Below are 56284 nucleotides of genomic sequence, written 5' to 3' on the forward strand. Positions count from 1 at the left end.
GTTGCCACGTCTCATTTGACAGCCATTTGAAGCGCACCGTTTTATTATCTGAAAATCTGTACAAAAACCTGCGGATTCCGTACCGCGGCAAAGCCTCCCTGATTTTCCGCGACAATACCGTCTATATCGGACCTTTAATCGGGATTTTCACGGCCGGTTTTACAAAATCGCAGCTGGACCCTGTCAGAGGGAGGTCTTTATTTTTTTCGAAGCTTTTGACGATGGATCTCCCGGCAGGAGGCTACAGCTATCTGTTCGGAGCGCACCAGATAGATTGGGAAGAAGGTACAGTGCAGGCTCTCATTTTCAGGGAAAACGGCTGGGAGGAGGCCACAGTCCCCCTTCCCAACGTCGTTTACGACAGACTGCCGAACCGCAAAGCGGAAGAATCCGCCGCTCTGCGGGAAACAAAAACCCGCCTTATGGATGAATACCGGATTCCGTGGTTCAACCCGGGCTTCTTTAACAAATGGGAGATCTATAAATGTCTGCAGCAAGACGAGAGGACAGCGGAATTGCTTCCATTTTCGGCATTGGAGCCCGGTGCCGGTAAAATCGAAGACATGATCGGTCAATACGGCTTCATTTATGTAAAGCCCGCCGGCGGCAGTTTGGGCAAAGGCATACTCCAGCTTTCAAAACGGGAAGAAAACGGAATTCTCGCCAGACATGCCGAAGGCGTCACATCTTATTCGTCCGCTGCTGAATGTTTAGATGAATGGCAGAGACTGCACAAACATACTTCTTATCTCGCCCAGCAGGGCATCGAACGGATCGAAGTGGATCATCATCCGGCAGACTTCAGGGTTCATACAAACAAAAACGGAAAAGGCCAATGGACCGTCACAGCCATCGCGGTCAAAATCGCTGGAAAAGACGGAATTACAACCCACATGTCGAGCGGCGGTGCCGTCAAAACGCTTGCAGAGCTATATGATGATCCTCAGGAAAGGCTTCACACTCTGCAAAAACTGACAAAAGCGGCGCTCCTCCTCAGCCGGGTCCTTGACGAAAAGCTTGACGGTTTCATCGGGGAAATCGGCTTTGACCTCGGATTGGACCGTTCGGGAAAAGTGTGGCTGTTTGAAGCCAATTCCCGGCCCGGCAGGGGGATCTTCTCCCATCCCCGTCTGGCATCTGTCAGCAGCTTAACGAAGAAAAGAAGCTTCGAATATGCTTCCTATTTAACTGAACAGTCCATCCTTAATCCGGAGGACATGTGGCATGACCTCAAGCCGTGAAGAACCTGCTTCTTCACGGTATTTTTTTGAAAAAGCTCCACTTGAAAAGAATCTATGATCTTTTCTGTGAATGAGATACAATGATAACAAATCAACGTGTAGACAGCTCGCTGGATTTGACCCACCTGAAATCAATGAAGGAGCGTGGCGTTTATGATTTCTCATTTTCAATGGAAGCCGCTGTTTAAAAAAGAAAGGCTTCCCGGCTGGAAAATATCGTTTTATCATAAAGGGATTCACTATGAAGGAATCTATCATAAATCAGGGGAAATCGAGTGGGGCAGCACCTATCCCCCGCACGATGACGAGCCTTCCCTGAAAAGCGAAATTCATGAATTAATGCTCTTCCATATTTACGAATAAAGAAAAGGACGTTGTCGTATGCTGGAGAAATTAAAGACGCTTTACGGTGAACGGATGATTGTATCTGAGGCTGTTTCAAAACACGATGCATTATGGTTTCAAACGGACGAAGGCGAGACCTTCGGCGTTTTGAAAAACGCGGTCACCGACCGGGAAAAAGAGCTGCTCCATTGCCTGTTCCGGCCTTTCTCAGAACCGCGTCCCGAACAGCAGCTGACAAAGCGGGAGAAAGAATGGCATCAATATTTTTTTCGCAATGCCCCCCTTCCAAACCCGGGGAACATTCAGCTGATGCAAGGACATTTTTTTAAAATGGAGCATGTACCTGAAGAAAGACAGGCGATCAAAGAAGCGGTCAGCGGCTTTTTTAAAGACCCGCTTGTGGTATGGTACGACCGGCACGAAGCTGTCATCGTCCACGAAAATCCTTCGCCGTTTCTCGCCAAAAAAGAACTGTCCGAGCTTGCGCATGCACTGACAAGCGATTTCATGGCAAACCCTGTGTTTTTCAGCGGCCAGCTTCATCCAGTCAACGGATCGCTTCAAGGCAAAATCCGCTTTGAAAAACAAATGTTTCATTATATGCTGGAAGCGGGTGACATCGGAAACGTCGCCACGTTTTGCCAGTGTCTCCCGTCTTTTTTGACGGCAAAACCCGAGCGGGTTCATGCTTCTTCGTTTTCGGACGCCGTAAGAGAGGCGCTGTCTGATCCCGAGACATCCCTGACCATCAAAACGTATATGAGATGCAACCTGAATGCCTCTCTTACAGCAAAACGTTTGTTTATCCACCGAAACAGCCTGCAGTACAGAATTGATAAATTCATCGAACGGACCGGGATTGACATCAGACAGTTTGAAGAAGCAGCCGCTGTTTATTTGATGATGTATCTCCTTTAGCGGCTTTAGCAACTTGCACGAAAAGAAATTGTGCACCATGTCCATTTACACCGACCTGCCGTTTTTTATAAACTAAGACCAGATAAAGCGCTTACATAAAAGAGGGGGAGAAAAAATGGCGGAACTCGTGCTCGATCGGATATACAAAGTGTATGACAACAAAGTCACGGCTGTGGATAATTTTAATCTTCATATCGATGATAAGGAATTTATCGTCTTTGTCGGACCGTCAGGCTGCGGCAAGTCGACAACGCTCAGAATGATCGCAGGACTTGAGGAAATTACGGATGGCGAATTCACAATCGACGGGAAACGGATGAATGATGTCGCTCCCAAGGACCGCGACATTGCGATGGTATTCCAAAACTATGCCCTTTATCCGCACATGAACGTCTATGACAATATGGCTTTCGGCTTAAAGCTGAGGAAGTTTCCGAAGGATGAAATCAAACGGCGCGTCCATGAAGCGGCCAAAATTCTGGGCCTTGAACAATATTTGGACAGAAAGCCAAAAGCGCTTTCCGGCGGACAGCGCCAGCGCGTTGCCTTAGGCCGGGCAATCGTTCGGGACGCAAAGGTGTTTCTGATGGATGAACCGTTATCAAACCTTGATGCCAAATTGCGCGTACAAATGCGCGCCGAAATCACAAAGCTTCATCAGCGCCTGCAGACGACGACCATCTATGTCACCCACGACCAGACTGAAGCGATGACGATGGCTACGCGGCTCGTCGTCATGAAAGACGGAATCATCCAGCAGGTCGGCGCGCCGAAGGAAGTCTATGAAAATCCGGAAAACGTGTTTGTCGGCGGCTTTATCGGTTCTCCCGCAATGAACTTTTTCACCGGCACTCTAAAAGAAGACTTGTTTACATTTGACGGCGTTTCGGTTCGCGTGCCGGAAGGAAAAATGAAAGTTCTGCGCATCCAGGGCTATGCCGGCAAGGAAATCATCATGGGAATCAGACCTGAGGATATCCATGACGAGCCTGTTTTCATTGAAGCGTCAAAAGACTCAAAAATCGATGCGAAAATTGAGGTAGCTGAGCTGATGGGCGCCGAAACGATGCTTTATTCGCAAGCCGGCACGCAGCCGTTCATCGCCAGAGTCGATTCAAGAACCGACGTCCAGGCCGGCGATACGCTCCCTCTTGCGCTTGACATGAATAAAGCCCACTTCTTTGATAAAGAAACGGAGCTTCGCATCCGTTCTGAAGAATAGCGGATTTAAACACTCTCCATGACCGAAGCATGCTGCGGCCCTCCGTGCTGCTATGCTTCGGTCGTTTCAATTTCAACGGTTTCTTCATAAGTACAGTCCTGGCAAGTATATAAATGAACGCATACGGTTTGCGTTTGTTTAAATGAATCGAACTCCATATACGGACTGTACGGACCGAAAAAATCGGTTGCTCTCCCCGCGTCCGCCATTTCCCCGCCGCACTTCGGACAATGCCTTGTCTGGACGAGAATCCCATTGCACACTGGACACATCATCTGCTTCATCCCCCTGCTTTTTTCCTTAGCTTGCCCCATTCCCGGCCTTTTCGCCTTTCAACATTTACCAGATTGAAGCACGCATTTATTTTATCGAATCCACCATAATACGTAGTACAAACCAACATTGGGCTTTAGCCGAGAAGGCAGCGGTTTTCTTTTGGTGAAAGCCGGCAGCTGGTGCAACTCCAGTCAGCCCAACCATACCATTTTTATAAAGGAGTTTGATACAAATGGCTAATCAAAATTCTTCAAATCAACTGGTTGTCCCAGGAGCAGCTCAAGCGATCGAACAAATGAAATTCGAAATTGCTTCTGAATTCGGCGTAAACCTCGGCGCTGACACGACTTCCCGTGCAAACGGTTCTGTCGGCGGAGAAATTACAAAACGTTTAGTTTCCCAAGCTCAAGCATCTATGGGCGGTCAACAATTTTAAACAACTTCATATTCATGGATAACAGAAGGTGCATATCCTGCACCTTCTTTAGCGTGTCGACAAACCTTCACATTCATTGCCGGGGCGGCGGCCCGCACCTCTGGCATATCTTATGAAAGCCCGCACCCGCTTCTCCTTTTTTCATATGCTGATATAAAGGAGGAGTCGGCATGCAGCTGATGTTGAGCATCAATTGGGAATTGATTCAATTTGTCGGGATTTCTCTATTGAATGAGTATGTCTCAAATGTCCGCCCTTATCATGGAACTTTTTGCTTTCGCGGGGCTTTTTCTTCCGGACGATCTGACGTATGATAGATCCGATGGGAGTGATTATGTTGAAAATTGCGCTTTTTGGAGGTACAGGCCGTGTCGGACAGGCCTTTCTCAATTTTGTTGAAGAGGATGGGCGTTATTCCGTTTACGCACTTGTTAGGAGGACGGAAGGCGCCCGCATTCCGGATAAATGCTGCCAAGCGCTTACAGGGAACGCCAGGAACCAGCATGACGTCGAGTCTTTAATAAAAGATTCGGATATCGTTGTCAGCTGTTTAAACACAGATGGAGACGATACATTGACCGTCTCCATCGAACATATGATAAATGCCATGAACGCACATCGGATTAAGCGGCTGATTACCATCGGAACGGCCGGTATTTTAAACGCGAGGCAGAACCCGGACCTTTACCGCTTTGAAACAAACGAATCAAAACGGCGCTCGGCGCGCGCAGCGCAAGAACATGCCCGTGTGTACGAACGTCTCCGCGAGTCTGAATTGGATTGGACGATCGTCTGCCCGACATATCTCCCCGACGGGCCGGCATTGAAGACATACCGTTTTGAACAGGATGTTCTGCCGGACGGCGGAAAAGAAATATCGACCGGCGACACCGCCCATTTTCTTTTCAAACAGCTTGAATCAGACCAGTTTGTCAAGGCAAGGGTGGGGCTTGCTTATTAAAGCCGGGGTGAAGATCCGGCTTACCCTGTCAGGGTTCCTTTTCCCTTTTGCAGTTCATACATTTGATAGTATTGTCCTTTTTGCTTCATCAGCTCTTCATGATTTCCCCTTTCGATAATCCGGCCTTTTTCAAGAACGAGAATCTGGTCGGCGTTTTTGATCGTTGACAGCCTGTGGGCGATGATAAAGGTCGTGCGCCCTTGTTTAACAACATCAAGCGCTTTTTGAATGACCGCTTCTGTTTCCGTATCGATATGGGCCGTTGCCTCGTCTAAAATAAGAATAGCCGGATCATATGCCAACGCACGCGCAAACGAGATCAGCTGTCTTTCCCCTGACGAAAGGGTGCTTCCTTTTTCGATGACCGGCTCGTCAAGACCTTTCGGCAGGCGGGCGAGCATTTCAAGTGCCCCAACCTGTTTCAAGGCGGCTTCTATTTGATCTCTGGTCAAATCAGCATTGTCAAGGCTGACATTTGAAGCAATCGTGCCGGAAAATAAGTAAGGATCCTGGAGAACGATGCCCATCTGCTTTCTGATTTCCTGCCTTGACATATCGTATATGCTTCTGCCGTCGATTTTGACATCGCCCTTTTCAATATCGTAAAAGCGGAAAAGTACATTTAAAATGGAGCTTTTTCCTGAGCCTGTATGGCCGACCAATGCAACGGTCTCCCCTTGCTTCGCTTCAAATGAGATGTTTTTCAGCACATCTTCACCGTCATGATAGCGAAAAGATACATCTTCAAATACGACTCGCCCCCGCGCTCTTTCGCTGCCCGGCTCTTTGACGTCGACGCCTGGCTCATCCAGCAGGCGGAAAACCCGCTCCGATGATACGCGAGCCAATTCAAGCTTGGCAAACTGGTTGACAATGCCCGTAATCGGCTGAAATAAACGATTCAAGTAATCAACGAATGCATAAAGGACGCCGATTGAAATCATTCCTTCCGCGTTCAGGGCAGCTCCCCCGAAATACCAGATTAAAGCGGTGAACATCACATTTCTGAGAATGTTGACCAAGTTGTGGGACATAAGCGAATTCAATTTCAGCATTTTATTTTGGTAATGAAAGTGGCTCTCGTTCAGCTGTTCAAATTCTTCTTTTGTGTCCTGTCCGCGACGGAATGCCTGAATAATCGGCATGCCTTGAATCGATTCATTCATTTTGGCGTTGATCTCGCTGTTGATTGACCTGAGTTTATGATTGTAGCCAGAAGCGAATTTTCGATAAACGGCCGCCCAAATGACAATCAGGGGCAAAATCAACAGACAGACGCCGGCCAGCCTGACATCAAGGAAAAACAGCGCGGCGAATATTCCGGCCATATAAATGATATTTGTGACAAACGTCGAAAGAACGGTCACATACAGGTCGCGGATCGCTTCGGTATCATTCGTCACCCTTGCAACGATTTTTCCTGCCGGCAAATTATCAAAATAGCGGATAGGTAGCCTTTGAATGTTGGCGAATACATCCTGCCTCATCTTTTGAATGATGCGGTTTGCGCTCATCTGCAAGAGGTAGAATTGGCCGTAATGGAAAAAGATCGAGAAGACGAGAAGGCCGAAATAAATAGAAACGAGTGAAATCAGCCCTCCTATTTCAGACTCGTAAAAAGCATACACTTCTGACAAAGACAGGCGATCGGCCTTGTAGGTTTCCGTCCGGTCTCCGCTTGTCATTCTCAGCTCTTCTCCGGATACCGTCCGCTCTCCGTCAAAGGAAACCGGTTCCTCCACAAAGTAGTAGTTCATGCCGACTTGAAAGATGTGAACTTCCTGCAGCTTTTCAGCTGAAGGGGCTGTCCTGTCCTCCCTGATATATTCCTTTCCTTTATAGGAAACGGTATATTTCGTCTCCTCTGTTGTTTCATACCACGTTTTTTCAATTCCGAGAATATGATCGTCGATCATCTTTTTGGCGATCATCGGTCCCGTCAGCTCGGCTGTGACGGCAATCGTCAGCATGACGAGCGCCCAGATGAGAATTTTTTTGTAAAGAAGCGCATATTGGAAAAGCCTTTTTCCTGTTGTCATGCTACAGTCCCCCCTTCTTCTCCCGAAGGAAGCTGCTGTGCTTCGTATTGTTCAAAATACCAGCCTTTCCGGCTGATCAGTTCCTGATGCGTCCCTCTTTCAACGATCCTTCCATTTTCCATGACGAGAATGAAATCGGCGTGTTCGACGGCCGACATCCGATGTGATGTAATAAAGGTCGTTTTGCCTTTCCGCCTGCTGCGGATGTTTTCAATAATCGCCGCTTCCGTTTTCGCATCGACGGCGGACAGCGAATCATCCAAGATCAAAATATGGGGCTCCGCAATCATTGCTCTCGCAATTGAAATCCTTTGTTTCTGCCCCCCGGATAAAGCGACGCCCTTCTCTCCGACCATTGTCTCCAAACCGTCTGAAAGCATCTCAATATCCTTTTTCAGATGTGCTGCAGAGATGACATCGTATAAATCGCGTTCCTCGGCGAGTCGTCCGCCGAACAAAATATTGTCTTTCACCGATTTTGAAAACAACACGTGGTCCTGAGGCACATACCCGATCCAGCTGCGAAGCTGATCAAGCGGCAGGCGGTCAATCGGCACGCCCGAAATGGTGATCGTTCCTTTTCCTTTCGGGTACTGCCTCAGCAGCTGCTTGACTAACGTCGTTTTGCCGCTTCCCGTCTTTCCGACGACTCCGACCGTCTGTCCTTCTAATACGGTAAATGAAATATCGGCCAGGTTTTCCGACGCGGAGCTCGGGTACGTAAAAGCGACCCCGTCAAACACAATATCGCCCGGTTCCGCTGCTTCAGGTTCGGCGGGCTCTCTCACATCAGGCTCATATGCCAATGTTTCATTTACTCTGTCAAGCGAAGCATTTCCCCTCTGCATGACATTGATCAGTTCTCCGATCGCAAACATCGGCCAGATCAGCATGCCGAGGTACACGTTGAAAGAGACGAGTTCACCCAATGTCAGCTGGCTGCGGAAAACAAGATAGGCGCCGTAGCCAAGACCGATTAAATAGCTGATCCCGACCAAAAACTTCACCGTCGGTTCGAACAGCGAATCGATCAAAGCGACTTTCATATTTTTCTTGTACACATCAGCCGTCATGCTGTTGAACCGGCTGACATCATTTTTCTCCTGTACATAGGCCCGGATCACCCTTACCCCTGACACGGACTCAAGCACTCGATCATTTAAAGCGCCAAACGCATCCTGCGCTTCCGTGAAACGCTCATGAATTTTTTTCCCGTAAATGCTGATGGCAGCCGCCATCAGCGGAAGGGGAATGATCGAAGCAAGCGTCAGCTTCCAGCTGATCAAAAAAACCATCGTCAAAAGAATCGTCAGCATATACATCGTCGAATCGACCAAGGTCAAAATGCCGAAGCCCGCCGTCATGGAAATCGCTTTTAAATCATTTGTCGCCCTCGCCATCAAATCCCCTGTGCGGTTTTTCTCGTAAAAAGACGGGGTCATTTTCAGCAAATGGCCCATCAGCTTGGATCTGAGGATTTTTTCGACAAGGTTCGCTCCCCCAAACAGCTGATACATCCAATAATAGGACAAGATATAAACAACTGCGCCAAGCGCGAGAAATAAACCGATATAGCCGAGCATGCCGGCCTTTGAAAAAGTGCCCGCCTGCATGTCGTCAATCGCGTTGCCAAGCAGCTTCGGCGGAAACATTTCCAATACGTTTACAATAATCAATAGGACGACCGCTATCGTATAGCGGCGCCAAGAGGCTTTAAAAAACCAGCCCAGCTTCCATAAAACAGAAAACATCTAATATCCTCTCCTTTTTTAGCCGCCTTCAAGTTTTTCCTTACAATCTTTGATTTCGTTTTTTCTGATACTCGGCATAAAAAATTCCTCCTTATGTACGGTTTATTTATTAGAAAAACATGCTGCTCCGCATCGGGAACAGAATGTTTTTTCTCAGAAAAAAAGGCACACTGTGTACCAGCATGCCTTTTATATATATAAAAAGGCGCATGTACGCTTGTTCACGCGACATGCGCCTTCCTTCTGAAAATGGTTAGAGTGAAACGGATCCCTGTGCGTAAGGAAGGTATAAAAATGTCACGTTAAGGTGCTTTTGCTGTTGAACTGATGCTTTGATATTTCTAAACATGACGATACCCTCCAATCTTATTAATATTTTCCATCTTATAGTACGGCCCTTTATTTGTCAATTTGTTTTTTTGGCGAATGGCGGGCTTTTGATTCATATTCTCATATTTCGTTAGATTTGTTGGGAAAACGGGTAATATAAAAGTAAATCCATTCTGAAAGGAATGATCAATTTGTTTAAAGCTGACCGGATCATTGTCGCGTTTGACGGAAAAGAGGAAAGCAAAAAAGCGCTGAAAAAAGCGATCGACCTCTCGAAAAGGCTCGGCTCACAATTGACCGTCGCCCATGTCCATGAACCGAGGCAAGTGAGAACAGAGGCTGCGGACGAAAGACCCGCTGCCGGCGCGCCGTACCTTTACAGCGGCTTCCCGGCCGCGCCCCGGGTCCCCCACGATTCAGACTTGGCCGGTGAACCCATGATCTATGAGGACAGCGCGGAAGAAGCGATTGCGGCAGCGAAAATCATGTTAAGCGAAAACCTGTACGACGCGGAAATAGAAGTGTTGGAAGGAGACCCGGCCAACGCAGTTCTGCAACATGCTGAAAACATCGGCGCTGACCTCGTCATCACGGGTACGCGCGACCAGAACCGCCTGAAAAAACTCCTGTTTGGCAGCGTCAGCGACAAGATATCGACAAAATCGGAGATCCCGGTGCTGATTGTAAAATAACGATTTTAAAAGAGGCCGGTCAAATGTCCGGCCTCTCATCATGTTATGATCTTCTTGAATTTCTAAACCTGTTAATAAAGGAGATCATTCCCCAAACAATAAATAGGAAGACTCCTAATACTATGAAAGCATTTATTATTGAAAAATTGATCAATGCAATCTCTCCCTCTCTATGAAAACATACTTGTTGAAAGAACCTGTTTTTGTAGTAATACATAAGCATTTGCATCAGTATAAAACTGCAAGGGCACTGTTCCCGCGAATGATCCTCCACTGCTATATACAACGCCAATTGATTTTTTCCTGCTAAGCCGAATGGTTACCTTTACCCTCTATATTTTCTTCACTTTAGGTATTTCCAGAAATTGCATTTGTATTCGATTTAGACTTTCACTCCACATGACTTACATTTGTTTTTTTCTCCACCTTGCCTCGGATTCTTTGGTTTTACTTATTGTCCTCCTCTCTTCAGCCCCCACCGGTCTCAATAAACTGCCGCAAGTATGGCTGCAAAATAAAAGCCCCTCTTCAGCGAAATCCAATAACAGGAAAAATAGGCGTTCAATTTAGTAACAACCACCTAACAGACCTCATAATTTGATCTTGTGAGTACCCGGGGTATTTGACTTAATCTGACTTTGCTTATGTTTCATTCTTCTTTTATTGTGTTTTGGTCAAAAAATTTTACCGATGAAGGGGGATATTAAAATGCAACCATTCCATGATGAACTGCAGTCGTTGGAGATGGATCAATTCCAGGCAGAAGATATGACGCATTGGGATGCGGACCGTCATCACGCCAATGTTAAACACTGCGCAAGCTGCTGGAGCTGCGGAAGCTGTGCCAGCTGTTGGAGCTGCGCGGGCCACAGCTGCTGGAGCTGCGCGGGCCATTGCTGTTGGAGCTGCATGGGCCACAGCTGTTGGAGCTGCGCGGGCCACAGTTGTTGGAGCTGCGCGGGCCATTGCTGTTGGAGCTGTTGGCACGGAGGCATGTAGTTTTTTTATAAAAAAGAAGACTTCCCCTGCCTCTTTTGCCGCAGGGGTCTTCTATTGCATAAAGGACAAACGAAATTACATATAATGGTATGTCTTGTTTTTAAAACATGGAAGGAGGAAGAGCATGACACACCTGACTGCTTCCGCTCGCCTGAAAGTAAACCAGGATACATGGTTTCTTCCTGATCCGAACGGCGGCGCATATTTTAGAAATAACTCCGGGTCGTTTCGCATAAAAGGATCTTCGATTGCTCAATGGATCGAAAAACTTCTGCCGATGTTCAACGGGGAACATTCGCTTGAAGACTTGACAAAAGGGCTGCAGGCTCCGTACCGAAAGAGAGTATATGAAATCGGAGAAATGCTTTATAAAAACGGGTTTGTTCGCGACGTAAGCCGGGATCACCCGCACAAACTGGAAAGCTCAGTGCTTCAAACGTTTGAAGCCCAAATCGAATTTATTGAAAGCTTTGCCGATTCCGGCGCATACCGTTTTCAGCTGTCGCGTCAAACCAAAATATCGGCTATAGGGACCGGCTCCTTTCTCACAAAATTGGTCCGGTCGCTGATCGATTCCGGTTTTTCAAGAATCCGTGCGATCGTGACGGATGCATCCGGGCACGCTTTAGACGAACTGGCAGAAATATCAGGGCAAACAGAAAGCGGACTGGAGATTGGCTGCACCGAAACGCAACACTGGCGGGAAGCGGTGCGATCTGCCGATTGGGTTTTATATGTCTCTGACCTCGGCTTCACAGATGAGCTCCGTGCTCTTCAAACGTTTTGCCTCGAAGAGAACAAAGGCTTCATACCCGGCATCTGCCTGAAACAAGTCGGACTGGCAGGCCCTGTCTTTCATCAACAAGGAGACGGATGCCTGGAGGATGCCTGGAGGCGCCTCCATCGGTCTGCGCTCCATGAAGAACGGACGCTTCGAACTTTTCCTTCGGCAGGAAAAGACATGCTGGCAAACGTTATTGTGTTCGAATTGATGAAAGCAGCTGCTGAGCTTGCACCATTATCTAAGAAGAATCAAGTGTACCTGATTGATTTGGCAACGCTCGAAGGCGGCTGGCATATGTTTCTTCCGCATCCGGACTTCGCTTGCGGCAAGGATTCGCCTGAACTCATCTGCGACCTTGAAGCGAAACTTTCGGAGCGCCCCGGAAGAGAAGCAGAAAGCCGGTTATTCCAATGTTTCAGCGAACTGACCTCACCCGTAACGGGCATTTTTCATCTGTGGGAAGAAAAACAATTGCGGCAGCTTCCTTTAGCACAATGCTTTGTTCAGACAGCAGACCCCCTCTCTTCCGGACCTGCGGAGCTTCTGCCTGAGACGGTGTCGGTCGGTTTGACCCATCAAGAGGCGCGGCGGGACGCCGGGCTGACGGGTATTGAAATGTATGCATCAAGGTTGACGCGTTCTTATCCGAATAACGGGGAGTTCGCGATCGCCGCCGGAGAAACGCTGGCTGAAGGCGTATTAAGGGGATTGGAGAAATGCTTGGAACACCGGTTGCGAGAACGGATAAAGAGCGGAAAAGAAACGATTTCCCTCGTTCAGCTGGGCGGGATGGAAGACCGGCATTCCTCATTTTATTTAAAAGCGCTGACAGTCTTGTACGGCAAACCGGAAATCGGTTTAGGAAAAAACATAGAAGGCTTCCCTGTCGCATGGGCGGGAATTCGCGGCCGCTGGTACGGAAGTTCCGGACTCAACATCACATTTGCTCTCAGAAAAGCGCTCGAACGGGCGCTGACAGACAAAGATCCTGTGAAAGGCGCGGATGTTCTGCTGGAGCCTAGTGACCTGAAGCTTGCCATCCCCATTTCCGCTGCTTTGCAGCAAACACTGCTTTCCGCCTTGAAAAACAACCGCGGCTTGCAGCTTTATGTCTATGAGCTGCCTGCTGAACCATTTTTCAAAGAAAAACTAGCAGGTATTTACTGCGTGCAGTTGCGAAAGGAGGAACCTTGATGAACCGCTCCATTTTGGTCGTTGGCGAAGGATTGATGGCAGAAGGCGCATCACAACAATTATCTGCTGAATATAACGTGATCCGAAGGTCTGATTTTGAGAACAGCATACCGGAGGAGACTGCGTTCGCTCTTGTGCTGCACGATGCTTGGCGGCCTTTATTATATCGCGAGGCTGAAAAGGTGCTAAGGGCGGCAGGGATTCCGTGGCTTCGCGGGTTTGCATCTTTTGGCGAAGGAGTCATCGGGCCGCTCGTTAATCCGTCAGCGTCAGGATGTTCCCAATGCGCCGATAGGAGACGGTATATCTCCGGCCCCGACAGCAGAGAGACGCTTGAACTGGAACAAAAAAGCAATGGTATAAGCCGTGATCCGTGGGTTTCAATGACCGGCTGCCGCCAGATGGTCAGCCTGGTCTGCACAGAAGTCGACAACATCATGAACGGCGGGCGCGGCCGATTGAAAAAAAACCTTTACATCGTCAATTTGAAAACGTTAGAAAGTTCGCTCCACGCTTTCATCCCGGAACCGACATGCCCTATATGCGGCAGTCTGCCTGAAGACGGAGCGGAATCCGCACGGATATCGCTTCGGCCCAGCCTGAAAACGAACCCGGACAGCTTTCGCGTGCGAAACACGGACGATTTAAAACAAACGCTCGCCAAAGACTATCTGGATCATAGAACGGGGATATTCAACGCCAAAATTTATGACGCGATTCTGCCGTTCGCCGATATGATCGTCAATATGCCTTTATGGACGGGAAATGAAGGTGTCGGAGGGCGGAGTCATTCGTATGAAGACAGCGAATTGACCGCCATTTTAGAAGGTTTGGAACGCTATTCCGGAATTGAACCGCGCGGCAAACGGACGGTCGTACATGACACCTACGAAAATGTCAAGGATCGTGCGCTCGACCCGGCAAAAGTCGGGCTCCATCAAGCCGAACAATACATGCATCCCGATTTTCCTTTCCAGCCATTTCACCCGACCCGCCCGCTCCGCTGGGTATGGGGCTATTCATTTTTGCAGAATCGGCCGATTCTCGTTCCTGAATCGCTCGCCTATTACAGCCTGGGCCGCGAAGACAGCTTCGTCTATGAAACATCGAACGGCTGTGCACTCGGAGGGAGTTTGGAGGAAGCGATTTTCCACGGCATATTAGAAGCGGCTGAGCGCGATTCATTTTTGCTTACCTGGTATGCCAGGCTTCCACTTCGGCAGCTGGATCTCGACTCTTCAGGAGATCCGGAATTACGCCTCATGACAGAGAGGGTGCGAAGTGTGGCGGGATATGATCTGCATATCTTTAATTCAACGATGGAATACGACATTCCAAGCATTTGGGCGATCGCCAAAAACAGAAAACGGGAAGGATTGAATCTGATTTGTTCCGCAGGCGCCCACCCCGATCCCGTAAAAGCGGTGAAAAGCGCCCTTCATGAGCTGGCAGGCATGATGTTGAAGCACGACCGCAAATTTGAATCTGAAAGGAGCAAATATCACCAGATGCTCAGCAATCCTGCTTTAGTGCAGGAAATGGAGGATCACAGCTTCATGTACGGACTGCCCGAAGCTGAAGAGCGCCTCCGGTTTTTGCTGAATCAAAGCGGGCCTCTGCAAACATTCGACGATGCCTTTAAAAAAAGAAAGAAACACCTTGATTTAACCGAAGATCTCTGCGACCTGCTTGAAGCTTTCCGAAGTCTCAACCTTGAAGTGATCGTCGTTGACCAGACTTCACCTGTTATCGAACGGAACGGACTTTACTGTGTGAAAGTGCTCATCCCGGGCCTGATTCCGATGACATTCGGACAGCGCTTCATCCGCCTGGAAGGACTTGAGAGAATTTTCACTGTACCGAAGGAGCTCGGCTTTGCGGAAGAGCCGTTAACACCAGAACAGTTGAACCTGCACCCGCACCCGTTCCCTTAAAATTTAAGAGAATGGCTTTTTTTTCCGATTGTTCTGCTTTATGATCATAAAGCAGAACTTTTTAGGCGGTGGTTCATATGAAACAGGAATACAAGCGGCCGGTACTATTCATCTCCTCCCTCTTCATGGCCTTTTGCGCCGTTTATTTCGGCGGCAGACTGATCGGTTTCTATATGGCGGAAAACCCGAAATGGAACGGGCAAAGCGCTGACGGAAATTGGGAGGCCGTGATCAAAAAGATAGAAGGCCGCACGCTGTTCGGTGGAGACCTCTACTGGACAGGCGACCGCGGGGAACTGGACGATATATATTTGGAAAAATTGGTCGTAAAGTTTGGCGATGAAATCGTTTTGAACTCCCAAGTCGAGACGCCGATGAAAGATTACGCGGGAGGCGAATTCCCCGGCGGAGGGTCAAAAGAACAATCCGTTTCTTTTTTGGAAGAGCTTGAAGAAGCCGAATTCGCCGGCCGCAAGGTAACGGTTCAATTGGATTGGAGAGAGGGCAAACAAGCGTCCCATACAGCATTTACGCTTGATAAAAGCTCATGGTAAAAGGCGGAATATCGAATTATATTCCGCCCATCTCAATTTTGCTTCGCATCGTCAGCTCTTCCTGCGGCCCCAAATCCCGAAATCCGGTCACATTCTTCGGAAGGTTGAGGTTCGGTGCATTCGTCATCCAAGTATATGGCTCTATACAAAGCAGGTCATCCTGATCTGATGTACCGTTAAACACGACCCAGTGCTTAAAATGACCGTCGCATTGGTAGCGGACGCGAATGCCGGCGAGGCTGTCCGCAATGACGGCAGCGCTGTTTCCTTCCTGGTCTTGTTCAGCTGCCAATATATCGTCAAGCCTTTCTCCCGCTGCCATTTTTCCCGCTTTGAACTCCTCTGTCACCCGATACTCGCCTGTCGGCAGCATGCGGTCTGTCAGCGTCCATCGCTTTGAGGCAGGAAGAGTAAACAGGCACCTTTCTTTATCTCCTGCTTCGTTTAAAGGATAGCGGAAAGATGTGTGGTACCCCAATCCGATCGGCATCGGGTCTTGACCGCGGTTGACAGCCGATGCATCGATTTTCAGATGCTGCCCTTCTAACGTGTAGGTGATGGTGATGGAAAACGAGTGCGGAAAGATCGCTTTAATATCGGGATGATCCTCAGAGTCCAGCTTCGTCTGCACGATGATCCTCTCTTCTGTTGCCTCCACTTTTTCCACCGTCCATTTTTTATCGTAAAGAAATCCGTGCAGGTGGTTTTCGAGCGGCTTTTCATTGATCGGCAGCTCGTACGTTCTTCCCGCATATGTAAATCTTCCGTGATCGATCCGGTTGGGAGGAAAAAGAACAGGAATTCCGAATAAAAACGGATTCGCGTCATATTCTTCCTTTGTTTCAGGCGCTTTCAACAATTTCAAACCGCTCGGCTTCCACTTCAGTGAAATTAAATTGCTTCCCCACCCGGGCACAAGGACAGCCTCTAAATCATCATTTTCCAACCATATCGCTTCCTCATCTAAAAACCGGCTTTTCTGAACAGTGTAAGACATTCGCATTTCCCCCTATTTTGGCTAAAGGATCAGTGAAACGTGTATCAAGTACATGCCTATCTCTAATCTATTATATCTTAAAAAAGTCAGCGCTTTCAAAATAGAATGGGCGAACCTTTGAAAAATGTTTGAAATATTTTAATTTAAGTATATAATCTATTTTTCTGTTATAATACGTTTATGCACAAAAGCATCAAAGTATTAAAGAGAGATATTTCTTCTAATGAGGTGTGTGATTTGTCAAACGAAAAACGTCTATCGTTTTCCATATCGGCTCTATTGTTTTTGGCCATATTGTTCATTATTTTCACCTGCTTATTCATATTTAAAGCAGAAGCGCACATACCGCTGTTGATTTGCGTTGGTTTTTTAGCCGCTGTCGGCGCGGTGAAAGGCCATTCCTGGAAAGACCTTGAAAGCGGCATTGTCTCAGGCATCCGGAATGGCGTTCAGCCGATTATCGTCCTTTGTTTAATCGGCATCTTAATCGGAGTCTGGGAGTACAGCGGCGCGATTCCGACGGTAACGGTTTACGCGTTGAACCTGATTGAACCGCAGCACCTGCTGCTCACCGCACTTTTCAGCTGTCTTGTGATCAGTTCATTGGTCGGCTCCAGCTTTACGACGGTCAGCACGATCGGCGTCGCCCTCATCGGCGTGGCCGCGGCGGCCGGCGTTCCCCTGACATGGGCGGCGGGAGCCGTGATTTGCGGCGCCTGTTTCGGCGACAAAATGTCTCCGATGTCTGACACGACCAATTTTGCCGCAGGAGTCGGGGAGCTTCCCATTTTCAAGCATATCAGACATATGGCGGGAACGACGATCCCCGCTCTTTTGATCACGATTTTGCTTTTCTTTTTCATGGGCCGTTCTTTAACGGCGGCACCGGCTTCTACCGAAAACATTCATGCGATCATAAACGGAATAGAAGGTACAGTTAACATCAGCGTCTGGGCGCTTCTGTCGCCTCTTCTTGTGATTGTACTTGCTGTCAGACGAACGCCCGTCATTCCGTCGCTTGCAACGGGAATCGTTTCCGCCGGAATTCTTGCCGCGTTGATACAGCCTGACGCCAGCATTTCATCGTTTTTGTCAGCGATGCAGAATGGTCCGGTTTTCTCAGCCGACACTGAAGCCGTTGAGAAAATTTTAAACCGCGGCGGCCTTCAATCGATGATGGGCTCTGTTTCCCTGATTATCATCGCATTCGCGCTCGGCGGTCTCATGGAAAAAATCGGCCTGATTACAAGCCTGCTTGAAGGTGTAATCAAGGGCATTCATACGAAAGGCCGGCTTGTGTTCTCAACCGTTTCATCAAGCATCGGCATGAACCTGGCGACAGGCGAACAGTATTTATCGATCTTGATTCCCGGACAGTCCTTTAAAAAGCTGTATGACAAGCTCGGAATCGACCGGAAGCATTTGTCGAGATCGCTTGAAGACGGAGGGACATTAATCAATCCGATGATCCCTTGGGGAGTCAGCGGCGCGTTCATGTCCAGCGCGCTCGGCGTTCCCGTCATTGAATATTTGCCGTTTGTGTTTTTCCTATATTTATCGCCGCTCTTTTCAATTTTGTTCGGTTTCCGCAAGTAAAAAAACGCCGTTTCCTCATGGAAGCGGCGTTTTTCTTTTGTTAAACCGTTTTGGCTGTCTCTGACAAAATGCTGTTTTGCAAAGCGGTCTGCACATTTTTTGTGAGCGGTCCGGGCGCTCCGGAGCCGATTGTTTGCCCGTCAATCGATGTGACCGGAATGACTTCGGCTGTCGTTGACGTGATGAATACTTCATCCGCATTCAGCAATTCATCCTTTGTCACCGCTTTTTCTTCGTAATTCAAGCCGTTCTCTTCACACAGCTGAAGAACTTTCATCCGCGTGATGCCGTTTAAGATGAGCGTTGTCACAGGATGGGTGTAGATAACATTTTGTTTGGCGACGTAAACATTTGAAGACGTCCCTTCCGTCACCAAACCGTCGCGAATTAAGATCGCTTCAAAGGCGGAAGCTTCCTGTGCTTTTTGCTTGATCATTACATTGTACAACAGATTTAAGCTTTTAATGTCGCATCTCAGCCAGCGCATGTCGTCCGCAGTAATAGCCGAAACGCCGTTTTGCTGTTCTTTTTCAGGCTTCTGAATAGGAAATGTATAAGCCGTCACCTGAGGCGTAAGCCCTGCTCCGTATTGATGCTTCCTCGGAGCTTTTCCCCTTGTCACTTGAAGATACAGCCCGCCGTCCCGCCTCTGATTGATGTCGACGAGCTCTTTCAGCTGGCTTTTCAGTTCGGCTTCTGAAAAAGACAAGTCGATTCCGATTTCGGCTGCGCTTTTGTATAAGCGGGCAATGTGTTCATCAAGCGTGAACAAGATTCCATTGTAAATGCGGATGACTTCATAGACGCCGTCTCCAAATTGGTAGCCTCTGTCCTCAATATCAACCGCACACTCGCTCCGTTCCATCAGCCGGCCGTTAAAAAGAACTTTCATTTCTCCATCCCCTTATTTTTGTTGACTTCTGAATTTTCTCCATTCCATTCTAACACGACCCTGCTGATCAAAATAGTGCAATATTTCCAAAAACTTTTTTCCGCCTTCAGGATCAAAAAAACAGCATTCCCTATCGTTCAACATTTTCTCTTAAAATTTGATATATTTTTCCCTTCATCCTGTATTCATCTTCTATCCAATCCTGTATACTTAGACATTGTGATCCATTATTTTATGAGACTAGCATTCTATCTCATAATGGAATTGGAACGAGAAAAATGATACGGAGAGAGTGACATGCGCCAAGTATCAAAAAAAACTGCCCCATCTGTAGCTTATTTGTTGACGAAAGCAGCGTGCTTTTTCGTGTTGTGTCTGATTCTCCTGTACGTGTGGGACCTTTCACAGTCCTCTGCCGCTACTGAGAAAAGAGAGCTTACGGTGTCGGAAAACAGCCAAATGAGGCATGAAGGAGACAGCGTTCCGCTCAAAAAAGCAACGCAAGGCGAACTTCTCGATCACTTGAGCACAAAACAGCAGATCGAAAAGCGCAAGCAGGAAAAAGAGAAGCAAAAAGCTGCTGCGGAAAAAAAGCAAGAAAAATCGAAGGAAAAAACGGTTTATTTGACGTTTGACGATGGGCCTTCAGCCGTAAGCCAAAGGCTGCTGCAAATTTTATCCGAACATGATGCTAAAGCGACATTCTTCATGCTCGAACCGAACATGAAGCTTCACAAAGAAGCCGTTCTCAATATGAAGCAGCAGGGCCATGCACTTGGACTTCACGGGGTGACCCATGACCAAAAGCAATTTTATAAAGGCGCCAATTCTCCTCATCTGGAAATGAAGCAGGCTCAAAAAACGCTGAAGTCTATCACCGGGGTTGAAACCCATTTGATCAGAACGCCGTACGGAAGCAAACCTTCGCTGACCGAAGCGCAGAAAAAAGTGCTGAAAAAGAACGGATTTATTTATTGGGACTGGAATATTGACAGCCTGGACTGGAAATACAGAAGCCAAAAATTCGTTCCGGAAGTCATGAACCAGCTGAATATGCTGGAAAAGCGGCAGACAAAACAGCCGATCGTGATCCTGATGCACGATATTCCTTCAACGGTTCAATCATTGCCGTTATTGCTGACAAATTTAAAAAACATGGGGTATTCATTTGCAACACTTGATGAATCGATGACACCCGTTCATGAATAACATCCCATGTCTGATCCCCTGATGAAGGGGATTTTTTTATTTCCTCCCTCGAGTGTGATTATCTGACACACTTGTTGCCAAAAAAACAATTTTCTGATTATGATGCAGTTATCTTTATATCATGGGGTGGGTAAATGAAAATCGAAGAGTTGCATTCAACCGCGGAATATGCCAATCAATTGGCCGAGCTTCTCATCCGCGTCGTCGATGACGGGGCATCGGTCGGCTTTCTGCCTCCGCTTGAAAAGCAACGGGCGGAGGCTTATTGGAAAACAGCCGTCACACCGGATTCTTTTTTATGGATTGCCAAACAAAACGGCCGGATCGCGGGAAGTGTTCAATTGCACTTATGCACAAAACAAAACGGCCGCCACAGAGCGGAAATCTGCAAGTTAATGACAGATCCCGCCTTCAGGCGGCAAGGCATCGCCAGATCGTTAATGGAAAAAGCGATCGACAGGGCGAAACAGGAAGGCAGATCTCTTCTCGTGCTGGATACAAGGGAAAAAGACCCGTCCAACCTTCTTTACGCTTCGCTCGGCTTTGCCGAAGCCGGCCGCATTCCCGCATACGCGGAATCTGCAGACGGCGGCTTCGATGCATCCGTTTTTTATTATAAAAAATTGTGATGAAGCTCAGAAAAAGGCGCTCCGGTCTGGAGCGCCTTTTTAACAGTTAAGCTTCCGAACAAACTCGGCAATTTTTTGATGGATGACAATAACGAACAAATGATCGTAAGGTGTCTCATCGAGATTGATCATCGCTTTCTTCAACCCGGGGATCAGGTGAGCTTCTTCAGGAACAAACCTGACAGGCGCCACTTCAAGTGAAGTGCCGATCACCAAAAGCAGGTCGGATTCGTTGAGGGCTTCAAAAAGCGTGTCGAAATGCTGAACGGCATCGCCGAACAGCACGACATCCGTTTTTAATATGAATCCGCATTCTCTCCCCTTGCCATTGACGCGATGGCACCTTGGCACTTCTTCTTGAAGAATGTGGTCAAGACCATAGCGCGCCCCGCATTTAGGGCATGCGGCTGTTTGGATCGAACCGTGCAGTTCATATACATGGCGGCTTCCCGCCTTGAGATGCAGTCCGTCGATATTTTGCGTGAACACCTTGACATCCTTACCGCTTTTCTCGAGTTCGGCTAAATAAAGGTGCCCGTCATTCGGCTGATAAGTTCCAGTCATTTTCATTTGAAAAAGCTCTTTAAACTTCGGCCAAAACAATTTTGGATATCGTTCGTAATAATCACGGCTCATCGCTTCCATTCTTGACAGATCTTCCGTCCATATGCCGCCGGCTGAACGAAAATCAGGAATACCTGATTCCGTGCTCATACCGGCGCCTGTCAAAACGGTAATGCGCTCGGCATTTTCGATCAACTCCGCAAATCTCAGGGCTTTTTCCTCCATTTGGCTTGTCTCCCTTCCAAAAGCGTTACCTAAGCATTTCCTTGCTGATCTTTCATTTTCTTCAACTCAAAAAGGCTGTGCCCCGGAGAAACAAAATCAACCTGCTCCTCTTTCATAATATCAAGAATGCGGTAGTTGACATCCTGTCTGACGTCTAAGTTTTCGGCCCAGACCGTCGTATTGGTATAGTAGTTGAAGAAGATGCTTAAATGCGTATCCTTCAGGACATCGAAATTGACCATAATGACATCCGGGTTGACCCCTTCGTGCGACTTGAGCATTTCTTTGAAACGCTCCACACATCGTTCGACTTTCTCGCGCGGGGTGGACGGATCGATTTCGAGCGTAAAGGTGACCTGACGCTTTCGCATTTTCGTCCAGTTCATGATCGCTTCGTTAGCCAGCACCGAGTTGGGGACGGTCACGAGAGCTTCTCCGGCCGTGCGGACTTTCGTGCTTCTGAAGGATATATCTTCAACAGATCCGGTGACGATATTTGTTTCAATCCAATCGCCGATTGTAAAGGGCTTCTCCATAATAATGACAATTCCGCCGAAAAAGTTGCCGACAGTGTCTTTTGCCGCAAGAGCAAAAGCGAATCCGCCGAGCCCGAGTCCGGCAACAAATCCGTTGACATCATAATTGAACTCTCCGGCGATGACGCTGATTCCGAGCGCTACAATGATAAAACGGAGAATCTTGGACAGAAACGGCGCAAGAATATCATCCATATCAAGCTCAAGCCGCTTATTGATTTTATCGAACAAAACCGACGAAGCCGCCGTTAAGTTGTATAGGCCGCTTACAATGACCAAAATCACGGACACTCTGTACAGTTTATGAACGATCGCCATATGCCCATCAAAAAACGGGGAATAAATGATGGCCAGATAAATACCGAGTATCGCAAAAAACCACCGGGCCGGCTTTTCAAACGCCAGCACCACCTGATTGAAAAAGTCTGTTTTCGTCTTATTCGTCAATTTCAGTATCAGGTTGAATAAGTATTTCGTAAATATTTTTCGAAACGCGAAAAATAAAAGAAGGATACCGATGCTGATTCCGATATCGACAGCGAAATCTATTGTCATATACTTTTCGAACATTGCTTTCTCTCCCTTATTTCACTCATCAAGCTTTTATTATACTAAAACGAGCAAAAAATTTCTCACTTTATTGTGCGCCAAAAATATCCGTCGACACGCATAAAAGGCCGCCGAACACTTCGGCAGCCTGATGATCATCATATTTTATTGTTCCAGAGACAACGTGATTCGGGCCAACACCGCTATTTCTTCTTCTGAGACTGTGTTTGATCAAGGAGAGTCGCTTTAAACATTTCAGCATCTGTTTCGATCTTAATCCGTTCTTCCACTTTAATTCTCCCTTTACCCATCATCTCGCCTCCTTTTGTCCATTATAAAATATCAGAATTTTTAGTAAATGATCCTTTTGTACCATTTTGCCGAAATTTGTCGCTTGCCTCTTCTCCTGCCTTTTGTCCGCTTCAGTCTAATGATTTACTTGCATCGCCAAAATCGGGTATCCTTGTGATGGAAAGATTTTATCAAGAGGAGCTGACATGCTTGCATATTATCGCACATCGCGGAGCCTCGGCTTACGCCCCTGAAAATACGTTTGCCGCTTTTGAAAAAGCGGTGGAGCTCGGGGCTGATTTTATCGAACTCGATGTACAGCTGACAAAAGACGGCAGACTTGCCGTCATCCACGATGACAAAGTTGACAGAACGACGAACGGTACCGGTTTCGTTCGCGAGTATACGATGAAAGAGCTCGAAAAGCTTGATGCGGGAAGCTGGTTCGGCCCGGAATTTCAAGGCGAAAAAATCCCTTCACTTGAAGCTGTTCTGGGGAAGTATCACAACAAGACTGGCCTTCTCATCGAAATCAAGTCGTCCAAAACCCAGCCCGGAATCGAAAAAGCGGCCGGACAACTGATCAGCCGGTTCGGCCATTCGATGAACACGATTGTCCAGTCGTTTGACGCAGGCGCCATGAGGGCGCTTCATCACATGTATCCTTCGATTCCGGCCGCCGTTTTGATCAGACCGCGATTCGGAATGCTGCCGCGCGCCCGGCTGCGGCAAATCGCGGGGTTTGCCCGGTACGTCAGCCTGAAAGCTACGATGGTCAGCCCTTTTCTGATCAAATCGATTCACAGCTGTGATTTGAAGGCGCTGGCCTGGACGGTCAACGGGCAGAAAACGGGACGCCGCCTCAAAAGCTGGAAAATCGATGGGATCATTACCGACTACCCGGATTATTTTTGAGAAAGAAGGAAAAGTATGAAATCATCTGTTGCCGTTTTTATCGGGGGAGCCCTCGGCTCGCTGCTGCGCTACTTCGTCAATCTGCATGGCGGCACCGCCGGTTTTCCTTGGCCGACTTTTATTGAAAATGCGTCTGGAAGCCTTCTGCTCGGCCTTTTGACAGGTTTTTTTGCGGCTCGGGAAAAAAAGCCGCTCGTCCAGCTATGTTTAGGAACGGGGTTTTGCGGAGGGTATACGACAATGTCCGCTTTTTCTAAAGAGACCGTGTTTTTGCTGCAATCGGCCGCTCCGCACATCGGGGGTCTGTACTTGATGGCGTCGCTTGCCTGCGGGGTGTGCTTCGCATTTTTGGGCATCATGATCGGCAAAAGGATCAGCGGAGCGTCAGGGAAAGAAAAGGAGCGGTATCAATCATGATGGCAGTTGGATTTATGATCGCGGGAGGAATCGGCTCCGTTTTAAGATTTTGGCTCGGCAATATGCTCATGGCCATGTTTCCGCACCCACGCATTCCGGTCAGCGTGATGGTGGTCAATATTGTCGGCTCATTCGCCCTCGGCATATTCGTCAGCCTCGGCATTGACAATCAAACGGTCTCTATCGTGGTCGGAACTGGATTTTTCGGAGGCTTCACAACATTTTCCACATTCAGCGTCGAAGCGGTTCAGCTTTTGGCTGCAAAGCGTGTAAAGGATTCAGCGGTTTACATGCTGCTCACAATGGCCTGCTCACTCGGGGGATTCTGGGCCGGCTGCATGCTGATTTTGTGAAAAGATGGTGTTATGATGAAACAATGATGCTCGTTCGGCTATGAACAGGCGCTGGCGTGTGTATTTCCGTTTTTTCTTGCGCCCGCCGTCACAAAAGCGGTACCCCGCTACGTTTGATTTTAAGGAACACCACGTACACATTAAAGAATCCATTTTGAAGCATTCAAAATGGATTCTTCCCTTTTTACCCTTTTTCAATGGCCGCTGTTTGAAAGCTGTCCCAATTTGCAGAAATAACGTTCAAAACATCGTCTTTTTCTTGGTAAGCTCCAATTTGTCCCCCGTCCATCGTCACTTTATATAGGGGAAACTCATTGTGTGTCAGCCCGAGGCAGAGTGCGATGCCGGCTGCATGTCCCCGCGCCGTCTGTTCGATCCAGGCGGCGTTTTTCATTTTTGCCGAATCTTCGGGATGATCGATAAAGCCGTTCTCCGTCAATATGGCGTGCATCGCTGTTTCCCGGAGAACATGAAAGTTCGCCTTCTTCATTCCCCTGTCCCTGAGTCCGTTCTGTTTAATTACTTCGCCGTGAATGATCCGTTGATAAAGAGCGGTAACTGATTCATCGGTCAAGCCGCTGTAGATATAATCTTCATACCCGTACGCCGTACCGTCAAAAGCGTTTGTATGAATGGAGACAAACAAATCGGCCCCCCACGAATTGGCATCGTCTGTGCGCTCCTGGAGCGTGACCGTTTTGTCTGTTGTTCTGCTCAGCCTCGTCTCTGCGTTATCATACTCTTTTAATAGAATGTCATTAATTTTGAGAGCAATGGCAAGCGTCACGTCCTTTTCCTGCAAACCGTTTCCCGATGCTCCCGGATCACTTCCGCCGTGCCCCGGATCCAAATAAATCTTCATGTTCAATCTCCTCCTTTGATAATGGTTTCAAGACGTTTTTTGAGCCGGAGTAAAATCCAACTGATGACAAGCCAAGCCAAGTTCCGATCATCATATCTTCCTTCCAGTCCCCTGCGGTAAACAAGAGAGAAATCGAGATGCCGAAGACAATTGCACAGATGGGGAGAAATCGTTTCTGAATGCCGACAAGCTTTACCGTATGCACCAATCCCGTAATCAGCGGAACGAGCGCAATTTCAGAAAAATCCATGTTCTTCCTCTCCTTTCCTGAAGCGTTTGTCTCAAAAAATGACCGGCATTACATGTGTCAAACCTCCCCGCTGTTTAAAGCTTGTCTTTATCATAAAAGAAAAGCTGCCCTCTCCCGTGTCATCATCGCGTCAAGAACCTGAAAAAAAACTGAAGCGGCGCAGAAAAGAAGGGCTTGTTTGAGACAAGCCCTCGCATCCGTTAAATATTCGTGATCGCCGCCAAGCTGACAAGCAGCTTGTCCAGCAGCGATTTCTTCATTAAAAACAGCGTTTTTTCGCTGTAGCCGATTTCCATCGCGCATTTTCCCATGCTCCAATTATGAATATACCGGCATTCCACCAACTTCCGCTCGAGCTCATCCAATTCGGAGACAGCCGTTTCCATCGAATCAAGCAAAAATTGATAGAGCCTTTTTTCCGCGTCGATCTGATATTCAGCGTTTCTTTCTTTGACGGCGAGCCCGTTCTTTTGCTCCTTCTCCATCCTCCTTTCTAAATTGAGCACGGCGGCTTTGTAATTTTTCCAATTCCGCAAATGAAATTCGATCCGCTTAATATACGTTTTCCTCTCTTCCTCCGAAATGATTTCGTACCACAGCAAATCAATCACCTCTCAAACAGAACATTTGTTCCCATTATATACGAACAAAAGTTCCTGTTCAAATGACTTTTTTCTTAAAATCAAAAATCACCTTGAGCTATTTTTCGCTCAAGGTGACTTCGTTAACGACGACCGGATTTGCCGGTGCCAGCTCTACATGTTCTGTTGTTTGTTCCCGCTTAACTTCGACGTGCTTAATCAGACGCCCTTCCATTTCGAGAACCGTTATCGTGTAGGAGCCGATATGCACCGCCTGGCCTTCCGCGATATCTATGTTTTCTTTCAGCACAAGTCCGCCGACTGTTTCGACTTCCTCTTCCTCGAGATCGTCTTCAAACAGCTCATTGACCTGATCGATTCTCACTTTGCCGTCCATGATGTATTCATGATCGGAGACTTTTTCGATAAGCGGTTTTTCGTCTTCATCGAATTCGTCCCTGATTTCCCCGACGATTTCTTCAAGAATATCCTCGGCCGTCACAAGACCAGATGTCCCGCCGTACTCATCCGTTAAGATCGCCATGTGAATCCGCTCCCGCTGCATTTTGATCAGCAGCTTTTGAACAGGCACGGTTTCAATGACTTCAATAACCGGACGGACATAGGCTTCAAGGGACAATCGCTTTTTCTCAGCCTCTGACATCATGAGCATATCCGTAAACAGCTGTTTCGTATTGATCATGCCGATGACATGATCCTTATCGCCTTTATAGACAGGCCAGCGCGTATACTTTTCCTGCAGCATGACCGAAATGGCCTCATCGATCGGCATATCCACCGGGACAGAGGCGATTTCAGTGCGCGGCACCATAATTTCTTTGGCGATCCGATTGTCGAATTCAAAGATTTTATTAACGTATCTATATTCAGACGGATTGATTTCTCCGCTTTTGTAGCTTTCTGATAACAGGATTCGCAGCTCTTCCTCCGAATGGGATTCATCCTTTTCCGAAGCAGGCTTCAAACCGAATAACCCGGTCAGCACTCTGGCTGAGGCATTCAGCGTCCAAATGAACGGGAACATCACAACATTGAAAAAGTGCAGAGGTCCCGCCAGCCACAGTGTCATCTGTTCGGCTTTTTGAATCGCGATGGTTTTTGGGGCAAGTTCTCCAACCACGACGTTCAGGAATGTAATCACTAAAAATGCAATGGCAACTGAAAGAGCGTGCGATACAGCGCCAGAAACATGCAAGCTTTCAAAGACCGGATGCAGCACCTTTTTAACCGTCGGCTCCCCCATCCAGCCGAGTCCGAGTGCTGTAATCGTAATGCCGAGCTGGCAAGCTGAAAGGTATTCATCCAAATCCGACACCACTTGTTTTGCGCGAACCGCCTTTTTGTTTCCTTCAGCAATCAGCTGATCAATGCGGGAGCTTCTGACTCTGACAATCGCAAATTCCGATGCCACGAAAAAAGCGGTTAATGCAATCAGAATCCCGATGATTATCAGACTAACAATATCGTCCATTTAACCTTATCCTTCACAAAGGACAAGGAGTCACCTCCTGATGAATTCAAATTCCCTTAATAAGGCTGATGTGCGTTCTGTAAAAATGACTATGCAGAGGGCCCCATCTAACCACCTCCAAGCCAAATATATACTATTATCTTACTTTATTAAAAAAGAGTCAGTCAAATGTCTAAACTTTAAATCTAACAATATTTTCTCGAATATTTAGATAAATAAAGGTTTTCGCATCAATTTTACGCCTTTTTTTGATCAATTAACTTGTATAAACAGCTTCTAATATATTAAAATGTTTTATAACTATAACGTGATGGTTGAGGAGGGATGCAGATGGGGCAGAGAAATATCGCATTGGCGAATTAGCAGCTGCTGCAGGCGTAACAAAACGGACTGTCGATTATTATACGAATCTCGGGCTGTTAACGCCTGACAGATCATGTTCAAACTACCGTTATTACGATGAAGCCGCTCTCAAACGGCTGAAGTTTATTATGGACTGCAAGCAGCAGAGATTGGCCCTGTCCGACATTAAAGTAAGGCTGGAAAACCAGTTTCCCTCTTCAACTGTGAATGATGATGAAATTGGAAGCCTGACAACGGAAATTGATCATGTCAATGACAATATTTCCGTGCTCATAAACAGATTGAAACGGCTGAATCCCGATGAACGGAAGATTCTGAAAAGCCGGCTTTCTCCTGAAAAAATGACGGTCATCCAGTCCTTTTTACTGCTGCTTTAGTTAATCTTTTACTAAACAGGAGGTGTTACCTTCATTCTCACGCTAGAGTGAAGGTCCTAATTGGAAATAGTTAATTTGGTTTTTGTTGCTGTATTAATTGCTTTAACAGCATTTTTCGTAGCGTCTGAGTTTGCGATTATCAGAATCAGAAGCTCGCGGGTTGATCAATTGATTGCTGAAGGAAACAAAACAGCGGTTTCGGTGAAAAAAGTCATTACGCATTTAGACGAATATTTATCGGCCTGTCAGCTCGGCATCACTTTGACGGCTCTCGGTCTCGGTTGGCTCGGGGAGCCGACAGTTGCCCGGCTGCTTGAACCGCTATTTGTGAAGTGGAACATTCCGAGCTCTGTATCACACATCGTTTCAGTCGTGATCGCCTTCAGCTTGATTACGTTTTTGCATGTGGTTGTCGGCGAGCTCGCTCCGAAGACGCTTGCGATCCAAAAAGCGGAAGCCGTTTCCTTCCTTTTTGCAAAACCGTTGATCTGGTTCTACCGCATCATGTTCCCATTCATCTGGGCGCTGAACGGATCGGCAAGGCTGCTGACGAAAGCGTTTGGCCTTGAAGCGGTTTCTGAAAATGAAATGGCGCACTCAGAGGAAGAGCTGCGAATTATTCTGTCAGAAAGCTACAAAAGCGGCGAAATCAATCAATCTGAGTTCAAATATGTCAACAAAATTTTTGAATTCGATGACCGTCTTGCCAAGGAAATCATGATCCCGAGAACAGAAGTCGTCAGCTTTCCAAATGATATGAAAATCGCCGAGATGATCGACATCACGAAGGTCGAAGGCTATACCCGCTATCCCGTCGAAGACGGAGATAAGGACAACATCGTCGGCGTCATCAATGTCAAGGAAATACTAACGGCCTGCATCAGCGGAGAATGCTCCAAAGAAGACACGATTGAACAGTTTATCAATCCGATCATTCATGTGATCGAGACTGTTCCGATCCACGATCTGCTTCTGAAAATGCAGAAAGAACGCGTTCATATGGCGATCCTTTCTGATGAATACGGCGGAACGGCCGGACTCGTGACGGTCGAAGACATCATTGAAGAAATCGTCGGCGAAATCCGTGACGAATTCGATATCGATGAAATTAATGAAATCCGCAAGATTGGCGAAAACCATTACATTCTCGACGGTAAAGTGCTCGTCAACCAAGTCAACGATCTGCTCGGCATTCAGCTCGACAATGAGGAAATTGACACGATCGGCGGATGGTTCCTGACACAAAAATATGACGTCCAAAAAGGCGACATGATCACCGATCAGGGATTTGAATTCACGATCAACGAAATCGACGGCCACCACGTTTCATACGTTGAGGTGAAAAAAGCTGCGGAAACGCCGCTGCTTGAGGAAGCGGAATAACATTGTGAACAAACCGGGGGATACAATGAATTTGTATCCTCTTTTTTTTGCATTCAAAATATGTAACCACTTGATTACAGAACAAAATTCAATTATCATGTAATCAAGTGATTACATTTCAGGAGGGACTTATGTCAGCACAATCTACAAGGGATCGATTAATCGAAGCGGCGCTTGCCCTTTTCAAAGAAAAAGGATATCAAGCCGCATCCACCAGGGAAATTGCCCAAAAAGCAGGCGTCAATCATTTGACCCTTTTTAGACACTTCGGAAATAAACAGAATTTATTTCGGGAAAGTGTTATTCAACATGTGTCATCGGGAGATTTTATTGGAGAACTTGAAGGAATACTGAGCGGCGATTTACGACAAGACCTCTCATTCATTGCGAAAGCATATCTAAAAGAAAACCTGGAAAAAGGTACTGTTTTTTTACTTTACTTTAATGATGCAGTACAGGATAAGGAAGTTTGCGAATTAATCATGGATATTCCCCGCCGTCTCAATCGCTTTTTAGAGACTTATTTTGCCAACCTCTATGCCGAAAAAAAAATTTCAGGCGGCAATTTTCAAATTTTAAGCCAAATGTTTTTCGGTTTGCTGAATCAATACATTATGTTTCAACATTTGCCCGCATTCAAGGAGTCGTTCGATGATCGTATTGATGACTATGTTGAGGAGTGCGTCGATTTATTTTATACAAAACTTGAAAAGGAAGTGCCGTCTTGATTACTCTGCAACCGGTTTTGCACATACCTGCAGTTTCCAAATGGGATGAAAAAATAAACCTGAAGATAAGCGGACTCCGACCGTTTGATATCATTGAAATCATCTTGACTGTGAAAGATGAAGCTGACGCAGAGTGGAGATCACATGCTGTTTTTCAAGCGAATCGATTGGGAGAAGTCGACCCTGCAGCAGCAGCCCCAATAAAAGGAACCTACCAGTCTAAAGATCAAATGGGGCTTTTTTGGTCAATGCAGGCGGTTGAATCCTCCTGCTCGTTCCATAAAAAATCGGTTAATTCCTCCGTTTACAGGATTGAGGTGAAGCAAAAAGAACGCACGATCCTGAGTAAAGAAATAAAACGAGTGCTGCTTTCTGAAACAGTAGAGAGACAGGAAGTAAGCGAAAATGGGTTGTCCGGCACATTTTTTCGTCCGCTTGCTGTCAACCGGCCTCCCGCAGTCATCGTATTAGGGGGATCTGACGGCGGTCTTGATGAAACAATGGCAGGCATGTTAGCAAATTACGGATATGCAACATTTGCAATCCCTTATTTTCAATACAAACAGCTTCCTAAAAAACTGGTTGAAATCCCGCTTGAATATTTCCGGAAAGCGATCGATTGGCTCGGACGCCAAGAAGGACTTCATCATCGTCAGATCGGAATATGCGGAAGGTCAAAAGGCGGCGAACTGGCGCTGCTGATAGGTTCCCATTTTCCGGAAATCCGTTTTGCGGTTTCTCATGTAGGCGGCGGGGTCGTCTTTCAAGGCGTTGGATTAAAAAAATTTCGGCAGACATCTTCCTGGAGTCTGGACGGCGCACCGCTCGCCTTTGCCCCGCTGCCATTGTTTTCGCTTTCTCAGCTGTGGAATATGGTGACACATAAGCTCACAAGACAGCCTCATGCTTTTACTGATCTTTACAAAAAAGCTTTACGGAAAGTGAAAGAGGATCATCCAGCAATTATAAAAGCGGAACATATTAATGGGCCTATTCTGTTAACTTCAGGTACGGATGATTTGGTATGGCCCTCCGCCTCTATGAACGAGAAAATCGTTGAACGGCTGAAAAAGAAGAGATTTCCCTATTCTGTTAAACATCTATATTTCGAAGATGCCGGCCATAATATCAGGCCTCCATACTTTCCGACATCCGAGCGGAAAAGCCGAAAAATAGCCTATGGGGGAAAAACTGAAGCCGATGCCATTGCAGCTCAAACATTTTGGCGGGAACTGCTTTTGTTTTTAGAAAAATCAACTGCCCCAAACAACTAAAAAACCGCCTGGGGACAGGCGGTTTTCGCTTAGATAGCTCCCTTCGGGTTCGGCCCGTATTGATTTTCCTCTTTTACACTGTTTTGACAAAGCATGATCAGCAAAATAAATTGCCCAATGAGAGGGATCAGACCGATGCAGATCCAGCAGCCGCTTTTACCCGTATCATGCAATCTGCGGATCGTGACAGCCAAGCCCGGCACAAGAATGGCAAGCAAATAAACCATCCCTAAAAATGTCTCTATTTCATATTCCGGAAGATGCAGAATGGCTTTAAAAAAACCGTAGAGGACCAAAATCATGTATGAGAAAAAGCAAAACAGCCAAAATTCCTTTCGTCTCGCCCTTCCTGTAAATCCTGCATAGTTTTTTATTGCTTTCAAATACCATTTCATATATAAGCTCCTCACCAATAAATATCGTTCTAAAATACTGCCCAAAAAATTAAAAAACAGCTTCTGTGCGTGAGAAGCTGTTTTTCCTTGCGTATGTTTGAATTATAGCTGCTCCAGCTTTTTCTCTAAAGCTTTAATACTGTCATTCAAAGCCTCCGTCATCTTGACCAGCTTTTCTTTTGACGAATATTGAGCGAAATCTTCCTGATTGAGCGGTTCGCCGATGACCAGTTTCATTTTGCCTCTCTTGAAAAGCTCTTTTTCGTTGGAAGGACCGCTGTATGCGGCCGGCACAAGCGGCGCTCTTCCCATCTGGGCGATCGTGACAGCCCCTCTTTTCAATGGAACATCTTCAGATGATCTTGTTCCGCTTGGGAAAATGCCGACGATTTTTCCTTCTTTCAACAGCTTAATCGGGGTTTTGATGCTGCTTGGCCCGGGATTTTCCCTGTCGACGGGAAATGCGTTGATGCTTGAAAGAAAAGAACCGCTTAATTTATTTTCAAAAAGCTCTTTTTTCGCCATGTAATGAATTTCCATAGGCAAAATGCCGACACCCAGTGCGACGACATCCACCCATCCTGCATGTGTGCACGCAATAACGAAACCTGTGTCTTTAGGAAGATTTTCTTTATTGTATACTTTAATTCCGCCGCGCAAAGAAAGAATCGCTTTTGCAGCATAACCAGTAAATTTATACATATGGCACTTCCTTTATTGATGTAGTCGTATGAGGTTTCCCTTTATTATTATAACAATTTTTTTTATTACCTGGTACTAAAAAATGATTTTTCACAAAAAAAACCGGGGAATTTTCTCCCCGGTTTTCAGACTTTTTCTTTTGTCGGCGGCGCCATAAATTCAGGCCCGATCTGTTCTGAAATCGTATTGTCCAATATGTCGTCAATTGCTTTTTGATCACTTTCCGTTAAGCTCCAGCCGGTGATTTCGCTGACTGGACGGATTTGATCAGGGCGTCTCGCTCCCCATAAAGCGATACTTGCGCCGGGCTGATCAAGCACCCATCTTGCTGCCAGATGGAGAACCGATTTGCCGAACCGCTCGTTTGCAAACTCATCAAGTTTCCTGACGGCCTCCAGATATTCTTTAAAGCGCGGCTTTTGAAACTTAGGGTCCCGCTTTCGAAGGTCGTCCCCTTTGAACGTGTAGTCCTCATTCATTTTTCCTGACAGAAGCCCCCTGCACAAGCTTCCGTATAATAGCGTCGTCAGCCCTTGATCTTGCGCATACGGAAGAATGTCTTGCTCGATTTCCCTTTCAAACATGTTGTACGGCGGCTGTACGGTATGAAGCGGCGCCGCAGCTCTGAATGTGTCCATCTGCTCCGGGGAAAAATTGCTGACGCCGACCGCTCTGATTTTCCCCGCATCATACAAGTCTTTCATCGCTTCCGCCGTTTCTTCGATCAGGACGAGCGGATCGGGCCAATGCACTTGATACAGGTCGATGTAATCCGTATTGAGCCTTTTCAGCGAATCGTCAACTTCCTTGATGATCCGCTCCCTCGATCCGTCGAGGTACAGCTGTTCCTGCTTCCAATCAAGTCCTGATTTTGTCGCGAGAATGACTCGGTCGCGCTCTCCGTATTGCTGTACGGCTTTACCGACGATTTCTTCCGACTGCCCGAAACCGTATGCCGGAGCGGTATCAATCAGGTTGATTCCTTCATCAAACGCAGCATGAATCGTCTGAATCGCTTCTTTTTCATCGCTTCCGCCCCACATAAAACCTCCGATGGCCCATGTTCCGAGACCGATGCGCGACGATTCGATCGATGTACCGGATATGTTGATGTATTCCATGCTCCTCTCCCTCCTGTTGTGAGTCTGATATCATATTTTCCCGGAAGCTTTTTTTTAAAAACGTGTTTTGACTAAAAATCATCTTACAGCGGGACACTTCATATGCCTATTGCATATGATGATCCCAATAAACTAATGAAGGGACCTAGAACAAATGCATCCAAATCAATACCCATATTATATTCCTTTTTCTTATAACCCGGTTTGGTTTCACGAATCAGACTATGCAGGCGCTTTTCGAACACCCGGCAGCGAAGAACGCATCGTATTAAGAGATTATGGACAAAAGCCGTTTGCCGCTAATATCAACGAAGCGGCAAAACAGAACAAAACGTTTCGGACCGCTTTATGGACAGGAAGACATTTGCAAGTTACCCTGATGAGCCTCAACCCCGGCGAAGACATCGGATTGGAAATGCACCCTCACGTTGACCAGTTCCTTCGTGTTGAACAAGGCAGGGGAATCGTTCAAATGGGGCCGAGCAAACATCATTTGCAATTTAAAAGAAATGTTTACGATGACACCGCTATCGTCGTCCCTGCCGGAACATGGCACAATCTCACCAATACAGGCAATACTCCGCTGAAACTATATTCAATCTATGCTCCGCCCAACCATCCATTCGGCACCGTCCATCGAACGAAAGCCGATGCGCTGGCCGCAGAAGACCGCCGCGGTCACGGCCAATATTTTTGACAGACGATAAAAACAGCTGATAATGAAGGATATCCTCTAATCAAATAGCCTTTTAGCATATAATAAAGATCTGATATGCTTAAAGGCTTATTTTGCTGCTGTGCTTTATATTTCGGCCGTTCAGTCGTTAAAATCGCGATGAAGATTAGTTTTTTTGAACGTGTTCAGTTATTATATAGGATAGATGATTTTAAAGGTAAGAAATTGGAGGAAAAATGAGCCGTGGGCATATTTAGTGCAACTTCAAACCTTTCTTATGCGTTTATAACATAGAGGGGAGAAAAGGCAGTGACTATCGACGAAATTTACCAAATGTATATGAATGATGTTTACAGGTTCCTGCTCTCCATGACGAAAGATAAACATCTAGCAGAGGATTTGCTTCAGGAAACCTTTATGAGAGCTTACATACACATCCATTCTTACGACCACAGCAAAGTGAAGCCATGGCTTTTTCAAGTGGCACGCAATGCGTTTATCGACTATGTCAGAAAGCATAAAAAGGAAGTGACGATTTCTGACGACATGATCGGAAACCTGTTTCAAAACGCGGTGCAAAGCCCTGCTCACCAGGTCGAAATCAAGGAAGTGTTAACCTTATATATGAACCAGCTCCCCGATAACTACCGGGAAGCGCTTACGCTGTACTATTTAAAAGAAATGAACTACAAGGAAGCGTCAAGCTTGATGAATATCTCAGAGGCTAATTTTAAAAGTGTTTTATTTCGTGCCAGACAGCGGCTGAAAGCACTTTACAACAGAGGTGTTAACGATGAATGAAGATTTTAAAAAACGTTGGGAAAAATATAAAAACGGCGAACTTTCCGAATCGGAAATGCTCCGGGTCGAAGAAGAGCTTGAACAGCTTGAAGAATACCAGGACATGCTGGAACAGGAAATGAAAGACGAAGACTGGGATTTGGCGATCAGTCCTGAAAAGCAAAAAGCGATTTTAAGATACGGAAAAAATAAATCATATATGCGGATTTCCACCCTTGCTGTTATTTCTACGCTTATTATTCTGCCGATCTGCACACTCGGCAGCTATCTATACTACGGGTTGGGCGGGCATGAAAGCAAAGGGAATGAACTGGTGCAAACCGCTTCAATGACAGTTGCCGTCACAAACCCGAATATTCAAGTCGATACTGAAGCCCTTGTCAACAAAGTAAAACTCTTTGGAATCGAAACACAGTTCCCGTTAAAGAAGCAAATCGGAAACGTCACAAAAGTAGTTGGAAATGAAGAAGTGGAAATGTTCTTCGATCAGCTGAAGTCTCCGCAGATTCATCAATACAATCAGGAGCTTTCAAAAGAAGAACGTCATTTTGTCTACCCTGACGGCATCAAAGAAAAATCAGTGTCCAAAGCCGAGTCGATTTTAAAACAGCTGCCTGACGGAACCGTAACCGAAGCTTTCCTTTCCTTTGAAAAAGCATACCCGACAAAGGAGCTGTATGAAAAATTAAAAGGCTATGATATTCGCGTTCTGTGGAATGCGATTGAAACAGAGGGCGATTTAAAAGAGCATCCATACGCAGAGCCGATCGGATTTCCCGGAAAAGATTCAAACCGGATTTTTGAAATTCAGCAACCTGCCGAAAACGATGACGAACAGTTTAAAGCGGCGCTTTCCTACATGATCAAGAACAAGCATTGGGCTGAAACCATTTCAGGCAGGAAAGACCTGAAGCTTTCCAAACGGCTTGACTATGTGGAACAGAATGGTGTGAACGTGTATGGAGCCGTCATTACCGGACCGTCAAAAGAGGTTGAACGGCTGATCAAAAAAGGGCCTGTCAAAGCAGCTAAAGTAGGTGAGGTGGAATTATGGAACTGGTAAGAATCTTTAAGGAGCACAACGTATTTGGATGGGTGTCTGTCGGCACGGCCATTCTGTCCCTGTTCGTCTTAAACTTGGCCATTTTAAGCGACACGATTGCATATTCGTATAAGATGCTTCCTTTTGCGATGGCCGCCGTTCCGCTCGGAATTATCGAGCTGTTCATAAAAAAAGGACGGACCGGTCTCGGATTTCTCGGCGTCGTCCTGAACATTTTCATTCTCGTTTGCGTATGGACCATCGTCTCCATCGATACGAATCTGCAGCTCGGCTTTTAATAACTCTCCGGTTATACCGGGGAGTTTTTCATTTCAGAGCCTTGCGAAATAGGTAGCTCGCTTTTTCATACCCCATTTTCTCTTCGTAAAAACGGTGAGCGTCTGCCCGCTGTAAGCCTGATGATAAAGCGATTGAAGCCAATCCGTTCCCTTTGGCCCACTCTTCAACAGCGCCTAAAAGCTTCTTTCCATAGCCTTTTGAACGGTGTTTTTCACACGTCACCAGGTCCGCTACCCAAACATGACGGCCTTGGTTCAAAGAAACCCTCGGCAAAAAGCCGGCCAAAGCCACCGGAATATCACCGTCATACAGCGCAAATAACGTATACCTTTCAGCCTCCCGCGCTTCTTTGACGAGCTCCAAAAAAGACGTTTCATCCAAATGGGGGCGGAGCTGTCTCATAATCGGATAGACTTCCTTGAGCTCTGTTTCACAATGCAATTCCCTACAATCGAGCAACATCGTCATTCCCTTCTGTTGGTTATGAAACTACTTTAACCCGGAAACTGACCTTTTTAAAATGGCCAGTTTTGATAAAATAATACATACCAGATGAATTGAAAGGGATGATTGAATGGATATAACCCCCTTTTTAAGCCGCAGCGGCAGCGAGCCGCTTTATCAGCAGCTGTACGCGTTTTTCAAACGAAGCATTCATTCGGGACACATAAAGCCTGGAACAAAGCTTCCCTCCAAACGAATGCTTGCCAAACATTTAAATATCAGCCTGACAACCGTTGAACACGCGTATGAACAGCTGGCTGCAGAAGGATATCTGCTCAGCAAGCCTAGAAAGGGCTGGTATGCGGCCGAAGCGGAAGGAGACTTTGCACAGGCTGCACCTCCTCCTGCCGAAAAAGAAATGGAAGAACATGAGACGGCGGCGGACATGATCGATTTTCACCACGGCCATGTAGACCTCGCGTCATTTCCCGTTTCCCTATGGAAAAAAACGCTCGCCAAAACCTTTGATGAATCAGGGCACGGACTTTTTCAAAGCGGCCCCACGGCCGGAGATCTTCCGCTGCGGAAAATGATTGCGGTTTACCTCAGAGAATCGCGCGGCGTGGTCTGTTCACCCGAGCAAATCATCATCGGAGCCGGCACACCGGTTTTGCTGCAGTTGCTGTGCCATCTGTTTCCTAAAGGCACAACCGTCGGTTTTGAAGATCCCGGATTTCATCGCTCGAAAACGGTCCTGAAAACCGGCGGCTTCAATGTGATGCCTATAGCAGTCGACGAGAGCGGGATTTCCGTGCAAGATCTTGAACAATATCAGCCGCAGCTCGCATACACCACCCCGTCCCATCAGTTTCCGCTCGGAATGATCATGCCGGTCGGCCGCAGGCTGCAATTGCTTGACTGGGCAGCATCGACCGGAGCTTATATCATCGAAGACGATTATGACGGGGAATTCCGCTATGCAGGACAGCCGATTCCTTCCCTTCAGGGACTTGACCGGAACCACCGGGTCATCTATTTAGGAACCTTTTCAAAATCGCTGATTCCCTCCCTCAGGATCAGCTATATGGTTCTCCCCTTTCCGCTCGTCCAAGAAGGGCTCAACATGGCATCCTTATTTAAACAAACGGTTTCCCGCCATGTACAGCATGCCATTGCTTTTTTTATGAAAAACGGGGATTATCAAAGGCACTTGAACCGAATGAGAACACTCTACCGAAAAAAGCGAAAAACGCTCCTTGATGCCATCAAGCGTGAATTTGGCGATCATGCCGCAGTCAGAGGAGAGAACGCCGGCCTTCACATCATCCTTGAGGTGAAAGACGCCCCGAGCGAAGAGTGGCTGACCCGGAAAGCGCTGGAACAAGGGGTCAAAGTATATCCAGCCTCAGTCTCGTATGTGACTCCTCCTGAAACCCACGCGGTGCTCCTCGGGTTTGGCGGACTTTCTGAAAAAAGCATCGCAGACGGCATCAAAAAGCTGAAGACAGCATGGTTGAACGGTGGACAGTCTCGGGAATGACCCTGCACAATCGGGCACGGAAAGTCGGATGTGGGGATTCTGCTCCTGCTATTCTTGTAAACATAGGAGGTCATCAAATGGATTTGCTGAAGAACATGAATCAAGCCATGGCGTATATTGAAGAACACTTGGCGGACAGTATCGACTTTCAAACGCTTGCGAAGCTTTCTTACTGCTCTGAATATCATTTTAAAAGGATGTTTTCTTTTCTTGCCGGGGTTTCGCTGTCCGAATACATCCGCCGCAGGCGGCTTACCCTTGCAGCGTTTGAACTGAAGAACACGAATCGAAAAGTGATCGATATTGCGGTGAAATACGGCTATCACTCGCCGGATGCTTTTACGCGCGCATTTCAAAAGCTGCACGGCATCACGCCGACAGAGGCAAGGCACGATATCAGCACACTGAAAGCATATCCTCCGATGACCTTCCAGTTAACAATTAGAGGAGGAAACGAAATGAACTACCGTATTGTAGAAAAGAAGGCATTTCGGATCGTCGGAATCAAAAAAAGGGTCCCTGTCGTCTTTCACGGAATCAATCCGGAAATCGCCTCGATGTGGAAAGCTTTAAGCAGTGAAAACATCGCTGAATTAAAAGAGCTGTCAAATGTCGAGCCGCTTGGACTGATTCAAGCATCAGGGAACTTTTCCGAAGGCCGGATGGAAGAGAAGGGAGAACTTGACCATTATATCGGTGCAGCGACAACGAAGGAATGCCCGGACCGATATGAACAGCTTGAAGTTCCCGCCTCGACATGGGCTGTCTTTGAAGCGGCCGGTCCGTTTCCGGACACCCTTCAAAATGTCTGGGGACGCATTTATGCTGAATGGTTCCCGTCTTCACATTACGAGCAAACGAAAGGGCCGGAAATCCTCTGGAATCAGGATCAGGATATCAGCTCCCCAACGTTTAAAAGCGAAATATGGATACCGGTTCAAAAAAGAACAGCATGTAAGGATTAAAGAAAAAAACAAAAGCTCAAGATATCAGTTCTTTTATGCTTCACTTTTCCACCGCGTGCAGCAGTCAAAATATCGCTTCAGAAGAAAAAGAGACAATGACGCTGAGAGTGACGATATAACATTGAAGAAAATGACGTAAAATACCCAGCCTTGAAGAATTTGCACAGGCGTACAATAAAGTAGTACAAGACTTTGAAAAACGATGAAGAGAGATTAATGAGGGTGGGAATTACTCTGTTCATCTGGCTAATATTCCAGAAACAAAATAATAATAAAAAATCGAACCGTTAATATGAGAAACAACCAAGCACATTCATATTGACGGTTCGCTTCCTCAACAATTTTACACCCGTTTGTATAGTCTCCTGGGATTTTTTGAATCCCTATCTAAAAGAAGTCAAGAACAGAGTGATAAAAAATATGAGTTTATATGGTGGATTGCAACACTCTTCATGCTTCCAGTGATGATTCTTAATACTGTCTTTTTAAAAATTGACCCGTTTTGGCGGTAACTGGAAAAACAGTAAACCTGGTGAACCGATAAAATCTATTAAAGATTTCTAAGGAATGGAGTGAAAATTTATGAGCTCAAATAGAATTGATGTAAAAATACTTAATGCTGAAAATATAAATAGCCTTATATCAATAATTAGAAAATACGGTGGAGAGCCGATTAGCGAGATAAAAAAGAATATAAGCGAAGGCCATTCTATATTAACTTGTTATTATGTTGATGATCCGAATAAACTAACCTCTCTGTTAAGTGTCATCGAAGCATTAGAACAAAAAGGAGCCAAGTTGGAAATAATACAAAAAATCCGGAATTCAAGTAGAGTTATAGACTCTAATATTATTAAGAACTTGATCGACAGAGACAGACTGATAGCAGAACAAATACAGGAATATGACGATAATCTGTCGGATTAATAATACCTGATAAAGCCATGAGAATTTAAAGTAAAAAAATGAAATCGGCCCTCAACAGAGGGCCTTTTCTTTATTACTTCAGCAACGATTCAAGTTTCGCCTTTTAGAAGGTCTTAACAGATTTTAAAATTATCTTGGCGTCCTAAACCACTTATAATCATATCCGACTTGTTTTGAATACTTACTGTCTTTGTATACATACAATTCAATGATCGTATATCTATATTTTTTATCATAAGCTAAATACTGGGTGGTCGAAAAATATCGTGTTGGCTTTTTCTCAAAGAATGTTGGAAAGAATGTGTTTGCAGCTATTGCAGCCCACTTATTCCAAAGTGCTGGAAGTGATGCGACAAATCTAGCAGCTAATTCAGAAGCCGTATCCATGTTTTTTGAACTTCCCCTAAAATGGTCAACTATTTTCCATTTACTCGAAGGTGGTACAGCTTGAATATGTACCTTCCCATTTTCATCCATGACGGAAACGCTAGATAAATCAGCCATTTGCTGCAATTCAGTTTTAACAACTGTCGATCTAAATGAATCACTTTCTTCCTCAGCTGCATGTGATGTTTGCGGAATTAATGAAGAGGCAATTAATCCAGCAGCCAACGCAGTCCCAACAATTTTTTTCATTTTTTCATGCATCCTTTCATGTTATATTTGTTATGTAATTATCTGAGTTGACAGGGCGATTATACCAAATTTGTAAATTCCATCAATTGAATTTACAGAATCTTAACAAAATGGAGGGTTTCTGATGAATGAAGATAAATTAAATATTTTCGAAAAAATTGTATATGGACTGGTTATTGCTTCTTTATTCGTGTGGGCATTTTCACCAGAAGCTATTAAAGGGATTATAAAGATTATTAGTTTTCTTTTGTTAACTACTGGATTCATTATTTCTGGCTTTTTGAAACGGGAAGAAAAACTTTTTATCATTATCCTTGCTATAGCTTGGATTGTAATGGTCGCCGGTATCTTTTAATAGTAAATCACTCCATGGATTCCAATACTTATTGAGCGGCCCTCTGTCAGAGGGCCTTTTCATTATTTCATTAGCTTTTCAATTTTCGCTTTAGTCTTAGGACCGTAAATACCATCCGCAGAAAGCCCGTGCATAAGCTGGAACCGTTTGACTGCGTTCGCCGTTTTCGGCCCGTAATAACCATCTATGCCGTTATTCTTTGCTCCTTTGTCTGGATAGAAATAGAGGGCAGCTAGAGCCTCTTGAATCTGTCGGACGCCTGTCCCTTCCATCAATGGGCTTTTTACCTTATAGATGCCAGACGGCAGCGGGTAGGATGATTTTTTGCCGTTTGAGGAAGGCTTTTTCTTTTTCGCTTCAATAGCTGCGAGCGCCTTTTCGGTAGCCGGTCCGTAGATTTCATCCACCGCGCTACCCGCTTTCTTTTGCTGAGCTTTAACAGCTTGCACCGTTTCATCTCCGTAAGACTCACCAGCCCCGTATTTCGGCAGTGTAAGCCCGCGGCAATCAAACGTTTCTGCAGCGCCTTGCCCTTGGAACAGGACGACCCTTTTTTCAGGGTTGTTCCTATGGTTTTGCTTGACTGTCTCGTGGATGATGTTGTCTTTGACACAGTTTTATTTTCAAGCAGGGCATCAACTTTTTTCTGAATGTCGCCAACTGGCTTGAATCCCTAACCCAGGGAGTCGGGCAGCTTTTATTTGTCACATCATCATGCCGCGCGATCTTGTCTGTAGCACAGATCGGCGATCAATTCAGCGGCATTCTGAACCGTTTCACCGTGAATCTTGCCGTCTTTTTCGACACACGTTTCGACGCTGATAGACTTTGCATTGGCGTTCGGTTTAAGGAAACTCACATATCAACTGAACATTTTTTATGATGTGCATGGTATGCGGCTTCATTTTCAAACTTTATCCGGCTGCTACATCGGACGGTTCAACATGCGCTTTTAAAAAGGCGATATAATGGTCAATTGTATCAACCGTCGTGTAAGGCGAGACACTGTAGAATTTCTGGACATAAAGCGGCACGGGCAAACGGCTGTCAGCAGGATAAACGTATGTTTGCTTTTTCGTGCTGCCAAAATAGGTGTGACTGCGGTGCCTTCCCAATGTTTCGGCGATTTTTTCATTGAATTTGTTAATATTCCGCACTTCTTCCTCCGTGATGGCGCCGCTGATTTCTTCGTGATAGCGGACATTTCCCGGATAGAAGCGGAATGTCGTTACAGGTGATACATCATTGGTGACGGCTGCATTCGGAAAAGCCTGCAGGAGTTTTTTTCGAAATGCCAGGTTAACTCTAATGTAATTGGCCAAGATCTCCTGGTAGCCTTCGATTCCGAATGCGAGCAGAGAAGCATAAATCGGTATGCTGCTTCCCATTCGCGAACACTCTAGCGTATAGCTCGTATGATAGCTGCCAAACCCTCTGTTACCGACATAAGGCGTCTCATCCGGATCCAAATCAACGACTTTCAGTGCCTCACGGTTTTTCACCAAGAAAAGGCTTGTGATATAAGGCGTTTGTCCAAGTTTATGAAAATCAAAGACCAAGCTGTCCGCCAGGTGCAAATGCTGAAAATGTTTTTTGTAGCGGGCAAGCGTCTCAAGCACCTCATCTTCAAGATGAAGCGGGTTTCCGATGAAATCGTATCCGTTAAAAAAACCGTACATCCCACCCATCGCCGTATCGGCATGAATATAGACAGGAGGCAAACCGTAGGCGGCCTCTATTTCCTCAGTCACTTTTTTGATACCGGCCAAATCATCGATGCCAAATGAGTCAGTTGTGCCAAGCGTTGCCAATACATAGATCGGATGTCCGCCTTTTTCAATCACGGCTTGCATTTTTTCCCGCAAATCGGCCAGATCCATCGAATGATCGCGATTCGTCTTGACCTTGATCAAATGGTCCGTCCCGATTCCGGAAGCTTCCATCGATTTGTAAAGACTGAAATGCGAAAGCTCTGAACAGAACGCGTACAGGTGATGCGGCGTTCCTTGCTGATTCGCTTCAGGATACGCGCTTGCGATCGCCAGCCTGAGCGACTGAAAAACAGCTCCCTGCCCGCCCCATGTGGTAAAACCGCCGCTCTTGTGCCTGTCATAGCCGACAATGTCCGAAAGCATCGCCGTGATCTGCACTTCCGTCCTTGCTGCAGCCGTGCCGTCTACATCCCATAAATTGTTTCCGTTTAAAAGAACCATTAAAAGATTCCCGGCGATGCTGGCGGTGTTCGGCAAAGGTGTCGCGTTGGCCACATAATGCCTGTTTAAAAAACGGTGGCCGTCAAGCAATTTCAATAGCTCTTCAACGCTTTTTTCCGCCCCGAAGCCTTTTTCCGGCAAGGCGGCCTCTTCAATGACGCTTTGATAGTAGTCAGAGGAAACTTCAGACTCGCGGCCAAGCGTCATCCGGGCGGGATCCTTCAGCCTGTCCATTCCGGCCAATACCGCTTCAAGCAATGCCAGCAGCTGATACCGCGCCTCGTGATTGCCATCCTCGCTCGGAAACATCTGTTGAAAGTCTAACACCATATTCACCCATCTCCTGATCTTTTAAAATGAAAACACTCCGATTAAATTTAAAAAGACAAGTACAATTGCAAGCGGCACAAGGAAACGGAGAAGATAAAACCACACGATAAAAAAGCCTTTCCCCGCTTTTGATCCGCTCTTCATTTCTTCATATAGATCGTGTTTGGACAATTTCAGCGGAATAAAAATCGAAATAAAAAGCGCGCCAAGCGGCAGCAAAATATTGCTGACGACATAATCCGCCGCATCAAAAAACGTCTTCTTAAAAATGAACGGCTCATCGAGCACTCCGTAAGACAAGCAGGAAGGAATGCCGACGGCAAAAATCAAAAGGCCGATCGCCCACGTCCATTTTCCCCTTTTTGTTTGATCGCCTTTTGTAATAGCGGCAACAATGATCTCAATCATCGAAAAAGCCGAAGTCAGGGCAGCAAATAAAAAGGCCGTCAAAAATCCGATAAAAAACAGCATCCCGAATGGAAGCCGGTCAAAAACTGCCGGCAGAACCGTAAATAATAAAGTCGGACCCTGATCGGGCTGAAGCCCGAATGAAAAGACGGCCGGAAAAATCGCCAAACCGGCAAGCAGCGTGACGGCAAGGTTCATGATCACGATCGAGACCGCCGACTTCGGAAGGTTTTGTGACTTTGACAAATAGGAGCTGTACGTTACCATCACAGATACGCCAAGCGTCAACGTAAAGAAAGCTTGTCCGAGCGCAAAAAGAATCGCCTGCGGCGTCAGGCTGCCAAAATCGGGCACAAGCAGAAAACGCACGCCGTCGATCGCATGCTCAAGCGTCAGAGCCCTTAAAACGAGCGCAATAAATAAAATAAATAATAGCGGCATCATAATCGAACTGACGCGCTCGATTCCTTTTTGCACACCCTTCGCCACGACGAGGATCGTCATGATGATAAACGCAAGCTGCGCTGCCAGTGTCTGCAGCGGATCTTGGATGATCGAACCGAAGAGCTCCCCGTATCCGTCCTGCGTGAGACCCGACAATGAACCGGTTACTGCTTTGATGATATAAAGCAAAATCCAGCCGCCGATCACACTGTAAAACGACAGAACAAGGAAGCAGGCGGCGATTCCGATCCAGCCTGTGATCACCCAAGGCGTCCCCGGCGCTATTTTTTGATAGGTGCCGATAGCATCCGATTGGCTTTTTCGGCCTAATATAAATTCCCCCAAAAGCAAGGGGTATCCCAGCAGGATCGTAAATAGGACAAATACAAGGAAAAATGCGCCTCCTCCGCTCGTTCCAGCCACATAGGGAAACTTCCAAATCGCCCCCAGGCCGATGGCGGATCCCCCTGCAGCGAGAACAAATCCAAGTTTGGATGCCCATTTTGCTGTCATTCTGCGATCGCTCATTCATACACATCCTTTCTCTTTCTGTTTCTATTATCTCTTACGGGGCAGCTTTTTTGAAAGTGATCTTTCAAATTCTTATTTTTCCGAAAAAAACAAACAGAAAAAACCGACTGCCTTACAATAGCAGCCGGTTGAAAGGTTATGTCGTCACATATCTTCCGCCGTTGATGTGGATCGTCTGTCCTGTCATATAAGAAGAATCGTCTGAAGCGAGCAGAACATACACCGCAGCGTGTTCAGAAGGCTGTCCGGGCCTTCCCATCGGCGTATTTGTACCGTGTTTTTCCGTTTTTTCCGGCGAAAAAGTAGCCGGAATGAGCGGCGTCCAAATGGGCCCCGGCGCTACCGCGTTGACGCGTATTCCTTTTTTGACAAGGGATGCAGCCATCGAACGGGTAAACGCGACAATCGCACCCTTTGTGCTCGAATAGTCAATCAGCGCCGGACTGCCCTCATAAGCTGTGATCGATGCGGTATTGATAATCGCGCTTCCTTCCCCTAAATGCGGGAGCGCGGCTTTTGTCATGTGAAACATGGAGAAAATATTCGTTCTGAACGTTTGTTCAAGCTGTTCGGTCGAAATATCTTCGATCCCTTTTTGCGGATGCTGTTCGGCAGCGTTGTTGACAAGAATGTCGAGTCCGCCAAAGTGATTCACCGCTTTTTCGACAGATGTTTTGCAATGTGCTTCATCCCCGACATCTCCGGGAATCAAGAGGCATTTTGCGCCTTCCTGTTCGATTCGTTCTTTCGTTTCCTCGGCATCCTTGTGTTCGTCCAAGTACATGACGGCAATGTCGGCACCTTCTTTGGCGTATGCAATGGCGGCCGCTCTGCCGATTCCGCTGTCTCCTCCGGTAATAATGGCGGTTTTTCCTTTTAATTTGCCGCTTCCTTTGTAGTCGCGATCTTCCGAGAGCGGAAGGGGCACCATCTTGTGCTCAGCCCCGGGTTGTTTTTCTTGTTTTTGCGCTTTCTGTCCATCCGTCTGTCTGTTTGCCGGATTCATTCGTCTCACCTCTTCACCATTGTTTAGTGCACAGTTACCACGATACCGGCATCCTTAAACGCAAGAACTCAGCGAGACATGTTTACTGGTCAGGCAGAGGCACGCGGATGAGCCGGTCATCTGTCTGTTTTTTTTCGCCTCTTCCGTCGCCATTGTTCGTAATGAAATACAGATCATCTCCGATTACTTTTACATCTCTGATTCTGCCGTATCCGCCAAGCCATTTGACCGCTTTGGCTTCCGCAGGATCGACCCACGAAAACCCCCTCTCCCCGCAGCCCGGCCATATAGAGGACATCCCCTTTCTGCGCTAAACCGGATGGGGCCCACGTTTCTTCTCCCGAATGGATGAGCGGCGCTTTCATTCCCCGCTTCTTATCGCTTCCTTCAATCACCGGCCAGCCATAATTGGCTCCGGCTTCTATTTTGTTCACTTCATCATGTCCAGACTGCCCGTGTTCGGAGCTGTAAAGCTGCCGGACGATCCATGCGAGGCCTTGCGGATTCCGGTGTCCAAAGCTGTATACATAAGACGAGCGAAAAGGCTGATCAGCAGGGATCGCACCATCAAGCTCCATTCTTAAAATCACCCCCGCCAGCTTTTCAGGCTGCTGGGCCCATTCCCTTTCCCCCGCATCACCTGTCGTGATGTACAGCTTTTGATCAGGCCCGATCGCCATCCGGCCGCCGTTATGAATCACACCTCCGGGCAAATCGGCAAGCAGCTCCTCCGTTTCCGTCCAAGTGAGGCGGTCAAGCGTCAATTTTACGATCCGGTTTTTCAGATGGCCCCCGTCTTTGTATGTATGGTAAACGTATGCCTCCTGATTGTTTTTGAAATCAGGATGGAGCACAAATCCGAGCAGTCCGCCTTCCCCTTCTTGATGAACGGGCTTTTTCAGCTGAAGCTGCATGCGCTCCTTTTTGCCTTCGGCAATGGACACGATTCCCCCGTTTCTTTCGGTCACGTAAAAAATCTCGCCAGTGTGAGCGATCGTCCAAGGCACATCCAGACGCTCTGCGATGACTTCGGCACCGCTTCCGCCTTCTTTCGTCGCCGCCGCTTCATGTTCAGCATCAAAATCCCGGCCTTCCGAGCATGCACCTAGAAAAAACAGCATGATCAACATCAGGAATCCTTTTTTCATCGTCTCCCCCTTAAAGGACTTTCTTGATGAATACATTCAAGAACACCGGCATAATTCCCTACTTAAACATTCTAAAATCTATTAAAAAAACACGCGCTTCGCTGAGAAGGCGTGTGTCCGCATTACTGAGAAACCAATTCTCCGATATATTTAGCCGACGGCCTGAAAATCATGTTGTTGTCAGCCTGCTCCAGCACATGGGCGCACCAGCCGACCATTCTCGCCGCCGAAAAAGTAGGGGTAAACAATGCGGCATCAAAATCGATCGCCTTCATGACAGCGGCTGCGTAAAATTCGACATTCGTATAAAGCTTGCGGCCCGGCTTGTATTCTTCCAAAAGGCGGATCGCCGTATTTTCAACATGAAGAGCAAGGTCGATATCCCGGTCGCCCCCGGCAATTTCCTCAGCTTTCACCCTTAAAGCCTTCGCTCTCGGATCATGCGTTTTATAGACGCGGTGTCCAAATCCCATCAGTCTCTCGCCTTTTTCAAGCTTTTCTCTTATATAGCTTTCTGCGTGCTGTTTTTCCCCGATGCCTTCCAGCATATCCGTCACCGCAGACGGCGCTCCGCCGTGCAAAGGTCCTTTCATCGTGCCAAGTGCAGATGTGACGGCAGAAACAAGATCGGATTCCGTAGACACCGTAACTCTTGCCGAAAAGGTTGAAGCGTTCATGCCGTGTTCCATCGCAAGAATCATGTATGTTTCGAGCGCTTTTTTCTGAGCTTCTGTCGGGCGCTTTCCTTTCAGCATGTAAAAATAATGTTCCACAAAGCCAAGCTCATCCAGCGGCTGAACAGGCTCTTCTCCGTCAGTCAGCCTTTTTCTGAACGCGATAATCGACGGGGCGGCTGCAATCAGTCTGAGAGCCTGCTCCATTGTCGGCTTGAACGCAAACGATTTGTCCCCGAATGAAGAGACGACCGTGCGAAGAACCGCCATATCGTCTAATTCGGCCGGAAGGCAGCGGATCAATCGCTTGCATGCTTCTGGCAGCACACGGAATGAAGCGAGCATCTCATTGAATCGGCTGAGTTCCGTTTCCGTCGGAAATGCCCCGTTGAGAATCAGATAAGCGACTTCTTCAAATGTGGATGTAAGCGCCAGTTCATCAGCATTGTACCCTCTGTAGATCAGCTTTCCCTCTTCACCGTCAATGCGGCTGATGGCTGTTTCAACACAAGTAATCCCTTTCAATCCATGATAAACCATATCAATTCCTCCTTTTTCCTTTGTAAATATCATTATAGTTGATATAATATTTAAAAAATATTGAATTATATTGATATCTTTGATTAAAAAAATTAATCAGGAGGACTGCAATGGATTTTAAATGGCTTCATACCTTTGTTACTGCCGCAAAATACGAAAATTTCAGAAAGACGGCGGAAACCTTATTTATTTCTCAGCCGACCGTCACCGTCCAAATTAAACTGCTTGAGGAAGAACTCGGGTGCCAGCTGTTCACCCGCAAAGGAAGAAGCATTCATTTAACGAAAGAAGGCCGCGCTTACCTTCCTTTCGCCCTTCGCCTGCTGGAAGACTATGAATCGAGCATGGCAGAGCTTCACAAAATCAGACAAGGCTATTCACAGACATTGAATCTAGCGGTTTCACCGCTTATCGCCGATACGATTCTCCCATTTGTATTGAAAAAATACACGGCGCTGCATCCGAATTCGGAGATCAAAGTAAAGATCGCCGAATCAGCTGAAATCGCTCCCCTGATTTCAGCCGGCCATGCAGATATCGGATTAAGCTGCTTAAACGTGCAATCGTCAAACCTGAACTGCTATTCCATGTACAGCGATCCCGTGATTTTGGTCGCCCCTCATGACGGCCGCGTTTCAGAACAAGTGCCGCCGCTCGATGTCGAAGATTTGCTTGAAGAATATTTGCTGTTGACCCATAATCACCCCGAATACTGGGACGACCTCGTCAGGCAGCTGAGGATCAAATTTCCGTTTGTTAGAACGATGCTCGTAAGCCAGACGCATATTACGAAACGATTTATTTCAGAAGGACTCGGTATATCATTTTTGCCGCTGTCAACTGTGCGCCGCGAGCTGATGGAAGGAAGATTAATAGAGGTGCCGTGCGATTTCATGAAGCTTCCTGTTGCAGGGGGATATGCGATTAGTCTGAAAGATAATGAGAAGGTCGAGCACTTTTTGGCGTTTTTAGCCGAGTTCCGTTTCTAAACGGAAAAAAACCCGTTCATCATGATGAACGGGCTTGTCCCTGCAACATTAGAAGCGTTTTGCTCCAAGATAGCGGGGCTTCCAATAGCTGTTTGTCATATCGCTGATCGTTACGCCGTCAGAACCGGCATGAACGAATTGATTGTTTCCGATGTAAACCCCCATATGCGAAGGTCCCGGCTGATATGTCGTGAAGAATACGAAATCACCTACTGCAGGGCTTGATACGCTCTTCATCGAATTCCAGTAACCGGCTGTGTTCGTTCTCGCCACATTCGTCTGTTTGTTGAGGATGTACCAGACAAATCCGCTGCAGTCAAATCCTGATGCAGATGTTCCGCCCCATTTATAAGGCGTTCCGATAAGGGCTTTTGCATCTGAAACTAGTTTTGACGTATTCAGCGCTGAAGAGGTTTGCGCAGGCGCCTTGCTTGTCCCGCTTGATGCAGAAGGCTTTGTCGTTGATGCAGCTTTTACGCTTTTCGTCCCTTTAACTTTTAATACTTGTCCGATCCGGATTAAATCTGTTTTTAAACCATTCAGAGACTTCAGTTCATTGACGGTCATGCCGTATGTCCGAGAAATTTTCCAAAGGCTGTCTCCTTTGACCACTTTATGCGTAGCTGATGAAGCTTGCGACGCTTTTGCAGACGAAGAGCTGCTTCCATTGATCGACAGCCTCTGCCCTATGTAAATGATATCGGATTTCAGCTTGTTTTCCTGTTTAATCTTGCTGACACTTGTGCCGTACTTCTTCGAAAATCCCCATAACGTATCCCCTTTTTTCACCGTTATGGTTTGTGCGGAAGCCGCTCCCGCAAATAAAGTTGATCCTAAAACAACCGCTGATGCTGCTGTTATGACTTGTTTTTTCATGTTGTCCTCCCAATAGCAGAATATTTTATATTTTTAAAGGCGAAAATTAGCAGTTTCATTTTTTTTGAGAACGGCTGCTTCAGCCCTTCCTCTGTTTCTATTATAAGGAGGGAATTCCATCAGGTATAGTCTTGACTTACTATGTCAAATTCCTTAATTATTCGTTTTTAAAAAAAGTTTTTAAGGGTAGATAATATTTCATTTACATTTCAAAGGTAACTTAAATACTACATTTTCGCACTTTCCGGGAGCCAAAATTACAATTTTAGAAAGAGTATTAAATCCTTTATTTTACATTTTTATGATTAACTTATAAAACTGGACAAACATTCTTTTATTTGGCATAGTGACGGTCGTCGTTGCGCTTTAAAATAAAAAAGGCTGCCCGAATGCAGCCTGAAACTTTTTATAAATATCTGCGATGGACAGCCTTTCCATCATAGGAAAACATGACGGGCTTATCTTCGAGCACGGTTTCGACATGCACGCTTCTTCCCCATAGCTGGTGAAGGTAAGGCAGAACTTTTTCAAGATACTTTAAATCGAGTTCGATCCCTTCATACCAATGCTTAATGTATAATTCATTGTTCTTTAAGTAATCTCCGTCCTCAACTGTCAAATAAGGAAATCCTCCGTTGACTCTCATGCTGACAAGCTGATCGCGCACAGCCTCCCAATCCTTGTCAACGATTTTATAATCCCTTCCCTGTTTTTGAAACAAGTAGAGATCTTCCCGCATCACGAGATCTTTCGTTAAATAGTTTCTGATAAATGAAATGTCTGATTCGATCTCCCTGACTTCAAATATTTTTTCTCTCCCCGAGTTCGGCTTTACACCCATCTTCTTCATATCTTCTGTCGGGTTGTTGTAGCGCTCCTCTATGTCCTCAAATATTTTCAATCCGAGATAATAAGGATTGATGCCCGTTTTGGACGGCTGAACCACTCCCGCGTTGAGCTTGGCGAATTCGATCGCTTCACTTGATGTCAGCTCAAGCTCGCGGATGATTCGCTGATGCCAATAGGACGCCCATCCTTCATTCATGATTTTCGTTTCAAGCTGCGGCCAGAAATACAGCATTTCCTCTCTCATCATCGTTAAGATGTCGCGCTGCCAAGGTTCCAGCTCCCGCGAATGTTCTTCAATGAACAGCAGAATGTCTTTTTCCGGCTTCGGCGGAAACTTTTTTTTCGTCCTTTTCTTCTTCTCTTTCGATCCTTTGTGATCCAGTTCCCAGAGGTCGTCATAAAGAGTGGGCGGCGCGTCTGTTTCTTCTTCCTCTTCGTCATCTATGCTCCACGACAGCTTCGGCCTTACGAGCGAAGGGTCAATGTGTTCTTCAATCGCCAGCACCGCATCGAGAAATGCTTCGACTTCTTTTGAACCGTGGACCGTCTCATAATGTTTAATCCGCTCTGCTGTCGCCGACATGCTTTCAACCATATCGCGCTTCGTATTTTGAAAACGACAGTTATTTTTAAAGAAATCACAATGAGCCAGGACGTGTGCGACAATCAGCTTATTTTGAATCAATGAATTGCTGTCCAGCAAAAACGCGTAACACGGATTTGAATTAATGACAAGCTCATATATTTTGCTCAAGCCAAAGTCATAGTGAAGCTTCATTTTGTGAAATTGCTTGCCGAAACTCCAGTGGCTGTATCTTGTCGGCATCCCGTATGCGCCGAATGTATAAATGATTTCAGCCGGACAAATTTCATATCTCATCGGATAAAAATCCAGGCCGAATCCTTCCGCGATCTCCGTAATTTCTGCTATCGCCCGCTGCAGCTCTTTTTGCTCCCGTATGCTCAATACTCAAATCCCCCCCGGTTGGACTTCTCTTTATTGTATGAGCCGGGTTTTGAAAAGATGAAAGGCAGCTGTCGGTTTGACAGCTGCCTCTTTGGTCAGTTCGCTATTTGCATGTCAAGGGATGAAGCAAAGCTCTCATAGCGGATGTTTTCCATCGAAACGCCCAGATTTTGCAATCCTTCAATCACGCTTTTCATAAATGAAAGCGGGCCGCATACATAAAATTCGCCATTTGGATCTTTCACGATCGATTTCAAAAGCTCTTCATTCACCCGGCCTTTTACAGTATGATCTTCCGTCGCTTCAGCATCCCTGCTGTAGACAAACAGGAGACGGTTCGCCGAATTGGCGCCGAGCAGCTTTTCCGTTTCTTCCTTGAAAGCGTGATGCTGTTCAGATTTTGCAGCGTGCACGAATGTGATCTCGCGGCTGCTTTCTTTTTGAGCCAATGTTTGCACCATGCTCATGACAGGCGTGATGCCTGATCCGGCGCTGATGAAGTAAACCGGACGATCCGTTCCTTCGGAAAGGGTGAAGTCTCCGGCCGGAGCGCTCACTTCCAAGCTGCCCCCGATTTCCATGTTCTCATGCAGATAGCTTGATACCCTTCCGACCGGTTGCCCTTCCTCCGCTTCCAGTTTGACTGAAATGCGGTAGTAGTCTTTATTCCAGGCATCTGACAAGCTGTACTGCCTTGTTAAGAAATATGGTTCGCCGGGAATTTAAATGCGGACAGATACGTACTGTCCGGGACTGAAAGCGGGCAAATCCGTTCCATCGGCAGGCTTCAAATAAAAGGAAGTAATCGTAGCGGATTCGACCCGCTTATCCATGATGACAAACGGTTTAAATCCTTCCCAGTTTCCATCCTGCTTTTTGTCTTCTTCATACATTTGTTTTTCGACTTCAATAAATACGCGGGCGATCTCTTCATAGGCTTCTGCCCATGCCTGGAGAATGTCCTCTGTCGCAGCTTCGCCGAGCACGATTTCAATGGCTTCCAATAGGTGCTGACCGACAATAGGATAGTGCTCTGGTTTCACATGCAAACTTTTGTGTTTATGTCCGATTTGTTTGACAACCGGCAGCAGGTCTCCGAGCCGGTCGATGTTCTCAGCCGCCTGCAAAACAGTAAAAGCCAAAGCTTTCGGCTGTCCGCCGGTTTGCTGGCGGGACATGTTGAAGATATTTTTCAATTCAGGGTGCGCATTAAACATCCGCTTGTAAAAACAAGTGGTGATCTCTGTTCCCTTTTCTTTTAAAACAGGGGCGGTCGATTTGACAATTTGCATGGTTTTTTCAGATAGCATAACGCTTTCTCCTCTCCAGTCACTTTAAAAATGTATTTGAAATACATCTTTAAAGGTGCAATAAGATCTTTTTTAAATGGGACTGTTACTTTTGATTAAAGATGTATTTAAGATACATCTTTATACTAGACTTTTAATGGAATTAAAGCAATATTTTCAAGGAATGTTTTATATTTTTGTAACAATTTCCGCTCCACCCTCATAACCGAAGGCAAATGTGATAAGATAATGGAAACTTGTTTGATTGAGGTCATGCGATGAAATTAACAAATTATACGGATTACTCATTGAGGGTACTGATTTTTCTAGCAACCAAAAACTCAAACGAGCTTGTCAATATTAAAGACATCGCCGATTCTTATTCCATTTCAAAAAACCACCTTATGAAGGTGATTTACGAGCTTGGCAAGCTTGGCTACGTTGAAACGATTCGGGGCCGCAACGGCGGGATTCGTCTCGGAAAAGCGCCTGAACTGATTAATATCGGTGAAGTCATAAGACATACAGAAGATGATTTTAACCTTGTCGAGTGTTTTAACGGTGAAAAAAACCATTGTATACTTTCTCCGATCTGCGGATTAAAGCATGTTTTAAACAAAGCCCTTTCCGCCTATTTGGACGTATTGGATCAATACACTCTGCAGGATATTATCATTAATCAGGACCATATACGTAAATTATTGAGTTAACGAAGGAAGCCGCTTCCTTCGTTTTTTTTTTGCTATAAGGTAAAAATATTCACATTGATGATCGCATTGGTCACCGGGTGAAAATACACCTCGGCGTGCGCCGAAAATGATTTGCCTTCCTGATTGACGGTTACCCTGAAGACATCTTTTGTCTCTTCATCATTGACTTGTGTGCGCCCTAAATATTCATAATCCTCGAACTTTGCGCCTTCGTATTTTTCTTCAAGCGCGCTCCAGGCGATTCTCTCCCACCGTTCAGGCGCATCGGAAACACCTGCTTGAAAGTGGCTTTTCGCCGGGAATGATAAAAGCGTTAGTATGCAAAAAAAGTACGTGCAATATCGTTTTTTCATTTCCATTCGCTCCGCATGTATTGTACATACGTTAGCTTGACCGGAAATGGCGAATGTCATGCAGACATTTTTCGCGGTCTAGCGTATACCATCCTCATATTTCTAGGCCGCCAAACAAAGGAGACCAAGTTTTGCCCGGAGAAAAAAACAACCCGCCACATAAAATAATCATGACTCCTCAGAAAGAAGGGAGAGTGGCGAAATTGAATTACGCTGATTATGACAAAGCTTTGTACTATACGCACCGCTCGCAGTGGGACAACCTGCTGATCCTGATGGTGCGGACAGAAGACGATTTATTATCAAAGCGGATCGAACATTTTTTACACGCCTACAATTTTGAAAGAGATGACGCCATTGTTGAGAAAAGGCTTTATGATCTGCTGCAGTACATTGATCACGCCTCATTTTCGGGACACGAACACGAAAACGGCGTGCTTGTTTTTACGTAAAATAAGCCTGGCGCTCTAATCGGCGTCAGGCTTTTTGAAATTCGGCAAAGAGCAGAAGCTCTTCCATTACATTTTTGATATTGGCTTTGGCTGCTTCAGTAACCGTTTGGTGTTCCTCATCAATATGAATCGGATCGAGCACAAGCTGCTTTGTGATGACGTTCGCATAAACGCCGCGCGCGACAATGCGCATATTGGCGAGCGCGTTCATCCCGCCTTTGCCGCCTCCTGCACAAGCAAAAAGCGCCACCGGTTTGCCCGAGAACTGTTCATTGCTTAAAAAATCGAGCGCATTTTTCAAAGCGCCGCTCATACCGCTGTGGTATTCGGGAGATAATAAAACGACAGCATCTGCTTCTTTGACCGAAGCTTTCAGTTTTTGGACATTTTCCAGCGAGCTCTGCTCTTCATCTCCGTTGAAAATCGGTAGGATGAACTCGCT

The 56284-nt window shown here is 46.4% G+C and carries 59 protein-coding genes and 3 pseudogenes (2 of these 62 cut by a window edge); 33 read left to right on the plus strand and 29 right to left on the minus strand.

What is annotated here, in order from left to right; translation table 11 throughout:
* The 4 genes from ACH97_RS10825 to ACH97_RS10840 form a co-directional block, all read left to right on the plus strand.
* Positions 1-1241, plus strand: partial view of a YheC/YheD family endospore coat-associated protein gene (locus ACH97_RS10825; RefSeq protein WP_020450774.1) — the 3' portion only. 118 nt of this gene lie to the left of the window's left edge; the window shows 1241 of its 1359 coding nt (coding positions 119-1359); the start codon falls outside the window, past its left edge; the stop codon is at positions 1239-1241.
* A 144-nt stretch (positions 1242-1385) separates the two neighbouring features.
* Complete coding sequence (locus ACH97_RS10830) at positions 1386-1604, plus strand: YheE family protein (protein WP_171866274.1); 219 nt, start codon at positions 1386-1388, stop codon at positions 1602-1604.
* An 18-nt stretch (positions 1605-1622) separates the two neighbouring features.
* A complete protein-coding gene (locus tag ACH97_RS10835; RefSeq protein WP_020450773.1) occupies positions 1623-2504 on the plus strand; it encodes a helix-turn-helix domain-containing protein in 882 nt (293 codons plus the stop codon).
* Between the two features lie 115 nt (positions 2505-2619).
* On the plus strand, positions 2620-3726 hold the full coding sequence (locus tag ACH97_RS10840) for an ABC transporter ATP-binding protein (RefSeq protein WP_020450772.1): 1107 nt from the start codon (positions 2620-2622) through the stop codon (positions 3724-3726).
* A gap of 50 nt (positions 3727-3776) precedes the next feature.
* Here ACH97_RS10840 and ACH97_RS10845 read toward each other — a convergent pair whose 3' ends face one another.
* Entirely contained in the window at positions 3777-4001 is a 225-nt protein-coding gene (locus ACH97_RS10845) for a hypothetical protein (RefSeq protein WP_020450771.1), read from the minus strand.
* Positions 4002-4234: 233 nt separating this feature from the next.
* On the opposite strand from ACH97_RS10845, the gene ACH97_RS10850 reads away from it, so the two are divergent.
* From ACH97_RS10850 to ACH97_RS10855, 3 genes are all read left to right on the plus strand, one after another.
* On the plus strand, positions 4235-4438 hold the full coding sequence (locus tag ACH97_RS10850) for an alpha/beta-type small acid-soluble spore protein (protein WP_020450770.1): 204 nt from the start codon (positions 4235-4237) through the stop codon (positions 4436-4438).
* A gap of 170 nt (positions 4439-4608) precedes the next feature.
* Positions 4609-4752, plus strand: coding sequence for a hypothetical protein (locus ACH97_RS23760; protein WP_020450769.1), 144 nt, complete (start codon positions 4609-4611; stop codon positions 4750-4752).
* 23 nt (positions 4753-4775) lie between these two features.
* On the plus strand, positions 4776-5399 hold the full coding sequence (locus tag ACH97_RS10855) for an NAD(P)-dependent oxidoreductase (protein ID WP_025811778.1): 624 nt from the start codon (positions 4776-4778) through the stop codon (positions 5397-5399).
* Positions 5400-5419: 20 nt separating this feature from the next.
* Here ACH97_RS10855 and bmrD read toward each other — a convergent pair whose 3' ends face one another.
* A complete protein-coding gene (gene bmrD, locus ACH97_RS10860) occupies positions 5420-7438 on the minus strand; it encodes a multidrug resistance ABC transporter ATP-binding protein/permease BmrD (RefSeq protein WP_020450767.1) in 2019 nt (672 codons plus the stop codon).
* Positions 7435-9189 (minus strand): multidrug ABC transporter ATP-binding protein BmrC, encoded by a 1755-nt coding sequence (bmrC, locus tag ACH97_RS10865; RefSeq protein WP_020450766.1) that lies wholly within the window; start codon positions 9187-9189, stop codon positions 7435-7437. Before bmrC ends, bmrD begins: the two co-directional genes overlap by 4 nt.
* Positions 9190-9710: 521 nt before the next feature.
* Between bmrC and ACH97_RS10870 the strand changes: the two genes are divergently transcribed.
* From ACH97_RS10870 to ACH97_RS10890, 5 genes are all read left to right on the plus strand, one after another.
* Positions 9711-10211: a universal stress protein gene (locus ACH97_RS10870; RefSeq protein WP_020450763.1), complete on the plus strand. Its 501-nt coding sequence runs from the start codon at positions 9711-9713 to the stop codon at positions 10209-10211.
* Positions 10212-10919: 708 nt separating this feature from the next.
* Positions 10920-11210, plus strand: coding sequence for a heterocycloanthracin/sonorensin family bacteriocin (locus ACH97_RS24460; RefSeq protein WP_162264443.1), 291 nt, complete (start codon positions 10920-10922; stop codon positions 11208-11210).
* A gap of 124 nt (positions 11211-11334) precedes the next feature.
* Positions 11335-13188, plus strand: a complete 1854-nt coding sequence (locus ACH97_RS10880; RefSeq protein ID WP_020450760.1) for a putative thiazole-containing bacteriocin maturation protein — start codon at positions 11335-11337, stop codon at positions 13186-13188.
* Complete coding sequence (locus ACH97_RS10885; protein WP_048350500.1) at positions 13188-15122, plus strand: TOMM precursor leader peptide-binding protein; 1935 nt, start codon at positions 13188-13190, stop codon at positions 15120-15122. The genes ACH97_RS10880 and ACH97_RS10885 overlap by 1 nt, the downstream gene beginning before the upstream one ends.
* Positions 15123-15199: 77 nt before the next feature.
* Positions 15200-15676 (plus strand): DUF4944 domain-containing protein, encoded by a 477-nt coding sequence (locus ACH97_RS10890; protein WP_048350129.1) that lies wholly within the window; start codon positions 15200-15202, stop codon positions 15674-15676.
* 16 nt (positions 15677-15692) lie between these two features.
* Here ACH97_RS10890 and ACH97_RS10895 read toward each other — a convergent pair whose 3' ends face one another.
* The gene (locus ACH97_RS10895) at positions 15693-16673 is read right to left on the minus strand and encodes an aldose 1-epimerase (protein ID WP_020450758.1); all 981 of its coding nucleotides are present in this window, start codon (positions 16671-16673) and stop codon (positions 15693-15695) included.
* A gap of 237 nt (positions 16674-16910) precedes the next feature.
* Here ACH97_RS10895 and nhaC point away from each other — a divergent pair, with 237 nt between their 5' ends.
* On the plus strand, positions 16911-18269 hold the full coding sequence (gene nhaC / locus ACH97_RS10900; protein ID WP_020450757.1) for a Na+/H+ antiporter NhaC: 1359 nt from the start codon (positions 16911-16913) through the stop codon (positions 18267-18269).
* Positions 18270-18309: 40 nt separating this feature from the next.
* Here the strand turns inward: nhaC and dat are convergent, their stop codons facing one another.
* Positions 18310-19161 (minus strand): D-amino-acid transaminase, encoded by an 852-nt coding sequence (gene dat / locus ACH97_RS10905; RefSeq protein ID WP_020450756.1) that lies wholly within the window; start codon positions 19159-19161, stop codon positions 18310-18312.
* Positions 19162-19458: 297 nt separating this feature from the next.
* Here dat and ACH97_RS10910 point away from each other — a divergent pair, with 297 nt between their 5' ends.
* Together ACH97_RS10910 and ACH97_RS10915 are read left to right on the plus strand one after the other, a co-directional pair.
* Positions 19459-20370 carry a polysaccharide deacetylase family protein gene (locus tag ACH97_RS10910; RefSeq protein ID WP_020450755.1) on the plus strand — a complete coding sequence of 304 codons (912 nt, stop codon included), beginning with the start codon at positions 19459-19461 and terminating at the stop codon, positions 20368-20370.
* Between the two features lie 134 nt (positions 20371-20504).
* Complete coding sequence (locus tag ACH97_RS10915; protein WP_020450754.1) at positions 20505-20999, plus strand: GNAT family N-acetyltransferase; 495 nt, start codon at positions 20505-20507, stop codon at positions 20997-20999.
* A 39-nt stretch (positions 21000-21038) separates the two neighbouring features.
* Here ACH97_RS10915 and ACH97_RS10920 read toward each other — a convergent pair whose 3' ends face one another.
* From ACH97_RS10920 to ACH97_RS23430, 3 genes are all read right to left on the minus strand, one after another.
* Entirely contained in the window at positions 21039-21788 is a 750-nt protein-coding gene (locus tag ACH97_RS10920; protein ID WP_020450753.1) for an NAD-dependent protein deacylase, read from the minus strand.
* Positions 21789-21817: 29 nt separating this feature from the next.
* The gene (locus ACH97_RS10925; RefSeq protein WP_020450752.1) at positions 21818-22894 is read right to left on the minus strand and encodes a mechanosensitive ion channel family protein; all 1077 of its coding nucleotides are present in this window, start codon (positions 22892-22894) and stop codon (positions 21818-21820) included.
* A gap of 182 nt (positions 22895-23076) precedes the next feature.
* Positions 23077-23184 carry a YhdX family protein gene (locus ACH97_RS23430; RefSeq protein WP_003180159.1) on the minus strand — a complete coding sequence of 36 codons (108 nt, stop codon included), beginning with the start codon at positions 23182-23184 and terminating at the stop codon, positions 23077-23079.
* A 190-nt stretch (positions 23185-23374) separates the two neighbouring features.
* Between ACH97_RS23430 and ACH97_RS10930 the strand changes: the two genes are divergently transcribed.
* From ACH97_RS10930 to crcB, 3 genes are read left to right on the plus strand one after another with little or no spacing between them, the layout of a single operon-like run.
* Entirely contained in the window at positions 23375-24079 is a 705-nt protein-coding gene (locus tag ACH97_RS10930; protein WP_228119597.1) for a glycerophosphodiester phosphodiesterase, read from the plus strand.
* A 15-nt stretch (positions 24080-24094) separates the two neighbouring features.
* Positions 24095-24496 (plus strand): fluoride efflux transporter FluC, encoded by a 402-nt coding sequence (locus ACH97_RS10935; protein ID WP_020450750.1) that lies wholly within the window; start codon positions 24095-24097, stop codon positions 24494-24496.
* Positions 24493-24849 (plus strand): fluoride efflux transporter CrcB, encoded by a 357-nt coding sequence (crcB, locus tag ACH97_RS10940; protein ID WP_020450749.1) that lies wholly within the window; start codon positions 24493-24495, stop codon positions 24847-24849. The genes ACH97_RS10935 and crcB overlap by 4 nt, the downstream gene beginning before the upstream one ends.
* A gap of 184 nt (positions 24850-25033) precedes the next feature.
* Here crcB and ACH97_RS10945 read toward each other — a convergent pair whose 3' ends face one another.
* From ACH97_RS10945 to ACH97_RS10960, 4 genes are all read right to left on the minus strand, one after another.
* Positions 25034-25711 (minus strand): N-acetylmuramoyl-L-alanine amidase family protein, encoded by a 678-nt coding sequence (locus ACH97_RS10945; protein ID WP_048350130.1) that lies wholly within the window; start codon positions 25709-25711, stop codon positions 25034-25036.
* The gene (locus ACH97_RS10950; protein WP_020450747.1) at positions 25674-25961 is read right to left on the minus strand and encodes a hypothetical protein; all 288 of its coding nucleotides are present in this window, start codon (positions 25959-25961) and stop codon (positions 25674-25676) included. Before ACH97_RS10950 ends, ACH97_RS10945 begins: the two co-directional genes overlap by 38 nt.
* Before the next feature lie 200 nt (positions 25962-26161).
* On the minus strand, positions 26162-26563 hold the full coding sequence (locus ACH97_RS10955) for a hypothetical protein (protein WP_020450746.1): 402 nt from the start codon (positions 26561-26563) through the stop codon (positions 26162-26164).
* 97 nt (positions 26564-26660) lie between these two features.
* Positions 26661-28034, minus strand: coding sequence for a hemolysin family protein (locus tag ACH97_RS10960; RefSeq protein ID WP_003180145.1), 1374 nt, complete (start codon positions 28032-28034; stop codon positions 26661-26663).
* A 314-nt stretch (positions 28035-28348) separates the two neighbouring features.
* On the opposite strand from ACH97_RS10960, the gene ACH97_RS10965 reads away from it, so the two are divergent.
* The 4 genes from ACH97_RS10965 to ACH97_RS10980 all read left to right on the plus strand — a co-directional run bounded on the left by ACH97_RS10965 (position 28349) and on the right by ACH97_RS10980 (position 32159).
* The gene (locus ACH97_RS10965) at positions 28349-28774 is read left to right on the plus strand and encodes a MerR family transcriptional regulator (protein WP_020450745.1); all 426 of its coding nucleotides are present in this window, start codon (positions 28349-28351) and stop codon (positions 28772-28774) included.
* Positions 28775-28834: 60 nt separating this feature from the next.
* Complete coding sequence (locus ACH97_RS10970; RefSeq protein ID WP_020450744.1) at positions 28835-30157, plus strand: hemolysin family protein; 1323 nt, start codon at positions 28835-28837, stop codon at positions 30155-30157.
* 131 nt (positions 30158-30288) lie between these two features.
* Positions 30289-30885, plus strand: a complete 597-nt coding sequence (locus tag ACH97_RS10975; RefSeq protein ID WP_020450743.1) for a TetR/AcrR family transcriptional regulator — start codon at positions 30289-30291, stop codon at positions 30883-30885.
* On the plus strand, positions 30882-32159 hold the full coding sequence (locus ACH97_RS10980) for an acyl-CoA thioesterase/bile acid-CoA:amino acid N-acyltransferase family protein (protein WP_020450742.1): 1278 nt from the start codon (positions 30882-30884) through the stop codon (positions 32157-32159). Before ACH97_RS10975 ends, ACH97_RS10980 begins: the two co-directional genes overlap by 4 nt.
* A 29-nt stretch (positions 32160-32188) precedes the next feature.
* On the opposite strand, the gene ACH97_RS10985 is transcribed toward ACH97_RS10980, so the two are convergent.
* The 3 genes from ACH97_RS10985 to ACH97_RS10995 all read right to left on the minus strand — a co-directional run bounded on the left by ACH97_RS10985 (position 32189) and on the right by ACH97_RS10995 (position 34377).
* Complete coding sequence (locus ACH97_RS10985; protein ID WP_020450741.1) at positions 32189-32554, minus strand: DUF805 domain-containing protein; 366 nt, start codon at positions 32552-32554, stop codon at positions 32189-32191.
* 102 nt (positions 32555-32656) lie between these two features.
* Positions 32657-33256 carry a lysophospholipid acyltransferase family protein gene (locus ACH97_RS10990; RefSeq protein WP_020450740.1) on the minus strand — a complete coding sequence of 200 codons (600 nt, stop codon included), beginning with the start codon at positions 33254-33256 and terminating at the stop codon, positions 32657-32659.
* Between the two features lie 125 nt (positions 33257-33381).
* The gene (locus ACH97_RS10995; RefSeq protein ID WP_020450739.1) at positions 33382-34377 is read right to left on the minus strand and encodes an aldo/keto reductase; all 996 of its coding nucleotides are present in this window, start codon (positions 34375-34377) and stop codon (positions 33382-33384) included.
* 154 nt (positions 34378-34531) lie between these two features.
* Here ACH97_RS10995 and ACH97_RS11000 point away from each other — a divergent pair, with 154 nt between their 5' ends.
* From ACH97_RS11000 to ACH97_RS11015, 4 genes are all read left to right on the plus strand, one after another.
* Positions 34532-35074 (plus strand): cupin domain-containing protein, encoded by a 543-nt coding sequence (locus tag ACH97_RS11000; RefSeq protein WP_020450738.1) that lies wholly within the window; start codon positions 34532-34534, stop codon positions 35072-35074.
* A gap of 288 nt (positions 35075-35362) precedes the next feature.
* On the plus strand, positions 35363-35854 hold the full coding sequence (gene sigM, locus ACH97_RS11005; RefSeq protein WP_020450737.1) for an RNA polymerase sigma factor SigM: 492 nt from the start codon (positions 35363-35365) through the stop codon (positions 35852-35854).
* Complete coding sequence (locus ACH97_RS11010) at positions 35847-36917, plus strand: anti-sigma factor (RefSeq protein ID WP_020450736.1); 1071 nt, start codon at positions 35847-35849, stop codon at positions 36915-36917. Before sigM ends, ACH97_RS11010 begins: the two co-directional genes overlap by 8 nt.
* Positions 36905-37195: a hypothetical protein gene (locus ACH97_RS11015; protein WP_003180123.1), complete on the plus strand. Its 291-nt coding sequence runs from the start codon at positions 36905-36907 to the stop codon at positions 37193-37195. The genes ACH97_RS11010 and ACH97_RS11015 overlap by 13 nt, the downstream gene beginning before the upstream one ends.
* Positions 37196-37223: 28 nt before the next feature.
* Here the strand turns inward: ACH97_RS11015 and ACH97_RS11020 are convergent, their stop codons facing one another.
* On the minus strand, positions 37224-37658 hold the full coding sequence (locus ACH97_RS11020; protein WP_020450735.1) for a GNAT family N-acetyltransferase: 435 nt from the start codon (positions 37656-37658) through the stop codon (positions 37224-37226).
* 112 nt (positions 37659-37770) lie between these two features.
* Between ACH97_RS11020 and pdxR the strand changes: the two genes are divergently transcribed.
* The 3 genes from pdxR to ACH97_RS11035 all read left to right on the plus strand — a co-directional run bounded on the left by pdxR (position 37771) and on the right by ACH97_RS11035 (position 41072).
* Positions 37771-39180, plus strand: a complete 1410-nt coding sequence (gene pdxR, locus ACH97_RS11025) for a MocR-like pyridoxine biosynthesis transcription factor PdxR (RefSeq protein WP_020450734.1) — start codon at positions 37771-37773, stop codon at positions 39178-39180.
* Positions 39181-39257: 77 nt separating this feature from the next.
* Entirely contained in the window at positions 39258-40145 is an 888-nt protein-coding gene (locus ACH97_RS11030; RefSeq protein WP_020450733.1) for an AraC family transcriptional regulator, read from the plus strand.
* A 582-nt stretch (positions 40146-40727) separates the two neighbouring features.
* Complete coding sequence (locus ACH97_RS11035) at positions 40728-41072, plus strand: hypothetical protein (protein ID WP_020450732.1); 345 nt, start codon at positions 40728-40730, stop codon at positions 41070-41072.
* A 129-nt stretch (positions 41073-41201) separates the two neighbouring features.
* Here ACH97_RS11035 and ACH97_RS11040 read toward each other — a convergent pair whose 3' ends face one another.
* A complete protein-coding gene (locus ACH97_RS11040; protein WP_020450731.1) occupies positions 41202-41708 on the minus strand; it encodes a hypothetical protein in 507 nt (168 codons plus the stop codon).
* Between the two features lie 124 nt (positions 41709-41832).
* Here ACH97_RS11040 and ACH97_RS11045 point away from each other — a divergent pair, with 124 nt between their 5' ends.
* Positions 41833-42063, plus strand: a complete 231-nt coding sequence (locus ACH97_RS11045; RefSeq protein WP_020450730.1) for a hypothetical protein — start codon at positions 41833-41835, stop codon at positions 42061-42063.
* A gap of 62 nt (positions 42064-42125) precedes the next feature.
* Here the strand turns inward: ACH97_RS11045 and ACH97_RS24465 are convergent.
* The 7 genes and pseudogenes from ACH97_RS24465 to ACH97_RS11075 form a co-directional block, all read right to left on the minus strand.
* Positions 42126-42386, minus strand: a pseudogene (locus ACH97_RS24465) (peptidoglycan-binding domain-containing protein); the annotation flags it as partial.
* A gap of 389 nt (positions 42387-42775) precedes the next feature.
* Positions 42776-42922 (minus strand): hypothetical protein, encoded by a 147-nt coding sequence (locus tag ACH97_RS24470; RefSeq protein ID WP_228119599.1) that lies wholly within the window; start codon positions 42920-42922, stop codon positions 42776-42778.
* Between the two features lie 55 nt (positions 42923-42977).
* On the minus strand, positions 42978-44606 hold the full coding sequence (locus tag ACH97_RS11055; RefSeq protein WP_020450729.1) for a pyridoxal phosphate-dependent decarboxylase family protein: 1629 nt from the start codon (positions 44604-44606) through the stop codon (positions 42978-42980).
* Positions 44607-44627: 21 nt separating this feature from the next.
* On the minus strand, positions 44628-45986 hold the full coding sequence (locus tag ACH97_RS11060) for a sodium-dependent transporter (protein WP_020450728.1): 1359 nt from the start codon (positions 45984-45986) through the stop codon (positions 44628-44630).
* A 139-nt stretch (positions 45987-46125) separates the two neighbouring features.
* Positions 46126-46995 carry an SDR family oxidoreductase gene (locus ACH97_RS11065; RefSeq protein ID WP_020450727.1) on the minus strand — a complete coding sequence of 290 codons (870 nt, stop codon included), beginning with the start codon at positions 46993-46995 and terminating at the stop codon, positions 46126-46128.
* 82 nt (positions 46996-47077) lie between these two features.
* Positions 47078-48143: pseudogene (locus tag ACH97_RS11070) on the minus strand (PQQ-dependent sugar dehydrogenase).
* A 122-nt stretch (positions 48144-48265) separates the two neighbouring features.
* Positions 48266-49357: a citrate synthase/methylcitrate synthase gene (locus ACH97_RS11075; RefSeq protein WP_020450725.1), complete on the minus strand. Its 1092-nt coding sequence runs from the start codon at positions 49355-49357 to the stop codon at positions 48266-48268.
* A 110-nt stretch (positions 49358-49467) separates the two neighbouring features.
* Between ACH97_RS11075 and ACH97_RS11080 the strand changes: the two genes are divergently transcribed.
* Positions 49468-50346, plus strand: a complete 879-nt coding sequence (locus ACH97_RS11080; protein WP_020450724.1) for a LysR family transcriptional regulator — start codon at positions 49468-49470, stop codon at positions 50344-50346.
* A 48-nt stretch (positions 50347-50394) separates the two neighbouring features.
* Here the strand turns inward: ACH97_RS11080 and ACH97_RS11085 are convergent, their stop codons facing one another.
* The 3 genes and pseudogenes from ACH97_RS11085 to hmpA form a co-directional block, all read right to left on the minus strand.
* Complete coding sequence (locus ACH97_RS11085; protein ID WP_020450723.1) at positions 50395-51222, minus strand: C40 family peptidase; 828 nt, start codon at positions 51220-51222, stop codon at positions 50395-50397.
* 406 nt (positions 51223-51628) lie between these two features.
* Positions 51629-53038, minus strand: a complete 1410-nt coding sequence (locus ACH97_RS11090) for a SpoVR family protein (RefSeq protein WP_020450722.1) — start codon at positions 53036-53038, stop codon at positions 51629-51631.
* Positions 53039-53133: 95 nt separating this feature from the next.
* Positions 53134-54348 (minus strand): annotated as a pseudogene (gene hmpA / locus ACH97_RS11095) (NO-inducible flavohemoprotein).
* A gap of 257 nt (positions 54349-54605) precedes the next feature.
* Here hmpA and nsrR point away from each other — a divergent pair.
* Positions 54606-55037 carry a nitric oxide-sensing transcriptional repressor NsrR gene (nsrR, locus tag ACH97_RS11100; protein ID WP_020450720.1) on the plus strand — a complete coding sequence of 144 codons (432 nt, stop codon included), beginning with the start codon at positions 54606-54608 and terminating at the stop codon, positions 55035-55037.
* A 32-nt stretch (positions 55038-55069) separates the two neighbouring features.
* Here nsrR and ACH97_RS11105 read toward each other — a convergent pair whose 3' ends face one another.
* Positions 55070-55396, minus strand: coding sequence for a YqzG/YhdC family protein (locus ACH97_RS11105; RefSeq protein WP_373367313.1), 327 nt, complete (start codon positions 55394-55396; stop codon positions 55070-55072).
* 197 nt (positions 55397-55593) lie between these two features.
* On the opposite strand from ACH97_RS11105, the gene ACH97_RS11110 reads away from it, so the two are divergent.
* Complete coding sequence (locus ACH97_RS11110; protein WP_003180102.1) at positions 55594-55842, plus strand: YhdB family protein; 249 nt, start codon at positions 55594-55596, stop codon at positions 55840-55842.
* Between the two features lie 25 nt (positions 55843-55867).
* On the opposite strand, the gene ACH97_RS11115 is transcribed toward ACH97_RS11110, so the two are convergent.
* A protein-coding gene (locus ACH97_RS11115; protein ID WP_020450717.1) for an NADPH-dependent FMN reductase crosses the window boundary here: on the minus strand, positions 55868-56284 show its 3' portion. 102 nt of this gene lie beyond the right edge of the window; the window shows 417 of its 519 coding nt (coding positions 103-519); its start codon lies beyond the right edge, outside the window; it ends in the stop codon at positions 55868-55870.

Source organism: Bacillus paralicheniformis, assembly GCF_001042485.2.
GTDB lineage: Bacteria > Bacillota > Bacilli > Bacillales > Bacillaceae > Bacillus > Bacillus paralicheniformis.

What these genes read in the sequence shown, in the direction of transcription:
- ACH97_RS10835 (WP_020450773.1), top strand. Translation starts at nt 1,623, where the DNA reads ATGCTGGAGAAATTAAAGACGCTTTACGGTGAACGGATGATTGTATCT.
- ACH97_RS10840 (WP_020450772.1), top strand. Translation starts at nt 2,620, where the DNA reads ATGGCGGAACTCGTGCTCGATCGGATATACAAAGTGTATGACAACAAA.
- ACH97_RS10845 (WP_020450771.1), bottom strand. Translation starts at nt 4,001, where the DNA reads ATGATGTGTCCAGTGTGCAATGGGATTCTCGTCCAGACAAGGCATTGT.
- ACH97_RS10850 (WP_020450770.1), top strand. Translation starts at nt 4,235, where the DNA reads ATGGCTAATCAAAATTCTTCAAATCAACTGGTTGTCCCAGGAGCAGCT.
- ACH97_RS23760 (WP_020450769.1), top strand. Translation starts at nt 4,609, where the DNA reads ATGCAGCTGATGTTGAGCATCAATTGGGAATTGATTCAATTTGTCGGG.
- bmrD (WP_020450767.1), bottom strand. Translation starts at nt 7,438, where the DNA reads ATGACAACAGGAAAAAGGCTTTTCCAATATGCGCTTCTTTACAAAAAA.
- bmrC (WP_020450766.1), bottom strand. Translation starts at nt 9,189, where the DNA reads ATGTTTTCTGTTTTATGGAAGCTGGGCTGGTTTTTTAAAGCCTCTTGG.
- ACH97_RS24460 (WP_162264443.1), top strand. Translation starts at nt 10,920, where the DNA reads ATGCAACCATTCCATGATGAACTGCAGTCGTTGGAGATGGATCAATTC.
- ACH97_RS10880 (WP_020450760.1), top strand. Translation starts at nt 11,335, where the DNA reads ATGACACACCTGACTGCTTCCGCTCGCCTGAAAGTAAACCAGGATACA.
- ACH97_RS10885 (WP_048350500.1), top strand. Translation starts at nt 13,188, where the DNA reads ATGAACCGCTCCATTTTGGTCGTTGGCGAAGGATTGATGGCAGAAGGC.
- ACH97_RS10890 (WP_048350129.1), top strand. Translation starts at nt 15,200, where the DNA reads ATGAAACAGGAATACAAGCGGCCGGTACTATTCATCTCCTCCCTCTTC.
- ACH97_RS10895 (WP_020450758.1), bottom strand. Translation starts at nt 16,673, where the DNA reads ATGTCTTACACTGTTCAGAAAAGCCGGTTTTTAGATGAGGAAGCGATA.
- dat (WP_020450756.1), bottom strand. Translation starts at nt 19,161, where the DNA reads ATGAAAGTTCTTTTTAACGGCCGGCTGATGGAACGGAGCGAGTGTGCG.
- ACH97_RS10910 (WP_020450755.1), top strand. Translation starts at nt 19,459, where the DNA reads ATGCGCCAAGTATCAAAAAAAACTGCCCCATCTGTAGCTTATTTGTTG.
- ACH97_RS10915 (WP_020450754.1), top strand. Translation starts at nt 20,505, where the DNA reads ATGAAAATCGAAGAGTTGCATTCAACCGCGGAATATGCCAATCAATTG.
- ACH97_RS10920 (WP_020450753.1), bottom strand. Translation starts at nt 21,788, where the DNA reads ATGGAGGAAAAAGCCCTGAGATTTGCGGAGTTGATCGAAAATGCCGAG.
- ACH97_RS10925 (WP_020450752.1), bottom strand. Translation starts at nt 22,894, where the DNA reads ATGTTCGAAAAGTATATGACAATAGATTTCGCTGTCGATATCGGAATC.
- ACH97_RS23430 (WP_003180159.1), bottom strand. Translation starts at nt 23,184, where the DNA reads ATGGGTAAAGGGAGAATTAAAGTGGAAGAACGGATTAAGATCGAAACA.
- ACH97_RS10935 (WP_020450750.1), top strand. Translation starts at nt 24,095, where the DNA reads ATGAAATCATCTGTTGCCGTTTTTATCGGGGGAGCCCTCGGCTCGCTG.
- crcB (WP_020450749.1), top strand. Translation starts at nt 24,493, where the DNA reads ATGATGGCAGTTGGATTTATGATCGCGGGAGGAATCGGCTCCGTTTTA.
- ACH97_RS10945 (WP_048350130.1), bottom strand. Translation starts at nt 25,711, where the DNA reads ATGAAGATTTATTTGGATCCGGGGCACGGCGGAAGTGATCCGGGAGCA.
- ACH97_RS10950 (WP_020450747.1), bottom strand. Translation starts at nt 25,961, where the DNA reads ATGGATTTTTCTGAAATTGCGCTCGTTCCGCTGATTACGGGATTGGTG.
- ACH97_RS10960 (WP_003180145.1), bottom strand. Translation starts at nt 28,034, where the DNA reads ATGGACGATATTGTTAGTCTGATAATCATCGGGATTCTGATTGCATTA.
- ACH97_RS10975 (WP_020450743.1), top strand. Translation starts at nt 30,289, where the DNA reads ATGTCAGCACAATCTACAAGGGATCGATTAATCGAAGCGGCGCTTGCC.
- ACH97_RS10985 (WP_020450741.1), bottom strand. Translation starts at nt 32,554, where the DNA reads ATGAAATGGTATTTGAAAGCAATAAAAAACTATGCAGGATTTACAGGA.
- ACH97_RS10990 (WP_020450740.1), bottom strand. Translation starts at nt 33,256, where the DNA reads ATGTATAAATTTACTGGTTATGCTGCAAAAGCGATTCTTTCTTTGCGC.
- ACH97_RS10995 (WP_020450739.1), bottom strand. Translation starts at nt 34,377, where the DNA reads ATGGAATACATCAACATATCCGGTACATCGATCGAATCGTCGCGCATC.
- ACH97_RS11000 (WP_020450738.1), top strand. Translation starts at nt 34,532, where the DNA reads ATGCATCCAAATCAATACCCATATTATATTCCTTTTTCTTATAACCCG.
- ACH97_RS11010 (WP_020450736.1), top strand. Translation starts at nt 35,847, where the DNA reads ATGAATGAAGATTTTAAAAAACGTTGGGAAAAATATAAAAACGGCGAA.
- ACH97_RS11015 (WP_003180123.1), top strand. Translation starts at nt 36,905, where the DNA reads ATGGAACTGGTAAGAATCTTTAAGGAGCACAACGTATTTGGATGGGTG.
- ACH97_RS11020 (WP_020450735.1), bottom strand. Translation starts at nt 37,658, where the DNA reads ATGTTGCTCGATTGTAGGGAATTGCATTGTGAAACAGAGCTCAAGGAA.
- pdxR (WP_020450734.1), top strand. Translation starts at nt 37,771, where the DNA reads ATGGATATAACCCCCTTTTTAAGCCGCAGCGGCAGCGAGCCGCTTTAT.
- ACH97_RS11030 (WP_020450733.1), top strand. Translation starts at nt 39,258, where the DNA reads ATGGATTTGCTGAAGAACATGAATCAAGCCATGGCGTATATTGAAGAA.
- ACH97_RS11035 (WP_020450732.1), top strand. Translation starts at nt 40,728, where the DNA reads ATGAGCTCAAATAGAATTGATGTAAAAATACTTAATGCTGAAAATATA.
- ACH97_RS11040 (WP_020450731.1), bottom strand. Translation starts at nt 41,708, where the DNA reads ATGAAAAAAATTGTTGGGACTGCGTTGGCTGCTGGATTAATTGCCTCT.
- ACH97_RS11045 (WP_020450730.1), top strand. Translation starts at nt 41,833, where the DNA reads ATGAATGAAGATAAATTAAATATTTTCGAAAAAATTGTATATGGACTG.
- ACH97_RS11055 (WP_020450729.1), bottom strand. Translation starts at nt 44,606, where the DNA reads ATGGTGTTAGACTTTCAACAGATGTTTCCGAGCGAGGATGGCAATCAC.
- ACH97_RS11060 (WP_020450728.1), bottom strand. Translation starts at nt 45,986, where the DNA reads ATGAGCGATCGCAGAATGACAGCAAAATGGGCATCCAAACTTGGATTT.
- ACH97_RS11065 (WP_020450727.1), bottom strand. Translation starts at nt 46,995, where the DNA reads ATGAATCCGGCAAACAGACAGACGGATGGACAGAAAGCGCAAAAACAA.
- ACH97_RS11075 (WP_020450725.1), bottom strand. Translation starts at nt 49,357, where the DNA reads ATGGTTTATCATGGATTGAAAGGGATTACTTGTGTTGAAACAGCCATC.
- ACH97_RS11080 (WP_020450724.1), top strand. Translation starts at nt 49,468, where the DNA reads ATGGATTTTAAATGGCTTCATACCTTTGTTACTGCCGCAAAATACGAA.
- ACH97_RS11085 (WP_020450723.1), bottom strand. Translation starts at nt 51,222, where the DNA reads ATGAAAAAACAAGTCATAACAGCAGCATCAGCGGTTGTTTTAGGATCA.
- nsrR (WP_020450720.1), top strand. Translation starts at nt 54,606, where the DNA reads ATGAAATTAACAAATTATACGGATTACTCATTGAGGGTACTGATTTTT.
- ACH97_RS11105 (WP_373367313.1), bottom strand. Translation starts at nt 55,396, where the DNA reads ATGGAAATGAAAAAACGATATTGCACGTACTTTTTTTGCATACTAACG.